General features: G+C 42.2%; 60 protein-coding genes and 1 tRNA gene (2 of these 61 only partly in view). 19 read left to right on the top strand and 42 right to left on the bottom strand.

From position 1 onward, the window contains the following. The 12 genes from ACEQZT_RS08885 to ACEQZT_RS08830 form a co-directional block, all read right to left on the bottom strand. A protein-coding gene (locus tag ACEQZT_RS08885) for an NADP-dependent malic enzyme (protein WP_370089079.1) crosses the window boundary here: on the bottom strand, positions 1–1511 show its 5' portion. 772 nt of this gene lie to the left of the window's left edge; the window shows 1511 of its 2283 coding nt (coding positions 1–1511); the start codon lies at positions 1509–1511; its stop codon lies off the left edge, out of view. Positions 1512–1598: 87 nt separating this feature from the next. Beyond that, a complete protein-coding gene (locus ACEQZT_RS08880; protein ID WP_370089078.1) occupies positions 1599–2684 on the bottom strand; it encodes a DUF4837 family protein in 1086 nt (361 codons plus the stop codon). Positions 2685–2773: 89 nt separating this feature from the next. After that, positions 2774–4129 (bottom strand): LysM peptidoglycan-binding domain-containing protein, encoded by a 1356-nt coding sequence (locus tag ACEQZT_RS08875; protein WP_370089077.1) that lies wholly within the window; start codon positions 4127–4129, stop codon positions 2774–2776. 3 nt (positions 4130–4132) lie between these two features. Continuing rightward, positions 4133–5566, bottom strand: coding sequence for an Asp-tRNA(Asn)/Glu-tRNA(Gln) amidotransferase subunit GatA (gene gatA / locus ACEQZT_RS08870; protein ID WP_370089076.1), 1434 nt, complete (start codon positions 5564–5566; stop codon positions 4133–4135). A gap of 2 nt (positions 5567–5568) precedes the next feature. Next, entirely contained in the window at positions 5569–5769 is a 201-nt protein-coding gene (gene tatA / locus ACEQZT_RS08865) for a twin-arginine translocase TatA/TatE family subunit (protein WP_370089075.1), read from the bottom strand. 67 nt (positions 5770–5836) lie between these two features. Beyond that, positions 5837–7033: a murein hydrolase activator EnvC gene (locus tag ACEQZT_RS08860; protein ID WP_370089074.1), complete on the bottom strand. Its 1197-nt coding sequence runs from the start codon at positions 7031–7033 to the stop codon at positions 5837–5839. Further along, complete coding sequence (locus ACEQZT_RS08855; RefSeq protein ID WP_370089073.1) at positions 7020–7760, bottom strand: DUF4292 domain-containing protein; 741 nt, start codon at positions 7758–7760, stop codon at positions 7020–7022. The genes ACEQZT_RS08860 and ACEQZT_RS08855 overlap by 14 nt, the downstream gene beginning before the upstream one ends. After that, entirely contained in the window at positions 7753–9456 is a 1704-nt protein-coding gene (locus tag ACEQZT_RS08850; RefSeq protein ID WP_370089072.1) for a tetratricopeptide repeat protein, read from the bottom strand. Before ACEQZT_RS08850 ends, ACEQZT_RS08855 begins: the two co-directional genes overlap by 8 nt. A gap of 5 nt (positions 9457–9461) precedes the next feature. Next, positions 9462–10460 (bottom strand): sugar phosphate nucleotidyltransferase, encoded by a 999-nt coding sequence (locus ACEQZT_RS08845; RefSeq protein WP_370089071.1) that lies wholly within the window; start codon positions 10458–10460, stop codon positions 9462–9464. Positions 10461–10480: 20 nt separating this feature from the next. Next, entirely contained in the window at positions 10481–11953 is a 1473-nt protein-coding gene (locus ACEQZT_RS08840; protein ID WP_370089070.1) for a polysaccharide biosynthesis C-terminal domain-containing protein, read from the bottom strand. Positions 11954–11956: 3 nt separating this feature from the next. After that, a complete protein-coding gene (locus ACEQZT_RS08835) occupies positions 11957–12745 on the bottom strand; it encodes an enoyl-CoA hydratase/isomerase family protein (protein WP_370089069.1) in 789 nt (262 codons plus the stop codon). Between the two features lie 42 nt (positions 12746–12787). After that, positions 12788–13738 carry an NAD-dependent epimerase/dehydratase family protein gene (locus ACEQZT_RS08830; RefSeq protein ID WP_370089068.1) on the bottom strand — a complete coding sequence of 317 codons (951 nt, stop codon included), beginning with the start codon at positions 13736–13738 and terminating at the stop codon, positions 12788–12790. Positions 13739–13821: 83 nt separating this feature from the next. Between ACEQZT_RS08830 and ACEQZT_RS08825 the strand changes: the two genes are divergently transcribed. After that, on the top strand, positions 13822–14076 hold the full coding sequence (locus ACEQZT_RS08825; RefSeq protein ID WP_370089067.1) for a hypothetical protein: 255 nt from the start codon (positions 13822–13824) through the stop codon (positions 14074–14076). Position 14077: 1 nt separating this feature from the next. Further along, positions 14078–15265, top strand: a complete 1188-nt coding sequence (gene kbl, locus ACEQZT_RS08820; RefSeq protein ID WP_370089066.1) for a glycine C-acetyltransferase — start codon at positions 14078–14080, stop codon at positions 15263–15265. Between the two features lie 48 nt (positions 15266–15313). Here the strand turns inward: kbl and cdaA are convergent, their stop codons facing one another. Together cdaA and folP are read right to left on the bottom strand one after the other, a co-directional pair. Next, positions 15314–16183, bottom strand: coding sequence for a diadenylate cyclase CdaA (cdaA, locus tag ACEQZT_RS08815; RefSeq protein WP_370089065.1), 870 nt, complete (start codon positions 16181–16183; stop codon positions 15314–15316). Then, positions 16180–17013: a dihydropteroate synthase gene (folP, locus tag ACEQZT_RS08810; protein WP_370089064.1), complete on the bottom strand. Its 834-nt coding sequence runs from the start codon at positions 17011–17013 to the stop codon at positions 16180–16182. Before folP ends, cdaA begins: the two co-directional genes overlap by 4 nt. Positions 17014–17110: 97 nt before the next feature. Between folP and ACEQZT_RS08805 the strand changes: the two genes are divergently transcribed. From ACEQZT_RS08805 to ACEQZT_RS08795, 3 genes are read left to right on the top strand one after another with little or no spacing between them, the layout of a single operon-like run. After that, entirely contained in the window at positions 17111–17659 is a 549-nt protein-coding gene (locus ACEQZT_RS08805; protein WP_370089063.1) for a DUF1599 domain-containing protein, read from the top strand. Then, the gene (locus tag ACEQZT_RS08800) at positions 17656–18750 is read left to right on the top strand and encodes a BT_3928 family protein (RefSeq protein ID WP_370089062.1); all 1095 of its coding nucleotides are present in this window, start codon (positions 17656–17658) and stop codon (positions 18748–18750) included. Before ACEQZT_RS08805 ends, ACEQZT_RS08800 begins: the two co-directional genes overlap by 4 nt. Then, complete coding sequence (locus ACEQZT_RS08795; RefSeq protein WP_370089061.1) at positions 18747–19214, top strand: shikimate kinase; 468 nt, start codon at positions 18747–18749, stop codon at positions 19212–19214. The genes ACEQZT_RS08800 and ACEQZT_RS08795 overlap by 4 nt, the downstream gene beginning before the upstream one ends. On the opposite strand, the gene ACEQZT_RS08790 is transcribed toward ACEQZT_RS08795, so the two are convergent. Next, positions 19215–20756: an OmpP1/FadL family transporter gene (locus ACEQZT_RS08790; RefSeq protein WP_370089060.1), complete on the bottom strand. Its 1542-nt coding sequence runs from the start codon at positions 20754–20756 to the stop codon at positions 19215–19217. A 17-nt stretch (positions 20757–20773) separates the two neighbouring features. Then, complete coding sequence (locus ACEQZT_RS08785) at positions 20774–21961, bottom strand: hypothetical protein (protein ID WP_370089059.1); 1188 nt, start codon at positions 21959–21961, stop codon at positions 20774–20776. 127 nt (positions 21962–22088) lie between these two features. Here ACEQZT_RS08785 and proS point away from each other — a divergent pair, with 127 nt between their 5' ends. The 3 genes from proS to floA are packed head-to-tail and all read left to right on the top strand — an operon-like array spanning position 22089 to position 25087. Further along, entirely contained in the window at positions 22089–23558 is a 1470-nt protein-coding gene (proS, locus tag ACEQZT_RS08780) for a proline--tRNA ligase (RefSeq protein ID WP_370089058.1), read from the top strand. Positions 23559–23583: 25 nt separating this feature from the next. Continuing rightward, positions 23584–24054 (top strand): NfeD family protein, encoded by a 471-nt coding sequence (locus tag ACEQZT_RS08775; RefSeq protein ID WP_370089057.1) that lies wholly within the window; start codon positions 23584–23586, stop codon positions 24052–24054. Positions 24055–24058: 4 nt separating this feature from the next. Next, on the top strand, positions 24059–25087 hold the full coding sequence (gene floA / locus ACEQZT_RS08770) for a flotillin-like protein FloA (RefSeq protein WP_370089056.1): 1029 nt from the start codon (positions 24059–24061) through the stop codon (positions 25085–25087). A gap of 46 nt (positions 25088–25133) precedes the next feature. Here the strand turns inward: floA and ACEQZT_RS08765 are convergent, their stop codons facing one another. The 10 genes from ACEQZT_RS08765 to ACEQZT_RS08720 all read right to left on the bottom strand — a co-directional run bounded on the left by ACEQZT_RS08765 (position 25134) and on the right by ACEQZT_RS08720 (position 34847). Then, positions 25134–25691: a YfiT family bacillithiol transferase gene (locus ACEQZT_RS08765; protein ID WP_370089055.1), complete on the bottom strand. Its 558-nt coding sequence runs from the start codon at positions 25689–25691 to the stop codon at positions 25134–25136. Between the two features lie 7 nt (positions 25692–25698). Continuing rightward, positions 25699–26208 (bottom strand): DUF2480 family protein, encoded by a 510-nt coding sequence (locus tag ACEQZT_RS08760; RefSeq protein WP_370089054.1) that lies wholly within the window; start codon positions 26206–26208, stop codon positions 25699–25701. A 3-nt stretch (positions 26209–26211) separates the two neighbouring features. After that, entirely contained in the window at positions 26212–26892 is a 681-nt protein-coding gene (tsaB, locus tag ACEQZT_RS08755; protein ID WP_370089053.1) for a tRNA (adenosine(37)-N6)-threonylcarbamoyltransferase complex dimerization subunit type 1 TsaB, read from the bottom strand. Then, positions 26893–28551 carry a S41 family peptidase gene (locus ACEQZT_RS08750; RefSeq protein WP_370089052.1) on the bottom strand — a complete coding sequence of 553 codons (1659 nt, stop codon included), beginning with the start codon at positions 28549–28551 and terminating at the stop codon, positions 26893–26895. Next, entirely contained in the window at positions 28544–28930 is a 387-nt protein-coding gene (gene rnpA, locus ACEQZT_RS08745) for a ribonuclease P protein component (protein ID WP_370089051.1), read from the bottom strand. The genes ACEQZT_RS08750 and rnpA overlap by 8 nt, the downstream gene beginning before the upstream one ends. A 10-nt stretch (positions 28931–28940) precedes the next feature. Further along, on the bottom strand, positions 28941–29096 hold the full coding sequence (gene rpmH, locus ACEQZT_RS08740; RefSeq protein ID WP_089356556.1) for a 50S ribosomal protein L34: 156 nt from the start codon (positions 29094–29096) through the stop codon (positions 28941–28943). An 82-nt stretch (positions 29097–29178) separates the two neighbouring features. Continuing rightward, complete coding sequence (locus tag ACEQZT_RS08735; RefSeq protein ID WP_370089050.1) at positions 29179–31257, bottom strand: insulinase family protein; 2079 nt, start codon at positions 31255–31257, stop codon at positions 29179–29181. A 20-nt stretch (positions 31258–31277) separates the two neighbouring features. Then, the gene (locus ACEQZT_RS08730; RefSeq protein ID WP_370089049.1) at positions 31278–32624 is read right to left on the bottom strand and encodes a M16 family metallopeptidase; all 1347 of its coding nucleotides are present in this window, start codon (positions 32622–32624) and stop codon (positions 31278–31280) included. 49 nt (positions 32625–32673) lie between these two features. Further along, positions 32674–33672 (bottom strand): adenosine kinase, encoded by a 999-nt coding sequence (locus ACEQZT_RS08725; RefSeq protein WP_370089048.1) that lies wholly within the window; start codon positions 33670–33672, stop codon positions 32674–32676. A gap of 98 nt (positions 33673–33770) precedes the next feature. Further along, complete coding sequence (locus tag ACEQZT_RS08720; RefSeq protein WP_370089047.1) at positions 33771–34847, bottom strand: metallophosphoesterase; 1077 nt, start codon at positions 34845–34847, stop codon at positions 33771–33773. Positions 34848–35027: 180 nt separating this feature from the next. Here ACEQZT_RS08720 and ACEQZT_RS08715 point away from each other — a divergent pair, with 180 nt between their 5' ends. Beyond that, positions 35028–35381, top strand: coding sequence for a hypothetical protein (locus ACEQZT_RS08715; RefSeq protein WP_370089046.1), 354 nt, complete (start codon positions 35028–35030; stop codon positions 35379–35381). Positions 35382–35436: 55 nt separating this feature from the next. Here the strand turns inward: ACEQZT_RS08715 and ACEQZT_RS08710 are convergent, their stop codons facing one another. The 4 genes from ACEQZT_RS08710 to murF form a co-directional block, all read right to left on the bottom strand. After that, complete coding sequence (locus ACEQZT_RS08710; protein WP_370089045.1) at positions 35437–36132, bottom strand: hypothetical protein; 696 nt, start codon at positions 36130–36132, stop codon at positions 35437–35439. A gap of 228 nt (positions 36133–36360) precedes the next feature. Next, positions 36361–36435, bottom strand: a tRNA-Val gene (locus ACEQZT_RS08705). Positions 36436–36500: 65 nt separating this feature from the next. Then, on the bottom strand, positions 36501–37160 hold the full coding sequence (locus tag ACEQZT_RS08700) for a DUF2461 domain-containing protein (RefSeq protein WP_370089044.1): 660 nt from the start codon (positions 37158–37160) through the stop codon (positions 36501–36503). 2 nt (positions 37161–37162) lie between these two features. Further along, positions 37163–38422: a UDP-N-acetylmuramoyl-tripeptide--D-alanyl-D-alanine ligase gene (gene murF / locus ACEQZT_RS08695; RefSeq protein WP_370089043.1), complete on the bottom strand. Its 1260-nt coding sequence runs from the start codon at positions 38420–38422 to the stop codon at positions 37163–37165. A 52-nt stretch (positions 38423–38474) separates the two neighbouring features. Here murF and ACEQZT_RS08690 point away from each other — a divergent pair, with 52 nt between their 5' ends. Then, positions 38475–38660, top strand: coding sequence for a hypothetical protein (locus ACEQZT_RS08690; protein ID WP_370089042.1), 186 nt, complete (start codon positions 38475–38477; stop codon positions 38658–38660). Here ACEQZT_RS08690 and ACEQZT_RS08685 read toward each other — a convergent pair. The 3 genes from ACEQZT_RS08685 to ACEQZT_RS08675 all read right to left on the bottom strand — a co-directional run bounded on the left by ACEQZT_RS08685 (position 38657) and on the right by ACEQZT_RS08675 (position 42758). Continuing rightward, on the bottom strand, positions 38657–41782 hold the full coding sequence (locus tag ACEQZT_RS08685) for an endonuclease (protein ID WP_370089041.1): 3126 nt from the start codon (positions 41780–41782) through the stop codon (positions 38657–38659). The genes ACEQZT_RS08690 and ACEQZT_RS08685 overlap by 4 nt on opposite strands. 86 nt (positions 41783–41868) lie before the next feature. Next, on the bottom strand, positions 41869–42477 hold the full coding sequence (gene recR / locus ACEQZT_RS08680; RefSeq protein ID WP_370089040.1) for a recombination mediator RecR: 609 nt from the start codon (positions 42475–42477) through the stop codon (positions 41869–41871). Then, the gene (locus ACEQZT_RS08675; protein ID WP_370089039.1) at positions 42477–42758 is read right to left on the bottom strand and encodes an ATP-dependent Clp protease adaptor ClpS; all 282 of its coding nucleotides are present in this window, start codon (positions 42756–42758) and stop codon (positions 42477–42479) included. Before ACEQZT_RS08675 ends, recR begins: the two co-directional genes overlap by 1 nt. A gap of 85 nt (positions 42759–42843) precedes the next feature. On the opposite strand from ACEQZT_RS08675, the gene ACEQZT_RS08670 reads away from it, so the two are divergent. Continuing rightward, positions 42844–44280 (top strand): sodium:solute symporter, encoded by a 1437-nt coding sequence (locus ACEQZT_RS08670; protein ID WP_370089038.1) that lies wholly within the window; start codon positions 42844–42846, stop codon positions 44278–44280. A gap of 6 nt (positions 44281–44286) precedes the next feature. After that, entirely contained in the window at positions 44287–44667 is a 381-nt protein-coding gene (locus ACEQZT_RS08665; protein ID WP_370089037.1) for a group III truncated hemoglobin, read from the top strand. Here ACEQZT_RS08665 and ACEQZT_RS08660 read toward each other — a convergent pair. Next, positions 44664–45005, bottom strand: coding sequence for an MGMT family protein (locus tag ACEQZT_RS08660; protein ID WP_370089036.1), 342 nt, complete (start codon positions 45003–45005; stop codon positions 44664–44666). The genes ACEQZT_RS08665 and ACEQZT_RS08660 overlap by 4 nt on opposite strands. After that, positions 45005–45421, bottom strand: coding sequence for a hypothetical protein (locus tag ACEQZT_RS08655; RefSeq protein ID WP_370089035.1), 417 nt, complete (start codon positions 45419–45421; stop codon positions 45005–45007). Before ACEQZT_RS08655 ends, ACEQZT_RS08660 begins: the two co-directional genes overlap by 1 nt. 103 nt (positions 45422–45524) lie before the next feature. Here ACEQZT_RS08655 and ACEQZT_RS08650 point away from each other — a divergent pair, with 103 nt between their 5' ends. The 5 genes from ACEQZT_RS08650 to ACEQZT_RS08630 all read left to right on the top strand — a co-directional run bounded on the left by ACEQZT_RS08650 (position 45525) and on the right by ACEQZT_RS08630 (position 50223). Further along, positions 45525–46238, top strand: a complete 714-nt coding sequence (locus ACEQZT_RS08650) for an ABC transporter ATP-binding protein (protein ID WP_370089034.1) — start codon at positions 45525–45527, stop codon at positions 46236–46238. Beyond that, positions 46235–46795, top strand: coding sequence for a cob(I)yrinic acid a,c-diamide adenosyltransferase (locus tag ACEQZT_RS08645; RefSeq protein ID WP_370089033.1), 561 nt, complete (start codon positions 46235–46237; stop codon positions 46793–46795). Before ACEQZT_RS08650 ends, ACEQZT_RS08645 begins: the two co-directional genes overlap by 4 nt. A gap of 32 nt (positions 46796–46827) precedes the next feature. After that, a complete protein-coding gene (locus ACEQZT_RS08640) occupies positions 46828–47895 on the top strand; it encodes a branched-chain amino acid aminotransferase (protein WP_370089032.1) in 1068 nt (355 codons plus the stop codon). A 78-nt stretch (positions 47896–47973) separates the two neighbouring features. Then, a protein-coding gene (gene prfB / locus ACEQZT_RS08635; protein ID WP_370089031.1) for a peptide chain release factor 2 occupies positions 47974–49057 on the top strand; the annotation gives its coding sequence in 2 pieces (ribosomal slippage) (positions 47974–48033 and positions 48035–49057; 1083 coding nt in all). Positions 49058–49080: 23 nt separating this feature from the next. Continuing rightward, entirely contained in the window at positions 49081–50223 is a 1143-nt protein-coding gene (locus tag ACEQZT_RS08630; protein WP_370089030.1) for an MFS transporter, read from the top strand. 23 nt (positions 50224–50246) lie between these two features. Here ACEQZT_RS08630 and ACEQZT_RS08625 read toward each other — a convergent pair whose 3' ends face one another. Next, on the bottom strand, positions 50247–50873 hold the full coding sequence (locus ACEQZT_RS08625; RefSeq protein ID WP_370089029.1) for a hypothetical protein: 627 nt from the start codon (positions 50871–50873) through the stop codon (positions 50247–50249). Positions 50874–50969: 96 nt separating this feature from the next. On the opposite strand from ACEQZT_RS08625, the gene ACEQZT_RS08620 reads away from it, so the two are divergent. Continuing rightward, positions 50970–51623: a lysoplasmalogenase gene (locus ACEQZT_RS08620; RefSeq protein WP_370089028.1), complete on the top strand. Its 654-nt coding sequence runs from the start codon at positions 50970–50972 to the stop codon at positions 51621–51623. A gap of 91 nt (positions 51624–51714) precedes the next feature. On the opposite strand, the gene ACEQZT_RS08615 is transcribed toward ACEQZT_RS08620, so the two are convergent. The 5 genes from ACEQZT_RS08615 to ACEQZT_RS08595 all read right to left on the bottom strand — a co-directional run bounded on the left by ACEQZT_RS08615 (position 51715) and on the right by ACEQZT_RS08595 (position 56004). Next, a complete protein-coding gene (locus ACEQZT_RS08615; RefSeq protein ID WP_370089027.1) occupies positions 51715–52605 on the bottom strand; it encodes a hypothetical protein in 891 nt (296 codons plus the stop codon). A gap of 50 nt (positions 52606–52655) precedes the next feature. Next, positions 52656–53771 (bottom strand): molecular chaperone DnaJ, encoded by a 1116-nt coding sequence (gene dnaJ, locus ACEQZT_RS08610; protein ID WP_370089026.1) that lies wholly within the window; start codon positions 53769–53771, stop codon positions 52656–52658. A gap of 1 nt (position 53772) precedes the next feature. Continuing rightward, the gene (locus ACEQZT_RS08605) at positions 53773–54360 is read right to left on the bottom strand and encodes a nucleotide exchange factor GrpE (RefSeq protein WP_370089025.1); all 588 of its coding nucleotides are present in this window, start codon (positions 54358–54360) and stop codon (positions 53773–53775) included. Positions 54361–54435: 75 nt separating this feature from the next. After that, positions 54436–55419, bottom strand: a complete 984-nt coding sequence (obgE, locus tag ACEQZT_RS08600; protein WP_370089024.1) for a GTPase ObgE — start codon at positions 55417–55419, stop codon at positions 54436–54438. Between the two features lie 6 nt (positions 55420–55425). Beyond that, positions 55426–56004 (bottom strand): adenylate kinase, encoded by a 579-nt coding sequence (locus ACEQZT_RS08595; protein WP_370089023.1) that lies wholly within the window; start codon positions 56002–56004, stop codon positions 55426–55428. Between the two features lie 92 nt (positions 56005–56096). Between ACEQZT_RS08595 and ACEQZT_RS08590 the strand changes: the two genes are divergently transcribed. Next, on the top strand, positions 56097–56546 hold the full coding sequence (locus ACEQZT_RS08590; protein ID WP_370089022.1) for a hypothetical protein: 450 nt from the start codon (positions 56097–56099) through the stop codon (positions 56544–56546). On the opposite strand, the gene sdaAA is transcribed toward ACEQZT_RS08590, so the two are convergent. Then, a protein-coding gene (sdaAA, locus tag ACEQZT_RS08585; RefSeq protein WP_370089021.1) for an L-serine ammonia-lyase, iron-sulfur-dependent, subunit alpha crosses the window boundary here: on the bottom strand, positions 56547–56569 show its end. Its footprint extends 886 nt past the window's final position; the window shows 23 of its 909 coding nt (coding positions 887–909); its start codon lies beyond the right edge, outside the window — the gene reads right to left on this strand; its stop codon occupies positions 56547–56549.

The following is a 56569-nucleotide window of genomic DNA, read 5'->3' as shown; positions in this document are numbered from 1 at the left end:
TCCATATGCTCATATGGATCGATAATATCGCAATCTTTGATGGCATCAAGTTCATGCTCTTCAATGAGTGCTTTAATGATATTTTGTTTCCCCATAAGTATTGGCGTCCCAATACCTGAATCAAGGGTCATCTGAGCTGCTTTCAAAATATTCACATGATCTGCCTCAGCAAAAACTACCTTTTTCGGATTCTGGCGAGCACGGTAGACAAACCGTGAAATAAGTCTTTGATCCAGTCCAACACGCTCTAACAACTCGTCTTCATATTTCTTCCAATCCGTAATCTGAATTCTTGCTACTCCTGAATCCATGGCTGCCTTTGCAACAGCTGGAGAAATAGTAGTTATGAGACGAGGATCCATGGGCTTGGGTATCAGGTACTCACTGCCAAATTTGATGCTTGATTTTCCGTATGCTTTGAGCACGATATCAGGAACCTGTTCCTTCGCCAGCTCAGCGATAGCTTTTACGGCAGCTAGTTTCATTTCTTCATTGATGGCGGTTGATCTTACGTCTAATGCTCCTCGGAAAATGTAAGGGAATCCAAGAACATTATTCACCTGGTTGGGGTGGTCAGAACGTCCGGTCGCCATCAACACATCCTTGCGTGTTTTCATAGCCAGGTCGTATGCAATCTCAGGATCTGGATTCGCCAATGCGAAAACAATTGGATTGTCAGCCATGGACTTCAGCATAGCAGGCGTAACAACATCCGCAATGGAAAGTCCAAGGAACATGTCTGCACCCTTAAGAGCTTCCTCCAGTGTTTCAATTTTCTTTTTTGTGACGTATTGGGATTTGATCTCATCCAGACCCTTGCGGCTTTCATTCAGAATCCCTTTGCTATCGGCCATCAGGATGTTTTCTTTTTTCGCCCCAAGCGCTACATATAGATTAGTGCATGCAATAGCTGCTGCCCCCGCACCGCTCACAACTATTTTGAGATCCTCAATTTTTTTATCAACCACCTCGAGTGCATTCAAAAGAGCTGCACTGGAAATAATGGCCGTACCATGCTGATCATCATGCATGATAGGGATATTCATTTGCTCCCTTAATGTCTGCTCTATTTTGAAGCTTTCCGGAGCTTTGATGTCTTCCAGGTTGATCCCCCCGAAAGTAGGCTCCATGGATTTTACAATTTCAATGAATTTATCAGGATCCTCCTCGTTGATTTCAATATCAAATACATCAATACCAGCAAACTTTTTGAAGAGTACACCTTTTCCCTCCATGACCGGCTTAGAAGCTTCCGGCCCGATGTTTCCCAAACCGAGCACAGCGGTTCCATTGGATATTACCCCCACCAAATTGCCTTTGGCGGTGTATTTATATACGTCCTCCGGGTTTTCTGCTATTGCCTTACATGGCTCAGCCACACCCGGGCTATAGGCTAATGCTAAATCGTGTTGTGAACTTACCGGTTTAGTTGAGTTAACCTCAATCTTACCAGCTGGTTTATTTGAATGATAATCTAATGCCTCCTTCGGCCTAATCTTCGTCGTACTCATCCTTCGTTGGTTAATGTTGGGTCGGACATAATAATCCGACCTTCAAAGGTCACCAACTAAAAAGGAATAAGCAATTATTAGAACAGATTAAGAAGCTTCTTTTGGTGCAGAAATTTCGCTCTTCGTCTTAAATGTGGAAAGAATTGCTTCTATTTCCCTAACCAGATTTTTCTTACGTGTACCTGGAGAATCCACATACCCCTCCACATAAAACACAAGCCCTGCGGCTTCATCCACAATAGTGTAGCTTACAAAAGGCCCCCCTCTGGAATTGTCACTGATCTTCCAAAGACCTCTGGCCTCCACCGCAAAGTTGCCATTGAAGTTTACACGCTCGGTGAATACTGGGATTATTTCCTGACGCTTAATGTAAACATCCGGATTCTCTCCATCGTATAGGTTTTGTCTGGTGATCTTGTCGCGAAATTCCCCTATCTCATTAAATATTCCCCTATCCGTATAAGGCTCGTAATAGATAAATAAGCTCTGCTCTGTCTCTGCATCCATTTTCCTTAGCCACACAAAATTTTTCAGGTCTCTTGCCTTCTCCCACCCGTATGGGATCGTTATGGAAACATTATGATTTTCTTTAATTCGGGCGGCAAGCTGCTTCTGTGCACTATTAAAAATTTGACCTTTAATTGTCTCTCTGGCAGATGCTTCAAAAAACTCTCGGATTTGCGATCGATTGTAGTTGATTTTTTTGGCAAGTAGTTCTTCACTTGATGAAAACAAAAACATCACTGTTTGTCCTTTAGCAAAAACATCGCGCTGAGTCCGCATATAAATAGTAGTATCTCGTTTAATCTGATTCAGCGATTGATCGGTGAAAAACTGCTGCAGAACTCTACTATCTGGGGTTTTACTATCCAGTGTCATCACAAACACCATATTCTTAGCAGACTTTAGGACAGAATTGAGCCTTCTTGGATTGACTTTACTGACGTTGAAGAGGGGCTCATCCTGGGGAAGTCCCAGCATGGGAGCCATAAAGGTTTTTCGAAGTTCCTCTCCCAAACCAACTGTATCTGCCCACTGAGTTGAGTCAACCACTAAAATGATTTCATCAGCCTCTCCCCTTGCTTTGGGCAGCATGTCTTTTCTATTAGCTTCTCGCGCAGATTCAGTACATCCAAAGGCTACTGCTATAAAAAGAACTAAGTATCTATACATGGTAATCTCCTGTTTCGTTTCGCGCTTATTTTAAGCAAAAACTATTCCGTGAGCACCAAACTTAGGGCATTGTTTTAAAAGTTGGGCAATTAGTTTGGAATCACCAGCGATTGTCCCGGCTTAATAGTATTGGTCGTTAGTCGATTGACCTCTTTAAGCTTTTCAATACTGGTGTTGTTGTTTCTACTAATGCTCCACAAAGAGTCCCCTGATTTCACCGTATAAACCGAGCCGCCAGCTAAGGGAGCTGAGGGTTGTGAAGGCGGTGGAGTAGTTGCTAATGCTGTATACAAGCTTTTGCTGCTGCTATTGTAAGTAGGTAGCACCCAAATACTCAATCGTTGACCTACACGTATCAGGTTTCCTCTAATTCCATTCCATGACCTGATATCTGATACTCTCACTCCATATTGTTGAGCGATGGTTCCCAGCACATCCCCACTTCGAACACGATAATAGAGCCTTTCTCTACCATACGTGCTTCCGGGAGTGTTTCTGGCCAGATAGTCCAGGTGTTCCTTACCTACTTTAGAAGCGGTATCGTAGAGTGTAATCCGATTAGCAACAATATCTTCCTTCCAGTCGGTAGGTATTTTTAGTGCAAAGTTTTTGGTGCCCTCCGGCAGAGCTCCACGCTTTATCTGCGGATTCCACATGAGTACATCATCTACACACATCCCAATTTGATTACAGAATGTCTCTAAATGGAAATATTGAGATATGAGAATGGTATCAAGCTCAGGGTGAAAGTACTCAGGCTCTTCACTGAATCCATGCTCTTCCAGATGATTAAACAGATAAGTAATCGCAACAAATTGAGGCACATAAGAACGTGTCTCTCGAGGCAGGTACCTGTATATTTCCCAAAAATCTCGCTTATACCCGCTCCTTCTAATTGCTTTTCTGACATTTCCCGGACCACAATTGTAAGCTGCCAGCGCCAACTCCCAACTATTAAATGAGTTATACAAATCCCTCAAATGCCTGGCCGCAGCGTCGGTGGCTTCCACTGGGTCCATTCTGTCATCCACATACCAATCGCTGGTCAGCCCATACATTTTGCCTGTAGAAGATATGAATTGCCACAATCCAACGGCATTAGCTCTTGAGATAGCATTTGGCCTCAAGCCTGACTCAACGATGGCCAGATATTTAAGCTCATCGGGCATGTTGTATCGTGCCAGTGTTTCAGAGAAAAGTGGAAAATACAATTCTTTTTTTCGAATGATGTCTCGCGTGTATTCACGATCCTTGATGGCGAAGTAATCGATGAAGGCCATCACCCGCTCATTGAAAACCAGAGGAACCTCATTTTCAATGCAGCTCATCCGGTCTGCTATCTCGTCATATGTGTTGTCAGGGATCACCTCGGTGAGTTGAAACTCCTGACCTTTCCCCACTAATGAAATGAATATAATCCCAAGAAGGAACCATTTTCGTGTCATATCCTATCTATTTTGATCTTTGAAAGTAATGATTTGATTTGATATTTCAAGCAATTCTGACTCATTAAAGCTTTTTGACATCAATTGAACGCCGATTGGCAGTCTCTGGTTGTCAAAGCCAACAGGCACAGAAATAGCCGGTATTCCCACCACATTAGCCTGAACGGTGTAAAGATCCTCTAAGTACATCTGCATCGGATTTTCGTTCATTTCCCCGATCTTAAACGCTGTTGTTGGAGTTGTTGGAGAAATGATGAAGTCATATTTATCCAAAATGGCATTTGTTTCATCCCTGATTAACCTTCTTACTTTTTGAGCCTTGGAATAGTATGCATCGTAATAGCTGGCGCTCAATACAAACGTACCTGTCATGATCCTTCGCTTCACTTCTGTACCAAAACCCTCTGACCGGGTCATTTTATACATCTCCTCCAGGTTTTCGCTTTTTGCTCGCTTCCCAAAACGCACTCCGTCATATCTAGACAAATTAGAGCTTGCTTCCGCTGCGGTCAATACATAATAGGTTGGCAAAATGTATTCGAGCAAGTCAAACTGAACCTCTTCGACTTCATGTCCAGCAGACTTCAATTGATCAATAACTTCTAAAGTACATTCCTTAATCTGACTATCCAAGCCATCATGATCGATGGTTTCTTTGAAGTAAGCAATCTTGTATTTTCCACCTGCATTTCTTTTAGAAAAATCAGGGACTGGCTGACTTGAAACTGTGCTATCAAATTCATCTTCCCCAGCCATTACTTCCAGCACCAATGCTGCATCTTCAACACTCTTCGAAATGATTCCAACAGTATCAAATGAACTAGCATAGGCCGCTAGTCCATATCTCGAAATGCGTGAATATGTGGGCTTTAAACCAATCAATCCGCAAAAAGCAGCAGGCTGTCTGACAGACCCGCCTGTATCTGATCCGATAGATACCTGGCACATATCCGCACCTACAGCAACGGCTGAACCACCTGAAGAGCCACCGGGAACTCTGGATTCATCGATGGGATTTCGGCTCACCCCGAATGCGGAATTCTCATTGGAGGAACCCATTGCGAACTCATCGCAATTCTGATGGCCGATGATGATCGCATCCTCATCTATAAGTTTTTGAATGGCAGTAGCGGTGTATTGAGAGCTGAATCCCTCTAGAATATTGCTGGCGCATTGCAGTCGATGATTTTCATAAGCAAAGACATCCTTTATGCCAATGATCATTCCTGCCAGCTTGCCCGCTTTGCCGGAGGCAATTTTTTGATCCACAGCTTTGGCTTGCTTCAAAGCAGAATCACTGTAAATAGAAAGGAAGGCATTAAGCCTTCCATTTTTCTCATTAATGTTTTGTAAATAGTGCTCGGTAAGTTGAAAAACAGTGAGTTTACCCGCACCTATCTCTGATCGAATTTCAGAGAGCGATCGAAAATCCTTCAAGGTTATGCCTTTTTATCTTCGCTTGCTCCTTCGTTGATTTCGTTTTTAATCTCTTTGGTAGCATCTTTAAATTCTCTGATGCCTTTTCCCATACCACGTGCTATTTCAGGGATTTTCTTCGCTCCGAAGAAAATAATGATAAATAGAGCGATGATTAAAAACTCTGTCCATCCTAGGCCACCTATAAATAATAATACGTTCATTCTAGTCTTCTTTAAGAGTACAAAGATAAGTATTTAGAAATGGAGCTATCAGGGATATTCCAACAATTTATTTTAACGCCAACCAGTTTTCCGGGTTGAGTTTTGTAGTTCCTTTATAAACCTGAAATTCAAGCTCTGATATTCCATCCCGATCGGTATAAACTTCGCCAATAATGTCATTAGATCTTACTTTTTGACCTTTTTTTACATTAATGGTCTTTAATCTGGCGTATACTGTCAGGTAGTCACCATGCCTGATCACTACAATGTTGTTTTTTCCCTGAATGGTTCCTATCAGTGTAACTTCTCCATCAAAAACAGCCTTAACCGGAGAATCTTTCTCTGTTTGGATACCCACACCATCGTTAATGATCGTAATTCTTTTCAAAACCGGGTGAGGCTGTTTCCCAAACTTTGAAGAAATAAAACCTGATCCCACAGGCCATGTCAGGTTATTTTTTCTGGATTCAAACAACCTGGTAAGCTCTGCTGCGCTAGCCGCCTCTGCAGTAGAAGCGGTTGATGATTTTTTTGCCTCATCTTCAATAATCTTAGCAATAAGCGTATTGAGTCTGGCATTTGCTGCTTTTCTGTCCTCTACCTCTTTTCTAAGCTGTCTTTCTTTTTTTGTGAGCTGCGCTACAAGCTCCGATTGCTTCCGTTTCGAATTTGCTAGTTTTCTACTCTCCCTTACCTGTTGATTCAACAATCGCTGCTGCTCGGCTCGCTTTGCTTCTACTTTGCTTCGCTGATCATTTAATTCTTTCGTTACCACCTCTATTTGCTCCGCTTGCAATCGACGAGCATCTGCGTACTGCTCCAAATATTTTAGTCGCTGCAGCAATTGATTGAAATCACTGGCGGAAAATAGAAACATGAGGCGGCTATTGCCTCTGTTCGCTTTATAGGATGAATAAATCTGAGCCGCATATTCCTCCTTCAGATGTTTGAGGTCGTTTTGCAGTGATGACACCACAATTTTTAGATCCGTGATCTCATTGTCGAGAATTCTAATCTCCGATCCTATGGAAAGAATCAATGATTCACGTGCATTGATTTGCTGATTTAGTGCTTGTAGCTGACCAAGTGTGGCTTTTTTCTCATCCGCGGTTTCGTTCAGGATACGCTCAGCCTCTGCAATTTTTCGAAGATTTTCCTTCTTTTCCTGCTCCAATTGGCTCTTGGACTTTTGAGCCTGTGATTCGGTGCTCAGAAAAGCAATGCAAAAGATAAAAAGGAATGAGGCAATGCTATTTCTTTTCATACTTGCTCGGAACGGAGTATGGGAAGCTGATCGGCCCATCTTCAATGACCATTTTATTGTATGAAATACTGATCTCTGTATTCGGTTTAGTTTCAGCCTCATAGTCTATAACTGCCAAAATTTCATTTGGAAATATTTGACTATCCACTAAGATAAAATCGCTGTAATTTACTGAAATCGTGTTTCTTGAGCCCTCATCGAACACCTGAACTTTTTCGAGCTTCATACTCTGAGCTCCAATGTAGTTGTGAAACAGATAGACTCCTTTTGATGCCGTATAGGTGAAATAGTTGTCCTTTTTCTCTACACGCTGACGATTGTATGGCTCAACCAAATTCCCCAAAATCACCGATTGTATCATTTGAAAATTGAAATCAAAGTCATATTCCTTCGACAGCTCCTCAAATGTATACTCGTAATATTGCTTCTTTAATTTATCGAGGATCCGAACATTCTCAGTATCGATAAGAACCCGGGCTCCCTCAAATCCAAATCCTGAGATGGAAATCCAGATGATGCTATCTTTTTTTATGCGGAAATTGGCGGTAGCGGACACATTTTTATCCTCATGATCAAACCGGAATTTGGCTTTGGCTGACATGTATTCAAATTCCGGGTCTACTACTTCAAGCTTATCCCTCTTTTTCCCAAAAATGGCTCCCGCTTGCCTGTTGCATGAAGACAGGCCAATCATCCCAACAAGACACACTACTACCAGCTTATTCATAAAGCTTTCTATCTGCAATTTTCTTTTCTATTAATTCTGAAGCACTTCCCAGATCCCGCGCTCTTTCCCACTGCCTGATAGCCTCCTCTACTTCTCCCAGTTGGTAAAGCACATCACCGTAGTGTTCAATGACTGTGCCATCTTCATCCAGGGAAACCGCCTTTTCAAGGAATTTCCTGGATTCTTTGAATTTCCCGTTTGTATATAGCACCCAACCATGGGTATCGAGATAAGTAGGATTATTTGGGTGCTGCTCAATCAACTTAGATGACATTTCAAGTGCTTTGTCTAAATCCTTGTTAGCAAGAGACAAAAAGTAACTGTAGTTATTCAGCACATGGTCATTGTTTGGGCTGTTTTCCAATGCCTTTTCGTAAGCTTTGAATGACTTATCCTGTTCTTTCAGCCCATTGTAAGCATCACCCAACTGACCATAGAAAACAGTAAGCAGATTAGGATCTACGGTATATTTTCTGCCCTGCTCCAGCATTCTCACAGATTTCTTGTAATCATTTTTAATCAAGTGTCCGGTACCGGCGAAGTAGTATAATAATGCCTGATTTGGAAAATATTCCAACGCTCGTTCGGCGTGCACTACCACGCTATCATACTGGTTCAAGTCTGCCTCAACATTGAGGATATTTTGCCATACGGAGTAATTCGAAGGACTTAGAGTTACAGCTTTCAGATAATATTTTACCGCACTTTCACTATCGCCATTCTGATACAGCATGTCACCAACAAAAGCTTGCGCTTTGAATTCATCCGGATATTGATCTGCAAGTTGAACTGCAATCTTTGTGAGTTTCCTTCTGTCTTCTGCTTTGGGAGACATAATCATATAGTTGGAGACAATCTGAAATTTTGCATCAAAATCAATTGAATTGGTTTCAAATGCCTCACTCATCAAATTCAGCGATCTTTCCCGATCACCCCGCATCCAGGCGAGTTCGCTTTTCATCAAGGTAATTCTGGAAGAAGTAGACTCGGTAGCCTCATAATCTACGATTGCTGCTTCAGCCTCCTCTAATTTCTTATTTTGGATTAAAAAATTGATCAATTCCACCTTGTACGATGACTCGTGTGGGTATGCATCGATCAACTTTTCGTACTCTTCTACCACCTGATCCAGCTTACCCTCCTTCATGTAGATCCGCTGCTTTTCTCTGGTTATCTCCTCCTTTACCCCCAGCTGGGCTTCAATTTGATCAAACACCCGAAACATCTCGTCACGTCTGCCTGTAAGCTGATACAGCTCTGCCAGTTCATAAAGTGCGTTTTCCTCCGAAGGAAATAGCTCCAGCAATTTTTCATAGGTCTTTGCCGCGTCTATATAAAAACCGACAGACTGGTATATTCTGGCCAGTCCAAGCCGGTAGTATTTGTTTTGGGGATCGAGCTCAATCGCTTCCATTGCATATGGGATGGCTTTTTGACCCTCATCGCTCTTAGCCAATACTTCAGCTATCTTAAAATGAGTAGCGGCACTCTCCGAATTCATTTCCAACGCCACATGAAAATTCTCAAGCGCTTTGGCATAATTCTCAAGAATCAGCTGCTTCTCAGCCTCTACCAAAACCCCTTCAAGTTTCAGGGAATCTTCCTGAGTTTGTGGAACCACAATATCCTTCTTTTTCCTTTGAGAAAAGGAAAGAAAGACAGTTAAGAAGATGGCTGAAAAAAGAAGTATTCGCATCGGTTTTACCATTCACTGTAATCACCCAAACTCACAGATTTTGGGTTGCCTTCCAAATTAACGAAGTTTCCAATCATCGAGTTGGTTAATTCAACGCCAGTTAGCGTTGTGTTATTTTGAATCAGAGACTCTGAAATTTTGGAGTCGCTAACCTTACAATTCTTGCCTATAGAAACGTTTGGGCCTATAATAGAGTTCGAAAGCTCACTTCCCGCCCCAATAAATACCGGCTCTTTGATCTCGCAGTTTTCAAGTTTTGCCTCACTTGAAATCAGATTTTGACCTTTCAGAAAGCCTAAATATCTTGAGTTGGACTCCACGGTAATTGCTTTGTTACCGCAATCCAGCCACTCATTCACAGTGCCAACGGTAAAATTGGTTCCTTTAGCTTTCATGTTTTCAAGTGCCATGGTTAGCTGAAATTCACCTCCGGCTCTAATATTATTTTCTATCAGATGGTTGATCTCATCTCTCAGATCTTCTCCTTTTTTGAAGTAATAGATACCGATGATCGCCTGATCAGAAACAAATGTCGATGGCTTCTCTATGAAGTCAGTAATGATTCCGTCTTCATTGGTTTTCACCACCCCAAATGCACTCGGGTCATCTACCCTTTTCGTCCATATGATTCCATCGTCATCCGGATTCAATTTGAAATCCGCTCTAAAAAGTGTATCCGAAAACGCAACTGTTACTTTTCCCTCAAGAATTTCATTGGCACAAGCGATCGCATGAGCTGTGCCCTCCGCTGTTTCCTGAACAAAGAAATGAGCCTCCGCACCTACTTCTTTGGCGATTTCTCTAAGCTGATCTTTTACCTCATCCTCAAAATCACCAATAACAAACCCTATTTTTTTTATTGTCTCGGGGGCTACTTCAGCAATATCTTCAACCAGCCGCTGCACAATCGGCTTTCCGGCAATCGGAATCAAAGGTTTCGGTGTTGTCAATGTATGTGGCCTCAGTCGCTTTCCTTTTCCGGCCATCGGAATGATTAAGTTCATAAAATCAAATTGATTTTTAGCTATTTAGCTCTGAATCGAGACAAAGATTTTCTTTCAAAAATGATCGACAAAGTTAGAAAGATTAAGGTGATCAGAACGGCAATAAATGGTGATTGTTCGAATTGCTCATTCAAAATAATCCCCCCAGCAGCCAGTCCAACATAAGCAATTACCTTCCAGACCTGATAGGGTACTGGGTAGTGTCGCATTCCCCACACATATGAAATAGCCACCATTAATAAGTACGAAGCAAAGGTAGCAATTGCACTACCCATATATCCCATCACAGGAATCAACATCCAGTTTAGCACAAATGTCGTAAAGGCACCTATCAGACTTATGTAAGCACCATAAAGGGTGTTATCAGTAAGCTTGTACCACAGCGATAGATTGTAAAACACACCTAAAAAAAGTCCTCCTCCCAGCAGCCAGGGTACAGCATCAAGTGCCATCAGGTAACTTTCCTGACGGAGAAAAATGGGAGCATAATATGGCATAAAAATACAAAGCACAAGCCAGCTAAAAGAGGTGAACAAAACAAACATGGTCATAACCTGGCTGAACACTTGTGGTGAGTTTTTCTCCTTTGCCTGAGCAAAAAAGAACGGTTCAAAGGCATAGCGAAAAGCCTGGACTGCCAATGTCATAAAAACCGAAAGTTTGTAGCATGCTCCAAAAATTCCTAAAACCTCCAGATTGGTATACCCGTCATAAAATCCCTCCGGCAATCGATACTTTAGAATAGCTCTACTTAGCATTTCATTTGTAACTCCTGCAAACCCGATAATCAATACCGGCCAGGCATATTTCATCATACGCTTCCATTCAGCGGCATTGAATGTGAGCTTGACTTTCAGCCAATCCTTAAAGAAAAAGAGTAAGTACAGTCCATTGGCTATTAGATTGGAAAGGAAAACATACCCCACGCCCAAATCAGGATTATAAATGTGTCGAATGAAACTCTGAGGATAATCTCGCAAAATCAACGGACAGAGAATGATAAAAAAGATGTTGAGAAAAATATTAACCCCAATATTCGAAAGCTTGAAGACTGCAAAATGATATGCCTTCCCAACCTGTCTTAATCTTGCGAAAGGAATGGCTACAATTGCATCGATCGCAAGAATAGCCGCCAGCCATTGAATGAAGTTTTGCTTGTCTGGATAATCCAGAGCTACCGCAATATGACCGGATAATATCCACGTGATTCCTGAAAAAAGTATGGAAGTAACAAGAATGCTCGTGAAAGCCAGATTGAAGTAATTAGCTCCATTCTCCTGCGATGAGAATCGAAAATAGGCCGTTTCCAGCCCATAGATGTAAAGTATGTTCAAGAATGCAACATAAGCGTACAACTCCGTGACTATACCATACTCCAATGGTGCAAAGACCGACGTATAGAGTGGCACCAGCAAATAATTCAGCATCCGTCCGAGTACACTACTCAGGCCATAGACTGCCGTCTGACTTGCAAGCTTTCTAAGAATTGACAAGGATTATTCGCCTTTAAAATTGGCTTTTCGCTTCTCCAGAAATGCAGCTACACCTTCTTTAAAGTCCTCAGTGCCGAAGCATCCGGCAAAAGCATTGGCCTCCGTTTGGTATCCGTTTGCCCCATCTTCAAAATGAGCATTTACTGAATCAATCACCAAGCCAATTGCTACAGGTGCTTTAGATGCTATTTTCTGAAGCAGTTCGGTTGCTTTCGCTAAAGCTGAAGCTTTATCTGCCTCTACATAATTAGCAAGGCCAAGCTGCTCTGCTCTCTCAGCAGAAATCATATCTGCGCTCATCAGAAATTCAAACGCACGACCTTTCCCAATTAGTTGGGTCAATCGCTGTGTCCCACCATATCCTGGGATTAAGCCCAGGTTTACTTCCGGTTGACCAAACTTGGCCGTACTCACAGCAATTCGCATGTGTGCTGACATGGCCAATTCACAACCTCCACCTAGCGCAAAGCCATTAACGACAGCAATTACTGGCGTATGACAATTTTCAATCGACTGGAAAATCTCCTGACCCTCCTCAGCAAACTTGCGCGCATGCATCTCACTCAGACCGGTAAACTCAGTAATGTCAGCTCCAGCTACAAACGCTTTTTCGCCCGCCCCGGTAAGGACCACTCCTCGTATATCTTTTGGATTGTCCTGAACATACTGAAACGCCTCCTTTAGCTCAAGCATTGTAGCACGGTTGAGGGCATTCATTTTGCTTTCTCTGTTGATGGTGATGGTTAAAATCCCATCAGCTAAATCAAGCGCTAGATTTTCGTATGACTCCATGGTTGATTGGTTTTTCAGACGGAAAGAAAAGGGAAAATTGCCTTAATCAAAAACAATCGTCTTCTTCAAATTTGTAATCATGGTCTCCGTGAGCTCCTTTAGACCAAATTCATGTTGCCACCCCCAATTGTTTCTCGCAGCACTATCATCAATGCTTCCCGGCCAGCTATCGGCTATTTTTTGGCGAAAATCCGGGTTATAAGTCACTTTGAAATCAGGATAGTGTTTTTGAATTTCAGCAGTGATCTCTTTGGGTGTAAAACTCATGGCTGCCAGATTGTAAGAGCTTCTCACTTTCACATTTTTCGCATCGGTCTCCATCAAATCAATGGTCGCCTTCACCGCGTCATCCATGTACATCATTGGCAGCATGGTGTTTTCAGAAAGGAAGCATTCATATGACTCACCAGCGATTGCCTTGTGATAAATATCCACAGCATAATCGGTGGTTCCACCTCCAGGTAAAGCTTTATACCCAATCAAACCCGGATACCGAAGACTCCTCACATCCACTCCATATTTTTCAAAATAATACTCACACCAGCGTTCACCGGCTAGTTTAGAAATACCATAAACTGTATTCGGGCTCATCACGGTATTCTGAGGAGTATTTTCCTTTGGAGTATCAGGACCAAACACCGCAATGGAACTCGGCCAATAAATTTTATTCAACTTTTCCTTTCCTGCCTCCAACACAGTAAGCAAGCTCTCCATGTTTAACTGCCACGCAAAATGTGGATTCTGCTCTCCTTTTGCAGACAGAACCGCAGCAAGATGGTAAACCTGATTGATACCATGCTTTTCAAGGATAATCTGGAAAGACTCCTTATTCATGATATTCAGCTTTTCATAAGGCCCATTTGCCAGCAGGTCGATGGGTTCATCTCGAAGGTCGGACGCTATCACATTGTCCGTTCCCTTTAGTTCTCTAAGCTTTAATGTAAGTTCTGTGCCTAGTTGTCCGCACGCTCCAATAATCAGGATTTTATCCATCAGGTTAAATGTTGTTTTTTCTTTTTTCGGGATTGCAAATTTACACCTCATAAGAAAACTGGCTTCCATTAAATTTGCCCTCGATGGAGTTTGAAGAATATCTGAAAGGAAAGAAAATAGATTCTGAAAAATACAAAGCGGCTGAACCCAAACAGTACGCTGATTTCAAAGGTTTATTCGATCAGATGCATCCGGAGAGCTTCACTCAACAAAAACTTTTTTTGATTAATCAAATTCGCAGAGCTTACAAGTTTGAAGAGATAGAAGAAATAAAAAAACCTACTCCCAAGCCTGCCATGCGACCGAAAATAAAACCCCTAAAACCAAAGACAAGCTGATATGTACACATCACTTAAGGCGAAACTTGAAAAAGAAATTGCAGAAATCCACGAGGCGGGATTGTATAAGAAGGAACGTGTAATTGCGTCTCCACAGGAAGCAGACATCACTCTCAATGATGGCTCTGAGGTAATCAACTTTTGTGCGAATAACTACCTGGGGCTGTCCTCTCATCCGAAAGTAGTCGAGGCTGCAAAAAAGACCATCGATACACATGGCTATGGCATGTCCTCGGTTCGATTCATTTGTGGAACGCAGGATATTCATAAGGAATTGGAGCGAAAGATCTCAGAGTTTCTGGGTACTGAAGACACCATTTTGTACGCTGCAGCTTTTGATGCGAATGGTGGAGTATTCGAGCCGCTTTTTGGACCGGAGGATGCGATTATTTCAGATTCATTGAATCACGCATCGATCATTGATGGAGTTCGTCTTTGCAAAGCTCAGCGCTATCGCTACAAAAACAATGATATGGCAGACTTGGAGGAGCAATTAAAAGCTGCGAAAGATGCCAAATGCAAGATTATCGTTACCGATGGGGTTTTCTCTATGGATGGCACCATCGCCCAGCTGGACAAGATATGTGATCTCGCAGACAAGTATGATGCGGTAGTGATGACGGATGAGTGTCATTCTACCGGCTTCATTGGAAAAACCGGACGTGGGGTTCACGAATACCGAAACTGCATGGATCGAGTAGACATCATCACAGGGACGCTAGGAAAAGCGATGGGTGGTGCATCCGGGGGATTCACCTCGGGTAAAAAAGAAATCATCGATATGCTTCGTCAGCGATCAAGACCATACTTGTTCTCCAACACTGTGGCTCCATCCATCGTGGGTGCTTCTATTGCAGTAATAGACATGCTAAGTGAAACTACAGAGCTTAGAGACAAGCTGGAAAGCAACACTAAGTATTTCAGAACGAAGATGACTGAAGTGGGCTTTGATATTAAACCGGGTGAGCACCCTATTGTGCCGATCATGCTTTATGATGCTAAGCTTTCTCAGCAAATGGCTGCCAAACTTTTAGAAAAAGGCATTTATGTCATTGGATTCTATTTTCCAGTAGTGCCAAAAGGTGAGGCAAGAATCAGAGTCCAAATCTCAGCTGTCCATGATCGAGCGCATCTGGATAAAGCTATTCAGGCATTTACTGAGGTTGGTAAGGAATTGGGAGTTATCTAATTAGAAGAAAATCGAAGCATTGAATCCTCACCCGACGGTGGGGATTTTTTATGCCACCTCTTCCTTCACTTCCACCGCAACGCCTTTTTCTTCCTTCTTCTCTTTTTCTTTCTTCAGCTCCTTGGGTTCGTTCAGGTATTTGTTGATCTGACGCCTAAGCTCCTGTGTGGAAATATTATGCATGGTCTCTCCATTCTGCATGGCAGAAATCTGTCCGGTCTCTTCAGAAACTACGATAATGAAGGTCTCTGTATTTTCAGACATCCCCAGACCAGCTCTGTGACGCAATCCATATTGAGCCGGCACATCACGCTCAGTGACCGGGAGTATACACCTGGCCGCCACGATTCGATCTTTATGAACTATCACTGCTCCATCGTGAAGGGGGCTGTATTTATTGAAAATCGCTAGTAATAATCTTTTAGAAAGAAGTGAGTCCATCGCATCCCCCGACTCGGCATAAAACTTCAATGGAGAATCCTCAGAAAGGACAATTAAAGCCCCAGTATTTGAACCCGCCAGCGATTTTACGGCCTCCACAATTGGTGTGATGTTGGCTCGTCTGTTTTTTCCATTCTGTGTCCAGAACCTCAGGTTCTTCATCAGGTTACGATCCTCGAAAATATTGGTACGACCTACCAGAAGTAGAAATTTTCGAATTTCCTGCTGGAAGAGAATAATCACTGCCAAAACTCCCACGCCCATAAACTGCCCCAAAATGGTACTTAGCAGTTCCATCTGAAGAGCGCTTACTACAAGATAAATCAGGTAGATTGAAAGGAAGCCAACAAAGACCTTGATAGCCACACTACCTTTCATCAACTTGTAAACCTGCGCCAATAGGAAAGTGACCAGAAGTATGTCTAGCACATCCTTCCAGCTGATATCTAAAAATCCTATTTGAAACGCTAAAATCAATTCAGTTGATTTACAAGTTTTACAGTTTCTACAGCCTCCTTTACATCATGTACACGCAGAATGGCCGCACCCTTAAACAAAGCTACGGTATTTAATACCGAAGTGCCATTCAAAGCTTCCTCAGCGGTCAAATTAAGTGTTCGGTAGATCATGGACTTGCGCGAAACCCCCACAAGGACAGGCCGATCAAGGTAGTGAAAATGATCCAGCTTTTTGAGCAGATCAAAACTTTGTTCGGCGGTTTTTGCAAATCCAAACCCCGGGTCTATTATGACATCCTTAATCCCCAACTGGTTGCAATCGTTCAGCGTTGATGAAAAGTATTTCATCACCTCCACAAGCAGGTCGTCATAATTAGTCAACCCGTTCATTGTCTGCGGAGTTCCACGCATATGCATGGCGATAAACGGAACACACATTTCCGCTACTGCAGATAACATGCCAGCATCCAAATGGCCGGCAGAAATATCGTTAACAATAGACGCCCCAGCATCCACGGCTGCCTTAGCAACCTCTGATCTAAATGTGTCAATGGAAATGATAGCCTCAGGAAATCGCTTCATTATTCCACTTATTGGCTTAATAACACGATCAAGCTCTTCATCAATCGAAACATCCTTAGCTCCAGGTCTGGACGAATATCCTCCAATATCCAGAAATGTCGCTCCCTCTTCCAGCATCTTTTCAGCTGATTTCAACACATCATCCACCGCTACCTTTCTACTACCTGAGAAAAAAGAATCAGGAGTCACATTGATGATCCCCATCACTTTTGGTGATGAAAGGTCTATGATTTCTCCCTGAGAATTGATCGTATGTTTGTGGCTCAATGGATTAGTTTTGTGATTTCAAGTCTACGGCCGACAGTCGATAGTCGACGGTCGCTACAAATCTAATCTGTGGACTAAGTACTGACGACTGTTGACTATGAAAATTGAAACTGAGCAGCAATACAAAGAGATCATTTCCGAGTGCAAAGAGATTTTTGCTAAAAAAACCAAAGATTACGGCACGGCATGGAGAATCTTACGACTTCCATCCATCACGGATCAGATTTTCATCAAGGCTCAGCGCATTCGTTCCATCCAGGAAAAAGGTGAGAACAAAGTAGGGGAAGATATCAGCAATGAATTCATCGGGATCATCAATTATTGCATCATTGCCATTATTCAAATGAAACTAAATGGGACGGAAGAGATGGAAATTCCGTTTGCTCAGTTGGAACCACAATATGATCAAGTGGCTGAGGACACCATGAACCTATTGTCTGCCAAAAACCACGATTATGGAGAAGCTTGGAGAGATATGCGGGTGAGTTCCATGACAGATATTATTCTCATGAAACTGATGCGGGTGAAACAAATTGAAGATAATGCCGGTAAAACACTGATTTCAGAGGGCATTGACGCTAACTATCAGGACATGATCAACTACTCCGTTTTTTGTTTGATAAAATTGAAAGAAGGAAAATCATGAAAATCATCAAAGAATTTGCACGCTATGCCGTAGGTGCACTTTTTATTTTTTCCGGGATCATCAAGGTAAATGATCCGGTAGGTACAGCGATCAAACTTGAAGAGTACTTTCAGGTATTCTCTGCTGACATTGCACCGTTTTTTGAATGGTTTGTGCCTGCTGCACTATTCCTGGCTGTGGTCCTAAGTGTGCTTGAGGTTGTGCTAGGTGTAGCATTGATCATTGGATACCGCATGAAGCTAACTTCCTGGGTGCTCTTAGCTATGATTATCTTCTTTACCTTCCTCACCTTCTATTCAGCATACTTCAACAAAGTGACTGACTGTGGATGCTTTGGAGATGCAATCAAACTAACTCCATGGGAGTCGTTTTATAAGGACATTATTCTCCTTGTTTTAATCGGTGTTATTTTCTGGAAAAGAGATAGCTATCAGCCGTTACTCAGCATGAAGATGAGTGAGATAAAGGTAGTTGGGACTACTTTTTTCATGACGGTAATTGCTATTTATGCGATTGAGCATTTGCCCTTTATTGATTTCAGAGCATACAAAGTTGGGAATCATTTGCCCTCCCTGATGAAAAACTCTGAACCGCTGAAGTACATGTATATCATGGAAAAGGATGGGGAAACTTTTGAGTTTGAAACCTACCCTTCCGATGGTGGATATGAATATGTGGAAGCAAGGCTGATGAACCCCGATGCTGCAGCGAAGATTACTGATCTGAATGTGTGGCAGGAAGAAAGTGACTACACTGATCAACTCTTGACGGGTACTAAACTTGTCATCATCATTCATCAGGTAGAGAAAACTTCACTCGAAGAAATGGATAGACTGAGAAACCTTACATTCGAAAATCCAAGTTTTGATACATGGATTTTGACTTCTTCAGGTTACGAAAAATTTGAAGCATTTCGTCATGCCAATCAACTGGCCGCTCCATACTTTTTTGCTGATGCAACCGTACTAAAAACGATGGTTCGATCAAATCCGGGAGTTCTTTTACTAAAAGATGGAACGGTATTGGCCAAGTGGCATTATAACGATACGCCGCTGGCTGACGATGTGGTGGAAATTTTAAATCGTCAGTGAGTCAAAAGATATTTTTGATCGGGCTGCCTGGCTCTGGCAAGACCACCATGGGGCTTGATTTGGCTGTCGATTTGGGTCTGCAGTTTGTAGATCTCGATCAGGATATTGAAAAGGCTGAAAAGTGCTCAATCAAAGAGATTTTTGAAGGAAAAGGAGAAGCCCATTTTCGTCAGCTGGAAAAGCTCCATTTAGAAAAAATCATGGCTGAACTTGATTCTTTTGTGATGGCTACTGGCGGTGGCACTCCCTGCTTTTTCAACAACCTGGAACTGATGAAGAAAGCTGGAACAGTAATCTACATTAACACTCCAATTGGAAAAATCGAGGAGCGATTGAAAAATGATTCCAGCCGACCTTTGATGAAATCAAACACGTTGGAGCAACTACTAAAACAAAGAAAAGAATGGTACGATCAGGCTGACCATACCATTCAGGCATACAAAGAAATTCTTGAGATTTTTTGATTAAAAATTCAACCCAAACGTCACAGAAACTGTGGTGTTTCTAATGTCTGAAGTAGCGATTGGCTGATCGGATGCAATGTAGTAAGGGACAGCCTGCTTCTTATACCTACTTGAAACCACTGCAAAATCCAGGTAGTAATCTACTGTGCGGTACCCAAAACCAAACGTCACATTGGTTCTGTCTTGCAAATTCGAATCTTTGATCGGGTCAGGGAAAAATGCATATCCGGCTCTAAGTCTGAAACTATCGAAACGATACTCCCCGCCAACCCGAACATTCATAACTGATTCATAAATATCCTCAATCACATCATTGTCCTCCGAGGTAGAAAAGTCATCTGAATTCAAGTTGGCTCTTCCATAGTCAACAAACTCTAAATCCCCAGTCAGGAAGCCATTATTTCCAATAAATGCCGCAGCTCCCAAACCAATCCTGGATGGCGTTCTCAACCTGTACGTATTTGCAAAAAGATCACTTTGGTATGGATTAATGGTGCCCAAATCATAGGTCACAGGTTCTCCGTCAACCGTCTCGGTATAGGTAGTTCCGGCATCCCAGTCAGCTGCTAAATCCAGAAAGCTCTCCTCATCCAAAGACATGAACGTTGGTGATGTATAGCTGGCCCCAACAGTCAAAAACTCTACCGGACGGAAAATGGCTCCAAAGTTAAAATTCACTCCAGCGCCTCTTACGGATACCTCATCATCAATTCGGATAGCATTTAGCGAATCAAGATCAGATCCTCCATTCAGAAAATCGTATTCTTCAAAAGTTCGCTCCTGCTTATAATTCAAGAATTGCACACCCATACCTCCACCAAAATAGAATCGATCATCATAATTCCCACCCCAGGCAATGTTCATCTGGTAATGCGAGCCTCGCTGCTTGATAGTCTCTCTTTGAATAGGGTAGCCACCCACATTTGGGGTATAGTAATATCCTTCTGCGTCTTCGTTTTGATTGATTAGAAACTGATCAAAAGCAGCATACTCAAGTTCAGTTAGCTCATCTAAAGAGTATGAGCCGCTATTTGCTCCGGCCAATATATTGTCAATGATGGAGTTGTATCCATTCTCACCTTCATAGGTCCGATTCATGTGAAATGAGTTGCTCCTATTCAATGAAATCGCCAGCGACCCTCCCTTAAACTTATCATCGGTGAAGCGTCCTTTTCCAAAGTTGATCACCGTGCCTATGTTGGCAAAATTGAAATTGTTCTTGAAGGTCTCTTCAGATCCCTGACTTTCAAGCCCTCCGTTTCTCTGTATTCCATACTCTGTATCTGCATTGATAAAATCTAGGGATGGGGTGAAAACGAAGACACTCTTATTGAAAAATCCCAAACCTGCGGGATTTGATACCGCAGAGCTAATATCACCCCCAAGTGCTATTTGCGCCCCACCTATCGCCTGCATTCTTGCTGTACTTCCAAGACTATAGTTCGATTGACTAAACCGATATGCATCTTCAAAATACTGAGCATTGGATACAACTGAATAACCAAAAAAGGAAAGTAAGAATATGGTTAGCGTATTTTTCATTGATGGATGACTTTAGTTTAGTTGCCGCCTCTTCTGCCTGAGCTTGATCTACCTGACGAAGACCTAGAGCCTGAAGATCTGCTGGAAGACGAGCTTCTACTTACCGATCCCGAACTTCGAGAAGATCTGGAAGGTGACGATGATCGCACCGAAGAACTTCTACCACTGCTTGATGCAGGTGGAGAATAACTTCTAGCAGGAGTGCTAGACCTATTGTAATTCGAATTGGTTCTACCTGAGTTATTTATGATAACCGGAGACGAATTAGTATTCGAATTGATCGATCGGGAATTTACCGAGCTGGATCCTCGTGTGGTTCCAGAGCTATATCTACTGCTTCTTGACCTGTTTAAGTATTCCGCTTGCTGTCGGCTGTAGCTAACTCTATCCCCCTGACTCGATTCTGCGATTCTGCCGGAAGACGATCTGTTTCCTCGTGCCGCAACAGAACCTCTTGATGGTCTTTGCCCCCTCACTACATCTCTACCTCTGTATCTATTTCCATCCACAACATAAATTGGTCTTCCATATCCATAGCCGGGAGGACACCAGAAATTATTTCTCCAGCCCCAGGAGTTCCAGCCCCAGCCTACATTCCAGCCCCAGGCAGGTCCCCAGGAATTCCAGCCCCACCATGGATCCCAGAAAGGATCATACCATGGGTTGCCCCAGGCGTTTCCATAGGAAATAGACCAGAAGTTTCCACCCCAATTGTTCCAACCAAATCCAAAGTTCCATCCTGGACGGTTCCATCGATTCCAGGTGTTCCAATTGTCGTTATAATAATTATTTACAATGATTGGCTGATTATTTGGGTTGTCATAAAATGTTACAGCAGGATCACTGAAGTTAGGGTTTTGGTTCGTATTGTCCAGATACGTGTTTTGATCATTTTCTGAAATATAATCATCTTGTGTTTTTTCCGGCGCATAGTAATCCAGTGACTCCTGACTTACACCTGAGGTCGGATTATTTTCCTGAAATTGTTTACCCAAAAAGCTGGTTGCTTCTACCTCCTCAGGCTGATATTCGGGAAGCTCATCATTGTATTGAGTCCCATAAGCAGGATCGGTCATCTCTACTTTTTTCTTTTGTTTCTTTCTATCCTTTTTAGTGAAGTATAAATCATCATACTCCTGACCGAAAGCTCCGATCACAGATAGTGATAAAATGAAAACCAGCGAATTTTTAAGATAATGTCTCATGACGATCCTCCTTTTTTTAATTTAACGATTCTCCAACCTCCTCTGTTCAGTACCTCCGCTATATTTGCGATCCCTAGAGAATCTAAGGCAATAAAAGCAAACTCCATACCAAAAGAAATAATAGTACATGGCTAAAGCAATTCCATCTCGTTCGGAAGATTATTCACTATGGTACAATGAACTGGTAAAAAAAGCCGGTTTAGCAGAAAATTCTCCTGTCAGAGGGTGTATGGTGATCAAACCGTACGGTTTTGCTATTTGGGAAAAAATGCAACAGACCCTTGATAAAATGTTTAAGGATACTGGTCATGAGAATGCTTACTTTCCACTATTAATACCTAAATCATTTTTGAGCAAGGAAGCGGATCACGTAGAAGGTTTTGCCAAGGAATGCGCAGTAGTGACACACTATCGCTTAAAAAATGATGAAAATGGAAAAGGAGTTGTCGTTGATCCTGAGGCAAAACTTGAAGAAGAGCTAATTATCCGTCCTACTTCTGAAACGGTAATTTGGGACGCATACAAAAACTGGATTCAATCATACCGCGACCTCCCGCTTTTGATAAATCAGTGGGCCAATGTGATGCGCTGGGAAATGCGCACCAGATTATTTCTCAGAACCGCTGAGTTTCTTTGGCAAGAAGGCCACACCGCTCACGCTACAAAGCAGGAGGCCGTGGAAGAAACAAATCAAATGCTGAATGTATATGCCACGTTCGCTGAAGAATTTATGGCTATGCCAGTAATCAAAGGTGTGAAGACTGAAAGCGAGCGATTTGCGGGAGCTGTTGATACTTACTGTATTGAAGCAATGATGCAGGATGGAAAAGCATTGCAGGCAGGCACCTCGCACTTCTTAGGTCAGAATTTCGCAAAAGCATTTGACGTAAAGTTTGCAACGAAAGAAGGTAAAGAGGAATTGGTTTGGGGAACGTCATGGGGTGTAAGTACCCGTTTGATGGGCGCATTGATCATGGCTCACTCGGATGATGATGGTTTGGTGCTGCCTCCAAAATTGGCCCCAATTCAGGTGGTGATTGTGCCTATCTACTTCAATGATGATCAACTCAAACAGATTGAAGAGGTGGTTGCTCCTATTTTAGTTCAGTTAAAAGAAATGGGTGTTTCAGTAAAGTTTGATACCAGAGACACCCACAAGCCAGGATGGAAATTCGCAGAATATGAATTGAAAGGAGTGCCTGTGAGATTGGCCATCGGGCCGAAAGATTTGGAAAAAGGCACTGTTGAAATCGCTCGGAGAGATACGAAAGAGAAGTCTTTCCATTCATTAGATAATGCTGTGGATCATGTGATGCATCTTCTGGGTGATATACAGACTAACATTTATAATAAGGCCAAAAACTTCAGGGAAGAAAACTCCCGAACTGCTGACACATATGATGAATTCAAGGAGCTGGTAGAGCAAGGGTTTGTGTACGCTCACTGGGATGGAACTGCAGAAACAGAAGACAAAATCAAAGAAGAAACTAAGGCAACTATTCGGTGCATTCCTTTGGATCAGCAAAAGGAAGAAGGAAAATGTATCTTTACCGGAAAGCCATCAAAAGGTCGTGTGCTTTTTGCCAAGGCTTACTAACATTCAACTTTGACAGCTATCGCCTATGATGGAATGGATTACCATAATTTCACTTATTCTTCTAGGGATATTCTTAGTAATCTCTGAGATACTATTTATCCCGGGAATATTCATCGCAGGAACAATCGGTGTACTCTGCTCTATTTATGGTGTGTATTTAAGCTATGATTACTTTGGTAGCACCACCGGTACGATCGTTTTAGTTTCTACAATTGGGCTAAATGTACTTTCGTTCTTCCTGGCATTTCGAGGCAAAACATGGGAGCAGTTTTCCTTGAAGCAGACGCATCATTCCAGGGTGAATGAAGATTTTAAGGTAGACCTGAAAATCGGTGATAAAGGCAAAACAATCTCAACTCTAAAACCTGTTGGAAAGGCCATTTTCAACGATAATGTTTTAGAAGTGAGATCAAAAGGAAATTATATCGATGAAAATGTCGAAATTGAAATCGAAAGAATAGATTCAACCAAAATTTTTGTAAAAACAGTTAACTAAGAATATGGGATTTGGAGTATTTACAGTTGTATTAGTCGTACTTGGAGTAATAGCCTTATTTATATTGCTCTACTACATTCCGGTAGGACTATGGATTACCGCTCAGGTAACAAACGTACGCGTTGGTCTTTTCGAACTCTTCTTCATGAGAATAAGAAAAGTGCCACCATCAATCATTGTCAACTCATTAATTACAGCCACAAAAGCCGGGCTTAAGATCACCGAAGTAGAAGGAGATGCCAAGAGAGATCTAAGAACTCAAGATTTGGAGACACACTACCTGGCAGGTGGTAATGTCCCGCAGGTGATCAAGGCGTTGATCTCAGCTGAGAAGGCAAATATTAACCTTACCTTCAAGCAGGCAACAGCGATCGACCTAGCGGGACGAGATGTATTTGAAGCGGTTCAGATTTCGGTAAATCCAAAAGTGATCAACACCCCGTCAGTCGCAGCAGTTGCTGCCGATGGTATTCAGTTGGTGGCTAAAGCACGAGTAACCATCCGTGCAAACATCCAGCAACTTGTTGGAGGAGCTGGTGAAGAAACCATCCTTGCCAGAGTAGGTGAAGGTATTGTGACCTCTGTGGGTTCTGCTGCTTCGCACAAGGAAGTACTTGAAAACCCAGATAAGATTTCTAAACTGGTACTCCAGAGAGGTTTGGATGCTGGTACTGCGTTCGAGATTCTCTCCATTGATATTGCAGATGTGGATGTAGGAGCCAACATTGGTGCGAAGCTTCAAACCGATCAGGCATCTGCAGATTTGAAAGTAGCGGAAGCAAAAGCTGAAGAAAGAAGAGCGATGGCTGTAGCTGAGGAGCAGGAAATGCTAGCTAAGGCTCAGGAAGCAAGAGCGAAAGTAATCCTTGCTGAGGCTGAGGTGCCTAAAGCAATTGCAGAAGCATTTAGAAGTGGGAACCTTGGAATCATGGACTATTACAAGTTCCAAAATATTGAAGCAGACACTGACATGAGAAGCTCCATTGCTGGATCTGGCAGCAAAAAAGGCGGATCAGGTAAGAAGAAAGATTAAACCTTAACTAACCTAAAAAGAGAGCCCCGAGAGATCGGGGCTTTTTTTATTGATTCACTTTTTCAGGAGTAAACTCTCCTTCTTTTTCAATGGCTTGTTTGATGTGAGCCAAATGATGGCGACAATGCCAATCATACAATCCCAACATCCATTCCAGTGTCAGCTGACGATCGTACTCGGGATGAATAAAAGTTCGTTTTTTATGTTCTGGCTTCAGCGATTTTAGAAGCATGACCCATCGATTATGCAGCCCTTCCAGAATATTGATTGACTCCATGATCTCTTCATTGTCAGCATCAGCAGTTCGTGCCCAAGCCGCTTCATCATAAGGCTTGATGGTAGGATTTTCCTCTGTCATCACAAGCTTGAACCGAACGAAGCTGTTCATATGGCTATCAGCCAGATGATGAACTACCTGCTTGATATTCCAGCTACCCGGACGATACTGAAGTTCCAGCTCATCGTAGGATAGGTTTCCTACGAGCTTTTTGAGTTTCTCCGGAAGAGTTTCAATTGTGAGGATCCACTCGTTAAATATATCTTCGGTGATCTCTGCCGGTGATTCGTATTTCCCAACAGGGTATTTTAAAATTTCTATGTCCACAGGTTGGTTATTTTTTGCGCTTAAAGATAGGAACTGTACTGCAAGGTTCGCCATACATCAAGCTACTAACCCTTGAGAGTAGTTTTTCAGTGACGGATGTGTAGGCGTATTCGATGTTTTTGACATTACCACAACCCTTAATTACTACTTTTTTGTCCGTAAAGTCATTGTCAGAGAGACACTTGTCAATTGCCTGATCTATTAACGCTTTTTCGATTTCATTTGAATCTCCAAAAGTGACAATGTTTGCGTGCTCTTTAATTTTTGTCACTAAAAGCATGTAAGCCCAGGTAGGTACAATCGCATCTGCCGTGCAAATCAATCCAACATTTTTGTTTGTATAAACGGACCAATCATTTTCCTTCAAGAAATCTCTGAAATCCTTTTCACGAAGAATTACACCCTCAAACAGCACATCTTTCAGATCAAAGATGGCATACTCACCTTTGTCCAGATATTCCTCCAAATCGAGGGAAATCAAGGGGCTTTTTGCAACTCTATTTACAATTTCTTCCATTAGTTAGAGCAACTGTTTTTTTGGTGTGGTAGTTCGCCACTCTTTCAAATAGTTTGGCTCAAAATAAGCTACATCTTCAAATTCTTCTTTCTGAAACTTTTCGAAAGCTAACCGTCCCATGTTGACAGCATCAGGAAAAATATCATCTATAAAGATCAGATTTTCCTGATTGGATATTTCTCTAAATTTTGGCATCCCATCCCCAAATAGGTAAAGGGGTTGCTTGAATTCTTTGAATGACTCATCGTCTAAGATCTTAGGCTGAAGATCCCAAATCACCTGACCATCCTGATCTTCTATCTGGGTATAAACTTCCATCCTTCTGGCGTCCATCATCGGGCATAGAAGATGTTCGCCTAGAAATTTTCCTCTGACAGCCTCTGCCATCACGTCCAAAGATGGTATGGCAATCAGTTTCTTTTTCAGTGTGTAGCAAATTCCCTTTGCAGTGGAAACACCAATTCGGAGGCCAGTGTATGATCCTGGTCCGGCGGAAACAGCAACAGCATCTAAATCATTAAACTTAACATTTGCTTCCTTGCAAATATCCAGCCCAATACCCGGAAGCAATGACGAATGTGATTTTTCAACCTGATGTGTCTGGTTAGACAGTAGCTCACCATCCCGATGAAGGGCAACCGAGCACACCATGGTGGATGTCTCTATGCACAGAATTAAGGCCACCTAGTTTGGTTTTAAAATGGACTGATATTTTGCTGGATCGTTTAGCACGGCTATGGCAGCCTGAATGTCTGGATCCTTACCAAAGGTTGACTCAATGATTCCCTTTTCAAAGAAATACCTGCCAGCAATCTCCTGCTCCAGAAGCATTATAATTTCCTCCTTGAACGTAATCAGGTCTTCGTTTTTATTATGTCTCGTAGCTTTCTCCAGCTCATCAAAATAGCTCTTAAGCTTCGTGTACTTTTTCTCTTCCTTTGCGATTTTGATCAAGTCCTTGGTTTCCTGCTCCACTCTGGTCACATAATCAAAGTCTCTTCCCGAAAGCCATTTTACAAATTCATTGTATTCAGCGTCTGTTAACCTTAAATCATTAGGAGACGATGGATTCAGGTCTTCATTCTTATAATAATACTCTGTGGCGTAATAGAAAATATGATCATTTTTTAGCAAACTTTTGGTGATGGGCGCAAACTCAAGTTTGTCAACCTCAACATCTGGATCTATACCCCCTCCATCAAAAACCTGGCGGCCATTTAGCGTATAAAACTCATTTTTCAATGAATCGGGAATCTTACCCACACTTCCATCTTCATTTCTATTGCTATAGTCGATAGCCTGAATACACCGTCCAGTAGGTGTATAGTATTTGGCTGTTGTGATCTTAACTACTGCGTCATACGAAAGTGGGCGCTCGATTTGAACCAGCCCTTTACCAAAGGTTTTGCGACCAATGAGCACACCTCTATCATAATCCTGCATCACTCCTGATACAATCTCAGAAGCTGAGGCGCTTCCATTGTCTGTAAGTACTACTACCGGGATATTTGGGTCCACGGGATCATTCAATGTATTGTACGTCCAGTCATTGGCACGCACCTTACCTTTTTGGGTAACGATCTTTCTACCTTTTTCAACGAAAACATTAGAAACATTCACCGCCTCGTGGAGAAGCCCCCCTGGATTTCCCCTAAGGTCAAGGATGATGCTTTTAGCTCCCTGCTCCATCAAATCCAATGTCTTTATCCCGATTGATCTTCCCACATTTTGAGTAAAGCTCGTCAGGCGAACATAACCTATATCATCTGTCACCATTCCAGCATAAGGAACACTGTCTACGGCAATTTTCTCACGCTTCACTTTTACTTCAAACATCTCATCTTGTCCAAATCGCTTAACTGTCAACGAGATTTCTGAATTTGATTGGCCTTTCATAAGGAACCTTACTTCTTCTTGGGTTTTGCCTTCCAGCGATATCCCATTGATCGCATGGATTTCATCACCAGCTCTTAGGCCGGCCTCATGTGCTGCGAATCCTTCATACGGCATCACCACAGTACTCACCCCATTCCTTCGCTCCACCACTGCACCGATCCCGGAATACTCACCGGTTGTCATAATCCGGTACGATTCAATATCGTCTGCAGCTATATAATTGGTGTAGGGGTCAAGCGTCTCAAGCATTTCATCAATCCCAGCTTTCATAAGCGTGGTTGGGTTGATTTCATCTACATAGTGTGTATTGACTTCCTTAAATAGCGTTGCGAAAATATCCAGATTTTTAAGGATTTCGAAGTATCGATCCGTTGGAGGCTTGATAGCCGCAACCGTGACGATTAAAACCAAAATGAAGGGGAGAATGACTCTTACTTTTCTACTCATGTCTATCTGCATTGATAGTACCCAAACGTTCCAGACACTTAATTAGTTGAGCCTGGATGTTATCAAAGGTTAAAATTTCTTTTGAAAGATAAATGAATGCAATGAAAAGGGAATTCTCTCCCTCTATTTGAATCAATTGCTTATTGAGGCGATACGCTTCTCGAATTCGTCTTTTTAGCAAGTTGCGATCAACTGCTCGTTTGAAAGTACGCTTGGGAACAGAAATTAAGATTTGGTGAGGTCCAGCATCGCCGGACGGAAGGTGGCGAACTTGAAAATCACCCAAATAAAAAGAGGAACCTTTTTTAAATAGTCCCTCAATTTTTTTCTTACCTGTTAGTTTTTCCTTTTTAGAAAAACTGTATTTGGATAGGCCCATAGGCCGTTATTTACTTCTTGTGGATATCGTCAGATACAGTAAGTCTTTTACGACCCTTTGCTCTTCTTCTTGCAATCACAGATTGACCGTTTACACTCTCCATTCTTTTTCTGAATCCGTGCTTGTTTTTCTTCTTTCTTACTGAAGGTTGAAATGTCCTTTTCATCGTATTAATATTTCGTCCTTAAAAACGGAGGGCAAAGATAGATAAATCCTTGCCCTCTGTGCAAATTTTGTGTAATTAAATATTAATCTCCACTGACATTGAAGATGCTTTCGTCAATATCCTCATTTACAAGCACTTCAGTCACCTTAATATCCATTTTCATTTGAGCGTTCATTGGCTGCTTAATTCCCATTGGGAACTTCACTCCATTGTACTCCGCATAGTTTCCAAAATCTGTTGATAACGTCATTGCTCCCTGAGGTCCTTGCATTGTGTTTGAAACTCTTACCAGCAGACCTGATTCAGCATCATAGTATCGAGTGGATTTTTTACCTGAGGGCATTGTCACTTCTACACCATAAGCATCCTTTCCATCTATCTGCTCCACGGATACTAACTTAACTCCAACATCTTGTTTGAGGTACTCGACTTCCTCAACAATCGCGGCGCTAATGGCCATGTCTTTAGCTTCATCTCCTTCTATCTTGGTATTTCCTTGCATACCAGAACCAGCGCCCTTCTCACCATCAAAAACTTGCTTCTGAGCTACATTTCCTCCCATTTTCACCACCATCATATACTTATTTGGAGCCATACGAGCAGTTTCCATGTTTAACACCTGTCCCATAATTGAAGCTTCCATCTTCATGTTCAAAGTTTGAATAGCTTCAATATTGTCTTTTCCACCGATCGCATCAATGTACTTGTTTAGCACTTTTTCAACGGTCAATCCTTCTGGTAATTTTGAAAGCGAAGGATCCACTTCATTACCATAGGTGTCATAGTAAGTCAGTTCACCAAATTGCTTTAACTGATCGGAAATCTCACTTGCCTTGCCCACTACATTGATGTAAGCATTCTCTGTTTTAAGATATTTCTGAGCCATAGCTTGAATATCTTCTTTGGTTACTGCCTGTACCTTTTGAAGATACGTAGCATAGTAATCTTCCGGAAGGTTATATCTAGCTGTGTTTAGAGCGAAGCTTGCCACTGTTTGAGGCTGCTCCAGAGATCTGGAAAAGCTTCCGGAAATGGAATTCTTTGCGAGATTCATCTCTTCATCTGTAATATTTCCATTTTTTACTTGCTCCATTTCGTAAAAAATCTGAACGATTGAGCTATCAGTTACTTCATTTCTTACTTCTGCGTTGGCGTTAAACCTCCCAACCAACTCGTCTGAAGACAAGGATGAATAGCTACCATAGGTGTAGCCTTTATCTTCGCGCAAGTTCATGAAAAGCTTTGCAGACCCTGACCCCCCTAAGATTTGATTCATCACCCGAGCCTTGATCTGGTCATCAGATCCTGTCTTTAAATCCACAGGATAAGTAATGTTGATATTGGATTGTACTGCATTTGAGCGATTTACAATACCAACCATATTCTTCTCAGGTGCTTTTGGCATATCATACGTTGGCTTTTCTACTTCGCCTCGTTCCCAGCTACCAAAGTATGTTTTCACCAACTTTTTGATCTCTTTCGGATTTACATCGCCAACCACTGCCAGGTAAGCAATATTTGGCCTGAAGTAAGTCTGGTGATAATTCTTGAGATCATCAACAGTTATGTTGTTTGTCGTTTCCTTTGTCTGAATCTCACCATATGGATGATCCTTTCCGTAAACCAAAACCTGATTAAGGTTTGACGCAATTGCTCCAGGATTCTCTTCATTGGATGCCAAGTTAGAGAGTGTTTGAGTTCTTATTTTCTCAAGTTCCTCTTCCGGGAAAGTTGGATTAAAAGTGATGTCAGTCATCAACTCGAGGATTTTCTCATTGTATTTTGATAATCCTGATGCAAATACACTTGTAGATCCTGCTCCCAGAGACGCACCTATGAAGTCAATCTCTTCATCGATTTGCTCTTTAGTTCGGGTATCTGTGCCTCTTCTCATCATCTGACCTACCATAGACAGGTAGCCAACTTTATCTCCTTCTAAAATAGGCTCCCGATCAATAATCAGGTTATAGCTTACTCTTGGAAGTTTGTGATTTTCGATGATGAAAACTTTTAGGCCGTTCTTAAGCTCAAAAGATTCATAATCCCCAATATTGATTGGTCTTGGTGTAGAAGGCTCTGGCAATTTGCTTCGATCTACCTGGGCGAATGCTCCAACTATGCCTACTGTCAGAACCAGTGAAAATATATGTTTGATATTCATGATTTCTTTAGGTTATTAGATTATTGATCTTCCAATTTTTCGCCTTCAGGCTGCTGTTTTGCTGACATGGGCAAGTAAACCAATTGCACCCTGTTATTCGGGTCCAGGTATTTTTTTGCTACTCGCTGCAGGTCCTCCTTCGTCACAGCCATGTACCGATCAATTTCATTATTTATCAGGTTTGCATCACCAAAGTAGACGTGATAGTCCGCCAGGCTTTCAGCAATTCCTCGCACCGTACTATTGGACGATACAAATGAGTTTTCAATTTGATTTCTCAGTTTCTGAAACTCTTTATCGCCAATTGGCTCATTTTTCACTCGCTCTATTTCAGCGTCCATTGCAGCTTGCAAATCCTCAGGAGTTTTGCCCATATTCATGATCCCGAATGAGATGAAAACTCCTGCATCCTCCATAGCAAATGGGAATGAACCAGCCGCAACAGCAAGCTGCTGATTGTCTACGATTTCTTTCTGGAATCTGGAACTCTGACCACCAGACAATAGGGTCGTCAACATTTGCATAGCATAATAGTCTTCTGATCCTTGCTCGGCCATCTGATAAGCCTGAATAACTGCAGGAAGTTGGATGTTGTCAAAAACTTCAGCCTTTACATCCCCAAGCTTTTTCATTTCCACTTTAGGACGAGGGATTTCTTTTGTACCTCTTGGAATCTCTCCGAAATATTTTTGAACCAACTTCTTGGTCTCCTCTATGTCAATGTCTCCAGCGATTGACAAAGTGGCATTGTTAGGCACATAAAATGTCTCAAAGAAATCTTTGAAATCTTCATCAGTAGCCGCATCGATATCTTCAAAAGATCCGATTGGCGTCCACTCATAGGCCGTTCCTTCGAACACTCTCGAAAACGTCTCATGAAGAATAGAACCGTAAGGTTGATTATCTACTCTCAGCCTCTTTTCCTCTTTCACCACCTCTTTTTGAGTGGCAATACCTGTTGAATCTATTTTGGCATGTAGCATTCGCTCAGACTCCATGTATAAGCCCAGCTCCAACTGATGTGAAGGTAATGTCTCGAAGTAGAACGTTCGGTCATTGGATGTGTTTGCATTCAGCTGACCTCCAGCACTCTCGATGATTTTGAAAAACTCACCTCGAGGAATGTTGGGAGATCCTTCGAACATCAAGTGCTCAAAAAAGTGAGCAAATCCTGTTCTTCCTTTGGGCTCATTTTTAGAACCTACATGATAAAGTACAGATGTGTTTACAATTGGAGTAGAATTGTCCTGATGCAGGATTACATGTAATCCATTTTCCAGATCATACTCCACAAACTCGATACGCTTATCCTGGGCAAATGCACCAAGCACTGCGAACAAGCAGATTAAGATTAGGGTGTTTCGCATATTTAATTAGGGTTTAACAATTAGGTTTAAAAGGCAATACTATAAAAAGTTATTTGCCAATTTTTGACAAAACTTCCTTTATGTGATCCTGACTCAATCGCGGACCAAACTTGCTCACTACCGCTGAACTAGCAGCACTCGCGAGCCTCCCAGCCTGCGCATGAGATTGTCCATGATTGATGCCATATAAAAAAGCACCCGCAAACATGTCTCCCGCGCCTGTGGCATCCACAGCTTTTGTAGGGAACGGCTCAATTTCATGGTAAGCTGTTCCGTCAAATACCAATGCTCCCTCTTTCCCTTTGGTGATAACAAACTCTTTGGCAACCTTACTGATCGCTTCCTTAGCAGCTTCAATGCCACTAACCCCCGAAAATAGCTCAGCCTCCTCAATGTTGCAGAAAAGAAGATCTACTCCATCGCCTACCACTTCTTTCATTTGATCTCCAAAATATTTGACCATCGACGGATCTGAAAACGTCAAGCTTACTTTCACTCCGTTTTCTCTCGCAATTCTCTTTGATTCTTTCATTGCTTCAAGTCCTGTGGGAGAAGAAACCAGAAAGCCCTCCATGAACAGATAATTTGAGTTTTTTATCGCTTCCTCACTTAGCTCCTTTGTTGAAAAATCTGTCGTAATGCCTAAGTAGGTATTCATGGTTCGTTCAGCATCCGGAGTAATCATCACCAGACACTTACCCGTCGTTCCCTTAAAAAGGTTATCCGGATCAAGGTTGGTATCAATACCAGCTTTAATTAAATCATTGACATAGAGCATTCCATCAGAATCATCGGCAACTTTACACGTGTAGAATCCCTTGCCACCTAGTTCAGCTAAGCCAAAAATGGTATTTGCGGCGGATCCACCTCCTTGCTTTTTCTTGATTTTTCCTTCTACGCTTTGCAATAAAACTCCCTGACGATCTTCATCTACCAACGTCATCAGGCCCTTCTCTACCTGGTGCTCAGTAAAAAACTGATCCTCAACTTCTATTTCATAATCTACCAGGGCATTGCCTATTGCGCATACGTCGTACTTTTTGCTCATTGTTTCGGTTTATCCTATTCAGTTTCAACTCAATTTAATTTGCGAAAATAACTATAATAAGCAGAGTCCATTTCCAACCACTCCATCCTGCTTAGTAATCAACTTAGAAACTTTATTCGCGCAAAAATGTAGTGTAGAGACTCTTCGTTGATCACCAGACGATAAAAATCAGTATCACCTAATTGCTTTGGTTTATAGCCGCTTTGCTTCAGGTACTTCTTGCTGATCTTCTTGTCAAACCAATGTACAAGCCTGATTTTATCTCCCTCTATTTCAAGACATGTCATACCCCTCTTGCCTACCACACATCCCGAATTGAAAACACATGGAATGTGAAATAGGGTATTGTATACATAGTTTTGATAGCTGTGGTCTTTGTTTTCCTTATGATATTTCTTCAGATCTTTTTTGTATGACTTTATTTCTTCCTTGATTTTTTCCTTATCCGAATTAGCTTCCACATAATCCCTGCAAAGCTGCTCTATCTTATACTTTAGTCTATCAACCTTATGGAGAGATTCAAAAAGCGGACGATGGGTGTGACCAATGATCGAAACCACCTTTTGGAATGCGGAAAAACCATAGACACGCTTCTCAATTTTATACTGTTTCCTGCTGCTGTGAGATACAGAGTAGCTCTTAATCCCCAGTGGATTGGCAAAATACTTCAGGGTAAACCCAATAAGCTCATTATGCTCCTGGTACTTTTTACTTGCCTGATGTCCATGAAAAATGAAGAGGCTGTCATCTCCAAATTTTAATCGAAGGGAATCATAGTGCTTGTAATCAAATGGAAGATCTTTCATAAGTAGAAGCTCCAGATCATGATTACCTATGGTTTTATAGAATGCTCCCTTTTTCTGAAATGAATTAAACAAGTCATAAACTTCTCGCCATTGATTTACGATCTTCTTTACCTGAAATCGCTGCAACTCTTCCACATCACCATTCAGGATAAGGGCATGATTTTTCTTTAGATAATAATTTTTAAGCGTAGTGGTGAAAAGTTTGGAATTTCTCTTAAAATCGTCTGTTGCTCCTCCATCACCCATATGAAGGTCAGAAAAAATCACCCACTTTTTTTGAGAATCAAGATCCAGCGCTGGACTTTCCTCCAGCAACTTATTTAGCTTTCTGTATAAGGCCTTGGTATTTATTTGACTCTTTTTAGCCATGCATTTTTCTCAAAAAAACAAGTTGGCAAGTTAGGAATTATACTTCCAATAAACTGGACAACTGATAGGATAGGACAAAAGTTAATATTTAGGTAAAGATTCAAATTGTGTTTTACTTCCAATCGATTAGAAGTTTTTATCAAACTGATTATTTTAGTGATTCACACATACCTAACTACCATGCCAGGAATACAAAAAATTACTCACAAAGGAAAGGAGATTGTATACATCGACTACCGAGGACAATCTGAGGATGAAATGTTACAAACCGCTTCCTCTCTCAGGGATTTTCTTCTTACAAATCCCGGTGAGCATTTGAGACTCGTGAATATTACGGACACTCCGGCTACCAGAAAATTTACTGCTTACATCCGTGAGCTTGGAAAAGAAACCAAACATATCCCCGTAAAGGGGGCTGTTGTCGGGATTACGGGAGCTAAAAAAGTGCTTTTGTCAGGCTACAATAGGTTGCTGGGTGGTGCCATGCGACCTTTTGATGATGAAAATACGGCCAAAGATTATCTAGTAAACTAAAAAAGCAGCTTAAAGGGAGCTGCTTTTAAAATCGTAACGATGGGAAAATAGAATCCTATTTAGAAATCCTGAACTCTATCACCTCTTTTGTAAGGTTATAGAAATAATCATAGGCAATCACTTCTATTTTAACCTCTTCGCTGGTGACCTTAGATAGCTGCTCAGTTAGGTCAATATGGTACAAATCTTCGCTATTTACTCGCTCCTGACCATTGATGCTATATGTGACCTTTTGAACATCCACATGAGCATCATTTATCTCTAGCATCAGGTGTACCCCCTCAGCAAAAACAGGTAACCCATTGTCGAAATTAGCTGGAGCCTTATTGAAGGCAGGCGTCACCTGAGGCCCACGTCTATCAACATAAATAAGAGCGCTTTTTACCTCCTCCTGATTTCCATTCTGATCTACACTGTAGAACAATAGTTCGTGCTCCCCATCCTCAAGATCATGAGGAAGCATCTGCCTTCCATCAGATTTCATGTAGGGGAAGTCTGCCACTTTAAAGTACGTGGTTTCCAATCCTGACCCTTCCTCTACTATTTCAAATTTCACGCGAGAGGCTGGTCCAAACGTGAAATTTCCAACTTCCGTTGATAATAAGTTGGTCTGAGGTGCGGTAATATCTGTAATTGTTTCAGTCGTGTCGTTGGGGTTAGTGACTACCCTTTCAAAAGAAAGTTGACCTACAACCTGAAGGCTAATGATGGTGAAGAGAAATACAAATAGTGATTTGCTGATTGCTTTCATGTACACGGTTTGATTGAATTAGAACGCAAAGTTGATGCAACAATTCATTGAGACATATGAGTGGAAGGAAGGTTTTTGAATTAAGTTATTTACCTAGTAGGTGGCGTAAGGTCACCATCATCATAAGGCACAAAAAAACTTTAATCGAAAAGGTTGGGGTCTCTCATTGAGCTATATTCCTTCAAAAGCAAAAAACCCTAACTCATTTCTGAATTAGGGTTTGAGAAGTGGGCGCTGAGGGATTCGAACCCCCGACCCTCTGGGTGTAAACCAGATGCTCTGAACCAACTGAGCTAAGCGCCCTTCCTTAAAAGGATTGCAAATTTAGTACGGTTTATTTTCCGTGCAAGAACTAAGTGAAAATAATTTTAATCCATCGCTCTGGATAGAAATGTATTGAATGGCTGGAGTGTTCTGTAAGTCTCCACCACCTGATCAGCAAAGTCTTTCGAGGTGACTTCCTTATCGGAAGTTTTCCTCATGAAAACATAGTGCTTTAGCTGAAGCAGCTCCAGATTTTCATGATCTTTCGGGTAGCCCTTTGGGGCCGTCTTCAGTCTGTCTTCACCAAAAGGCTCTCCAAATGTCTTCTTGAATTTGGGCTCTTCAATAATGGACCTAATCTCCTTTCCATTGTAATCGATCTCTTGCCTTACCTTTTGCAGCATTTCAGAGCCAGGCTGATAGATGCCTCCTCCAACAAAATTATTCCCTGGCATGATGTGCAGGTAAAATCCCGGGTTCCCGGACTTTCGCCCTCCTTGCACGATTGACGCACCAAAGTTCGTCTTGTAGGGATCTTTGTTTTTGCTAAACCTTATGTCCCGATTAATTCTAAAAAGTGTCTTTTTTGGATCAATCCCTGCGAGTCCTTGTGAAAAGACAGCCGCTTTTGGGATGATTTCACTTAATAGATGAATGACTTGCTCCTTTGCCTCCAGGTAGCGCTTTTTATTGTCATCCATCCATTCCTTCTTATTGTTCTTTGCCAAGTCTGAAAGGAAATCGAGGGTGTATTGTAAGTCCATTATTAGAAACTGTTTAGTATGCTCTCTAATTTGATCGATCGGGATGCCTTCAAAAGGACAGTCGAACCTTTTATATCTATACTTTTTAAGTATTGCACCAAATCCTCTTTGGTCTTAAAGTGATACTCCGGATCGGCCACCCACCCAAACTTTTGACCCACTGTTAACACCTTCTTTATTCCCACCTTTTTCGCATGTGAAAGTATCTCCATATGATGGGAATTTGAGTTTTCCAACTCATTCATATCTCCCAGAATCGCCAGAGTGTTACCCTTCTGCTCCGCCAAATTATCTAAGGCCACCTTCATTGAATCCGGGTTGGCATTATACGCATCCAATATGATGGTGGTATTCCCTTTTTTAATGATCTGAGAGCGAGAATTGTCCGGCTCGTAAGAAGCTAAAGCATCCAGAATTTTTTTCTCATCAACTTCAAAAAATCTCCCAACTTCAACAGCAGCCGCCATATTGATAAAATTGTACCTACCAATCACCTGAGTTTCTCTTTCATCTCCATTAAGTGAAATATGAAGAAAAGGGGAAGATTCTTTTAGCTTAAAATCTTTTTGCGGATAGGTCACTGCAGCATCAAATCGCTTGGTCATATTCGACAAAACAGAATCTGTTGTGTTTATAAACGGCTTGCCATTACTTTTCCTCAGATAATCAAACAGCTCACTCTTTCCACGAATCACCCCTTCAATTCCTCCAAAAGTTTCTGTGTGTGCTCGTCCGATATTTGTGATTAACCCGTGAGTAGGCTGGGCAAACTGGCACAGCTGTGCAATCTCCCCTACGTGATTGGCTCCCATCTCAATGATAGCAATCTCCACCTGCGGGTGAATGTGTAGTAAAGTGAGAGGCACTCCTATATGATTATTATAATTACCCCTTGTGGCATGAACCACATACTTCTCTGAAAGTACACGGGTGATCAGCTCTTTAGTAGTAGTCTTGCCATTGGATCCGGTAATCCCAATGACTGGTCTTTTAAATCTACTTCTGTGAAACATGGCGAGATTTTGAAGAGCCTCAAGACAATCATCCGCCAGGATGATACGATCACCCTTGACAAACTTTTTATCATCGACAACTGCATAGCTCGCCCCTTTTTCAAGTGCCTCCTTCGCAAACTGATTGGCATTAAAATTTGGCCCGCTAATGGCAAAAAATAGATTCCCTTTTTGAATAGTTCTGGTATCGATAGAAACACCATCACTCAGCAAAAATCTGGAGTATAGAAATTCAATAAAATCACCCATTAGGACAAAAATATCTTTTACTATCCAATTATGTGATTCCTATATTTACCGCATGGATCCCAGACTCATCAGACCCCTCGCTTTTGCCGGTGTTGTTTTAGCTATGCTGCTTAGTATTTGGTACCTGCTAAAAACTTATGAAGAGGGGAATCCACGCTGGATATTTTTGATCATGGCTCTGGGAATAGCCGTGCTCCTATCGCAGAATTTAAGAACAGGCGGGAGGCGAAAAGACTAGTGATTCACCTTTATGCGTACTGTTTTTGATGAAGCAGAGCCATCTATCTTAAGCACATAAATCCCTGATTGAAGACCTGGGATTTTCAAATTCAATCGAGACTCTACCTCTTCAGGGGTTCCCTCAAGGGTTAACAACTCCTTACCGGATTGATCAATAAATTGAACCTGGATTGTTTTTTCATTGATTTCAATATTCAGCGTGCTATGAACGGGATTGGGATAAATTCTAAATCCGTTTTGATCCACACTCAAAGTAATATTTACATTGGGCTCACCTGGTGAAGCAAAAACCCCACTTAGCCAAGTCATCTCCTCAGGCGAATTTCCATCGCAGCAAAGCTGAATTGAAGTTTGAGCGCTGGTTTGATCGCTTTCCTCCACACCTACTGATGACGCCCCTGAAATTTCTCCCTCATAAGAAATAAAATCTATAACCTCCGCTCCATATAGGAGCTTTATGCCATTGGGTCCATCTTTTATTCCTCCAAAGTTTCTGAAGAAATAATCCGTGAAATTGGTATTCATGGATGAAGCTAAAAAAGACGAATACACACTTCCGTCAGCCTCTACCAGCTCTACTGTAAATTGTGAAAGATCGAGCTCACTTGCGTCCTTCACATAGATCTCCACAAACTCATTTTGATCCTGACCTTCATTGTCATAGTGAAACTCATTGATCCATGCTGTGGGAGGAACTTCTTCTTCCAGCTCACTACCATAGACCGTAACATTGTCACTCACGCCTGCTGACACATGAGTTATGGCTCCTGATAAAATCGCGCCATCATCTGCATCGGGCGTATATCGAGCATAAATATTTGTCGTGCTTATCTGCCCATCTGTTGGCGAAAGGGTTAGAGGAGAGCTATCCGAATATATTGTGCCATCAAAGCCAGCTCCAAGTGACAATAGAACCTGATCAGGCGGGGTAATCACCAGATTGCTTGTAAGATTGGAACCGGAAATTGTATAGTTACCGTCACCTGAGCTTCCGAATGCCACCTCCCCGAAATCAATCGATGAGACAGAAAGTGTTAGCTCAGAGTCAGGAACTACTTCTGATGAAGCGGTACCCGTCAAATCCACAATCTCCTCTTCTCCTGAAGATGTGAACGTAACGGTACCAGCTTTTTCACCAGTTGATGTTGGGACGAATCGAACGAAAATATCCTGATTTATACTACCATCTATAATTGTCAAATCCAGCGACGACCCGTAAGAGCCTGACTCAGCTGTCGCTATTTCAAACTCACCAGATAGTAGAACAGATACATTTTCAGTTAAATCTGCACCTGAAATATTAAAACTGATGGGCGATGAGATTGTGTTTTCAGTGGTATTTGGAAAATCTATTACCGCAGCGTTTGCCACTAAAGCAGGAGGGTTTGCTTCCGATTCAATGACATCTCCCTCAAAAAATGGCATGATTTGAACCGCACCGGAAAATTGTGTGAGCACACCAGCAACAATGAGTGTCCCCGAAGGCGTGGCAGTGCCATCATAAAATGATGCATCGTCAATTCTAATAAGAAAATTGGTAGTCCCGACTGTGGCATTCACACTTGTGCCCGACGAACTGGGAGTTGTAGGCCACTCAGAGGGAGTATCCAATGTAACTCCACCAATTTTTACAAGTTGACCCAAATAGGAGCTTGAAGTTGAAATATCTGATTCACCTATCACAACATGATCGGGGATAATATTCTCACTTGAAAGAACTGATACAGATGATGGCTCCAGCTGGATTAAGTCACTAAAGGTCTCCTTTGTACCAGTTATCTGAACCTCATCACCATATGAAACTAGGCCTTGATTTCCAGCATGATAAATATTGATTCCTCCTGTGGCATCCTGAACAAAATACTGCCCATTGGTAGATCCATAATCAAGGGTAGTGACAATTCCCACGATGGTGAATTCCTGACCATTTGATCCGGCTCGTGCCGTACTAATGTCATCGATAGTTAGGGTAGATTCCGTACCTGTAACAGACACATTAACTGTCGTCGCATTGGTGGACGTATGGCTTATCGACTGATTATAAGTTTGGCTATTTTGAGCCGTGGGAGAAAATCGCACATATACCGTCTGGCCACCTGATTGGGCATTTGTTTGCGAAACAGTAACTGAGGTTGACCAAGTGCTATTGTTAAGAGAAACTTCGAAGGGAGAAGAAACGGACATCAAAATGTCAGCCTCTAAATTGCTCCCCGAGACTGTATAAAACTGAGAGGTGCTGCTTTCACCAGCTGCTACCGAACCAAAATCCAGCGTCCCAACGGCTGTCACATCTATATCCGGCGAAGTGCCTGATCCGTCACCCCATATTTCATCCACCCATTCCGGGTGATCTACAAAGGGATTTCTATTCCCCTGAAAAGTGTAAGCGTTATTATTTCGATCAAGCTCTTTTTGACTCACTGGATCATTGGTATGCCAATCCATGAGCATGTCTAATGCCCAGGTTTCGTAAACCTGATCCGTGCTTCCATCTAGCATGTCACTACTCCATATACTTAGCACATCCTCATATCTGGTAGCCATATAGAAATACGCTCTAGCCAGATCCCCTTTAAATTCATCAATAGGTTCGAAGACTGTACCAGTATAGCCAAGTCCACTTCTTGCTGAACCTTTCTTACTGCCATTTTGAGAGGTAAACGAAGCACTTCCTACTTCTCCGAAGGGAAAACTACCTCTTTGTCCATTTACATATCCATCAGTAGGAAAGAGGTGGTGGATATCAGAATACATTGGATAGCCATCACTAAACCAACTTTTAGGAAATGAGTGCTCACGATTGTAGCAGGAACTCTCACCCGAGTAATTCCCGCACTGATCTGTCACTTTAGTGAAATTGTATGGATCGACTCCAGAAGGGTTTTCAGAATAGATATCTAATACAGTACCATCATTTTCGTAGTAAGTATCTAGTTCATAACTGGATATAAAGTCCCAAACATCACCATAAGTTTGCTGGCTATGACCATCAATAATATCATGAAGTTGGGTCTTTAGCGTATAACCAGTTCCCGTGGCACCATCATAGTATCCTGCCGGAATCTGTGAAAATGAGAAATGACAAAGCAGGACGAAAAATGCAAAGAAAGATCTCTTCATCTATTGTGTTGATGGTTTGGGAAGTCTACAAATCTCTGCAATCCAGCAGGTTAGATCAAATTACAAATATTACTAAATAGTAAACTCTAATCCTGACTAAATAAAGTGCGTGTGGTGATGCTTCTGCCGAGGGTCACTTCATCTGCAAACTCTAGCTCACTTCCAACTGGAATCCCTCGGGCAATGGTGGTAACTTTGATTCCAAACTCTTTTAGAAGTTTAGTGATGTAGAATGAAGTGGTATCCCCTTCCATAGTGGCGCTCAATGCCAGAATCACTTCTTTGACCTGATCATTTCCCCTAATCCGGTTAATGAGCGAATCAATCTTTACGTTCTCTGGCCCAATCCCATCCATGGGTGAAATTCTTCCACCAAGCACATGAAAAAGCCCATTGTACTGTCCTGTATTTCGTATGGCCAGCACATCGGGGGTGTCTTCTACCACACAAATGACAGAGGTGTCTCTGTAGGCATTTTGGCAGGTGCACTCTTCGGTATCCGCAATGATGTGACAGGTATTGCAGTATTTGATATTCTCCCGGAGTTCCTTGAGTGCTGATGATAGCTCCAGTGTGGAGTTTTCTGGTTGCTTTAAAAGATGAAGCGCCAGTCTTAGAGCGGTTTTCTTCCCAATTCCAGGCAGTCTGGAAATTTCTTCCACTGCGCGCTCTACTAACTGCGAAGGATATTCCATTAGACGATGGTGGCCTTTATTCCTGCTGAAGTGATCCCTTCTCGCATGGGTTTGAGCTCTTCATATATGCCTTTCTTCACTGAGCATTTTCCTTTGTAGTGGATCAAAAAAGTACACTGCTCAGCTTGATGAATATCGTGCTTACACACTTTTATAAGCGTGTTGATCACATGATCAAATGTGTTGAAGTCATCATTGTAAACCATGAGATCACGGACACTCTCACTACCGATATCTTCACCGGTCTCTATTTCTTCCTCTATATCAAAATCAGTACTCATACCTCTTGATTTGAACGCAAAATTAATAATTGCTCCACAACCAACATGATTTGTAATTTGCGGATGTATTTAATTACCTAACACTATGAATCCACTTTTCGTTGGTGCAATCGTCCTTGGATACTTCATTCTATTGATTGGAATATCCTGGCTTACCTCCAGAAATGCCAAGTCAACCGATTTTTATACAGCCAGCAGAGAGTCAAAATGGTACCTGGTGGCGTTTGGGATGATTGGTGCTTCGCTATCCGGAGTTACATTCATCTCTGTGCCAGGCGAAGTGGCAAATTCTAATTTCTACTATTTCCAGGTGGTGCTAGGGTATTTAGTTGGGTATTTCGTCATCGCCAAAGTATTACTTCCGCTGTACTATCGCCTCAACCTTGTGTCCATCTATACCTATTTGGAACAGCGATTTGGGTTTTGGTCGTATAAATCAGGAGCCTTCTTTTTTCTAATTAGCCGAATAATAGGTGCGAGTTTTCGACTGTTTCTTGTTGCTGGGGTTTTGCAGATTGCATTTTTTGATGCGTATGATCTCCCTTTTTGGATATCGGTACTCACCACGATTGTTTTGATTTGGCTCTATACTTTTAGAGGTGGCATAAAAACCATCGTGTGGACAGATACGCTACAAACAGCCTTTATGCTGGTGGCGGTAGGTGTAAGCATTCTGTTTATAAAAAATGAGCTTTCATGGACCTGGACAGAGCTAACATCGAGCATTTTTCAGGATGAGCGATCCACCATTTTTAATTGGGATTGGCAAAGTGGTAGAAATTTCTTCAAACAATTTTTCAGTGGTGCTTTCATCGCCATTGTAATGACAGGGCTGGATCAGGATATGATGCAGAAAAACCTAACCTGCAAGAACATCGGCGAGGCTCAGAAAAATGTATTCTGGTTTTGTGTTATTCTGGTGATTGTCAATTTCATGTTCTTAAGTCTTGGCGTTTTGCTTTATCAATATGCAGAGATCGGGGGCATTACTATGCCAGATCGCTCGGACAATCTCTTCCCCATGCTGGCAGTTAATAATTTTTCAACAATCGGTACTGTTACGTTTTTGCTAGGGATCACAGCAGCGGCATATTCCAGCGCTGACTCTGCTTTAACCGCCCTTACCACCTCATTCTGTGTGGATTTTTTAGGATTCAAGAAGGAAAATTATGACGAAAAGAAAAAAATCAGAATCGGAGTTCACTTCGGCTTTTCCATCATTCTTTTCATTGTGATTTTGATCTTTCAGGCCATCAATGATCAAAGTGTCATTAATTCCATTTTCATAGCTGCCGGATACACGTATGGTCCGCTTCTTGGGCTCTTCACTTTCGGAATTTTCACTAAATGGGAGGTGAAAGATAACCTTGTACCCCTTGTTTGCATCGCTTCACCACTATTGAGCTACGTCATCAACCTCAACTCGGAGGCTCTTTTGGGAGGCTATAAATTCGGATTTGAAATTTTAATTCTTAATGGAGTGATCATGTTCCTCGGTCTGTTATTGATAAGAAGAAAATAGCAAGGTATGAGAGATATTGAGACAGCAGAAGATTTGAACCAATTAGTTGACGCTTTTTATGATCAGGCTAAAAAAGATAAAATGCTGGGACCAATATTTCACCAGTTCGTGGATGACTGGGAGCCACACATAAAGAGGGTGGCAAGCTTTTGGGAAGCTACTTTACTTTCATCAGGCACCTACAAAGGCAATCCGATGACTCTTCATCAGGTGGTAGACAAAACTTTGGGACATTCACTTGAACAGACTCATTTTAAGCGATGGGTGGAAATATGGCAACAAACTACTGACTCAATGTTTTCAGGCAACAAAGCGGAGATGGCCAAGCAGCGTGCCAGTAACATCGCCAATATTATGTTCATCAAAATTTACCAGGCTCGCAGTTAACTTTTTTCCAAACCCAATTCTGTCATCGGGTCCCAAAAGTGCTTTTCGAAATTGACGATCTGATCTTTAACCACCTTCACACCTTCTGCTTCTAAAAGCTCCTTCATCCGGGTAGGTGTTTGGAAATGATGCTTCCCGGAAAGTACGCCTATTCGATTGACCACCCGATGTGCCGGGACTTCATCCATCGTTGAGGCACCATTCATGGCCCATCCCACAACTCTGGCTGATCTTGCCACTCCGAGGTATTTCGCGATTGCCCCATAACTTGTCACCCGACCTTTCGGAATCAATTTGGCTACTTCATAGACGTCAAGAAAAAAACTCTCCTTATCCATCAGTCTAATTTAACCACCTCACATTTTTCAAGAATGTAGAACAAATGAAGCGGGTTGTCATCGTTGAGTCGCAGGACTCCTGTCACTCTTACTCGTTCATCTGTGAATCGGAATTCTCTATCGGAATAAACCTCCACCACAGTCTCAGGACCCGCTGCTCCACAGAAAAAACAAGAAGCATAGGGGAACCTGGAAAGCACAAAATAGTCCTGATCGCTCTCCTGCTGAAGTGGTATTATAAACCCCTCAAGGGTCAACTCTTTCCCTTCCCGTAATTTTAGTTGCTCAGAAAATTTAGGTTGCTCAACTTCGGCCCCCATAAAGTCATCATAGCCCATCACAATTTCCACCGAGGATAGTAATTCCCACCCGGAAAGCTGTGGAGCAAACAGTAGACTTAGAAAAATTGTCAACATAGTGTGTAACATTATTAGAACCAAAGCTATCTAAAAAACGTGTTAGTGTCTTGCCAGGACACAGGCATAAATTTTTTACCTTAGCCGAATATAAAAACAGCAAATGAGCAGTATCATAAGCACCACTGAAGTATCGAAAAAGTATGTGATGGGTAGTGAAATCATCATGGCACTTAAGTCGATTTCGATCAACATAAACAAAGGAGAATATGTGTCATTTATGGGGCCTTCTGGTTCAGGGAAGTCCACGCTAATGAACATCATCGGGTGCCTCGATACGCCTAGCTCCGGATCGTATGTCTTAAACAACAATGACGTAAGTGACCTAACAGAAAACGAGCTCGCTGAAATCAGAAATAAAGAAATTGGATTTGTATTCCAGACGTTCAACCTCCTACCTCGAGCATCTGCACTTGAAAACGTTGCATTGCCATTGGTGTATGCTGGATACAATTCTGTCGATAGAGAAGAGAAAGCTTTGGCGGCTTTGGCTGGTGTAGGCTTGGAATCACGGGCTTACCACAAACCAAATGAACTTTCTGGAGGACAAAGACAAAGAGTAGCTATCGCACGAGCGTTGGTAAATGACCCATCTATCATCTTAGCAGATGAACCTACAGGAAACCTGGATTCAAAGACATCTTACGACATCATGGATCTGTTCCAGGAACTGCACGACAAGGGTAACACAATCATCATGGTAACGCACGAGGAAGATATTGCAGAATACTCGCATCGTATCGTGAGGTTAAGAGACGGACTGATTGAGACTGACGAGGTAAACAAAAACGTAAGAACTTCAAGAGTGCCTGCATGAGTGCTAAACTCTACACCAAAACAGGAGACAAAGGAAAAACTTCACTTTTAGGTGGGAAAAAAGTTTCGAAGGCAGATTTGCGCATTGAAGCCTATGGAAATGTGGATGAGCTTAATTCATTCATCGGTCACTTGAAAGATCATGAAGGAGTAGAAAATCGCCTGAAGCAACAGCTCTACTGGATTCAGGAGCACCTCTTTTCTATTGGCAGCATTCTGGCCACAGAGGCAGATTTCAAAGGATTTGAATTACCAACTGTAACACAGACTGAAGTACAACAACTGGAAGTTTGGATTGATAAATTTGATGGTGAGGTGCCACCCCTTAAGAACTTTATTTTGCCTGGTGGGCACCCCGCTGTTTCACTCGCTCACATCTGTCGCACGGTGTGTCGCAGAACCGAAAGAAGCATCATTTCGTTAAGTACACACGAGCCAGTTGATGAGTCAATATTACAGTTCATGAATAGATTGTCTGATTATTTGTTCATCTTTGCGCGCGCAATCGGGCACATTTTAGGTGTACAGGAAGTGCCTTGGTCACCTAAGTCTGATTGAAATAACCCCATTTCAACCCAAAGACTGAGAAAATGACTGAGACGTTGGACATTCAAGTTACCAAAACATCCAATTCAAAACTGCCCGGAATCGATTTCGATAATCTTGCTTTTGGCAGAACTTTTTCCGATCACATGTTTATCGCCGACTATAAAAATGGCGAGTGGACTGACCTGAGAATAACTCCATATCAAAATCTTTCTATTAGTCCTGCCAACGCTACACTTCATTATGCTCAAAGTATTTTCGAAGGTTTGAAAGCTCATAAAAATGAGCATGGAGAAATCATGATATTTCGTCCGGAAGCGAACGCTCAGCGGCTAAGAAAAAGTGCAGAAAGAATGTGCATGCCTCCTGTACCGGAGGAGCTTTTTATGGAAGCAATCGAATCTTTGGTTTTATTGGACAAAGACTGGATTCCAAATAAGCCGGGAACGTCCCTATATATCCGCCCATTCCAGTTTGCGGACGACCCATTCATCGGTGTAAGACCTTCCGAAACTTACAAGTTCATGGTTCTGACAGGACCTGTTAGCGGATACTATTCTGAACCTGTTAAGGTGAAGATTGAAAAACATTTTACGCGTGCATCCAAAGGAGGGGTAGGTTCTGCAAAAACAGCCGGAAACTACGCAGCATCATTGTATCCCGCACGTCAAGCTCAAGCTCAAGGTTATCACCAGCTGGTTTGGACCGATGGAAAAAATCACGAATTCATCGAAGAGTCAGGCACGATGAACATCATGTTCGTGATCAATGACACACTCATCACTCCTCCAACAAGCGACTCTATCCTTCCGGGAATTACACGTGAAAGTGCACTGATTTTGGCCAGAGATTGGGGACTTAATGTGGAAGAGCGACCTGTACGAGTGGACGAAGTGATCGAGGCAATCGAAAACGGATCATTAACTGAAGCTTTCGGTATTGGAACGGCTGCCACGGTTTCTCATATCGCAGTGATTGGTTATGAAGGCACAGATTACAAGCTTCCGGCAGTTGAAAACCGAACCATCTCCAATCGTATTCTTGACTCCTTGACAAGGATCAAGCTTGGGCAGGAAGAAGATCGATTTGGATGGATCAGAAAGATCGGATAATCCAGACATCAATTCATTTTACAACATTGAAAGAAGGGCAAAGATGACTTATCTTCGCCCTTCAATTTTTAGTATCCAATGACAACCGAAGAACTGAAAGATTTAAAGGCTCGTGTTAATGCCTTGAGGGGGTACCTTTGACTATGATGGTCGTAAGAAAAACCTGGAAGAATTAGAACTTGTCACCGCCCAACCAGACTTCTGGAACAATCCGGATGAGGCGGAAAATACCATGAAAAAAATCCGTGGGCTTAAAGGCTGGACGGAAAGTTTTGAAGAAGTAGAAACTGCCCTTGGTGACGTAGAAACTCTTTTTGAGTTCAATCAGGAGGGGGAAGCTACCGATGAAGAGCTGGATGAAGCTCATGATTCCGCATTAAAACTCCTTGAAGAGTTAGAGTTGAAGAAGATGCTAGGTGAGGAAGAGGATCAACTTTCTGCCATGCTGCAGATCACACCAGGAGCAGGTGGAACTGAAAGTAACGACTGGGCCGGAATCCTCATGCGGATGTACATCATGTGGGGAGAGGCCAATGGATATAAAGTTCGCGAAGTGGATTATCAGGCTGGTGATGTGGCAGGAGTAAAATCTGTAACACTGGAATTTGACGGACCTTTGGCATATGGCTACCTAAAGTCTGAAAATGGTGTGCATCGGCTGGTTCGAATCTCTCCATTCGACAGTGGCGGGAGAAGACACACTTCATTTGCCTCCGTTTACGTTTATCCAGTGGCAGATGACTCCATCGAAATAGATATCAATCCTGCTGATGTAGAACTTCATACTTCAAGATCCGGAGGAGCTGGAGGACAGAATGTAAACAAGGTTGAGACCAAAGTGCAGCTTACCCACAAGCCGACGGGTATTGTGGTGGTATGTCAGGTAGAGCGATCGCAGCTAGCAAACAGAGAGCGAGCCATGCAGATGCTGAAGTCCCAACTCTACCAAATGGAGATTGAAAAACGCAACAAGCAGCGTGATAAGATAGAGGCTGGAAAAAAAGCAATTGATTTTGGATCGCAAATCCGAAATTATGTGTTACACCCCTACAAACTCATCAAAGACGCCAGGACAGGCTATGAGCGGACGGATGTGCAAAATGTACTTGATGGGGATTTGAATGATTATATCAAAGCTTACCTTCTCCACCAGGAAGAGTAAGTGTAACACCACACCTACCTTACATGAAAAAATACTCTTTGAACTTTTGGTTACTTTCCACAAGTTCATTTCTCTTCTTTGGTTCGTTCAACATGGTACTGCCAGAGTTGCCGGACTTTATGCGAACTATGGGTGGCGAAGACTACATTGGCTTGCATATCACCTTTTTCACGCTTACAGCGCTTATTTCACGGCCTTTCAGTGGCAAACTGACCGACACCTGGGGGCGAATCCCCGTAATGGTGTTTGGCTGTCTAGTAACAGCTGTAGTATCGCTGTTTTATCCGTTTTTCCTAAATATCTATGCCTTCCTCTTCATTCGCTTCCTTCATGGTTTTTCCACAGGATTTAAACCAACAGGGACGGCTGCCTATGTTGCAGATATTGTTCCGGTCGATCGACGAGGTGAAGGGATGGGTATATTGAGCTTCTTTGGAATGACGGGCATGGGAATTGGCAACTATGTAGGAGGTGTGATCGCCATCCATTATCATATCAATGTACTTTTTTACTGTAGTGCAGGAGTAGCCATCCTCTCAGTACTCACCATCCTTGGCATGAAAGAGACGCTTGACAACAAACAGCGATTTTCAGGAAGTCTGCTCAAAATCAAAGCAGAGGATATCTACGAGCCTACGGTGATAGTACCAACCATTGTGATGATGCTGGTAACATTTTCTTTCGGAGCAGCACTCACATTGGCTCCTGATCTTAGTGTCTCTCTGGGTATTGCCAATAAAGGACTTTTCTTCTCGTATTTCACTGTCACCTCGCTTATTTCCAGAGTTGTTGGTGGAAGGTTGTCTGATGAGTTTGGAAGGAGAAAAGTGTTGATTGCGGCTATGCTGATCGTATCAGGTGGCTCGACCTATATTGGTTTCTCCACATCAGCATTTCAGCTTTTTACTGGAGCCTTGATTTTCGGCGCAGGTTATGGTCTTTCATCACCAGCTTTGTTTGCATGGGCAGCAGATTTAGCCCCTGATAAATTCAGAGGACGAGGATTCTCTACTCTATTCATGGCACTGGAAATAGGGATAGGAATGGGTGCCCTACTTGCCGGACAGATCTATAATGGCAATCCGGAAAACTTCCCAATCGTATTTGCAGGATGTGGAAGTTTGGCGTTTGTGGCGTTTGTGTATTTGCTTTTTAAGGGGAAGTGAATCGTCTAAGCTTCTACTAAAATTCATCTTAGACCGACATCTTGCCCTCGATAAAACTTGTAATTAAACATTTGCTGCTCAGCAGTTCCCATTTCACTTTCAAAAGTGAGTCGTGTGGCTACCTTTATGCCATCCACTCGTTGGTAATCAAATAAAAGAGAGGTCATTTCTTTCGAATTAGATATGATGGTTTTTCTTATTAAATCATAGCTTTCACGATTTATTTCATAGTGTACCTTTTTATCCGGTGAAAGTTTTTCAATAACATAGGTAGTGTCTGTTGACTCAACAAGTTCCAAAGATTCGTCATTATCACATATAAGAAAATTAATGTGAATTTTAAGAACATTCTTCCTTTCCCACTCTGAAATATCAACCATTTGAGTCACATCTACTTTTATACCATCGCTCCAGTTCTTGTAAGAGTTTTCTCCAAAAATAGAGTAGTATTGAGAGACTGTATCTGAACGGGAAAAAGCTTGCATTGAGTTAAAAATACTTAGATAAATATCCACTTGTAAATGCGTAAAGGAGTCAAGTTTCCCGTATGGGTCTATTGACTGATTGTAATTTTCAACTATCTCATCAACTTTTTGTCCAAAGGCACAATTTGTCAGTAAAAATGAAACTATAAGGAAGAGTTCTTTCATATCAAGACAATCAATTGAACCTTGAATTTTATGTCAATGATAATACATAAGTCAATACATCAATTGTTATCTCTTATCATTGCATAAAAACTAAGAATGCCTAACCTCATTTTCTGGATTTACCTTGCCGTTTCTACGGCTAATGTTATTGGAAAATTTATTCCATCTGAAGAGCTTGATCAGTTTACCAAGCCATTGCTAATGCCGCTTCTGATGTTGTATGTCTACAAATCAAGCATCGGTAAGGTGACCAAGCGGGTATTGCTTTTAAGTGTTGCTTTGCTTTTTTCATGGCTGGGAGATGTAGTCTTGATGTATCAGGCTGACGAGCTCTATTTTATGGCTGGGATAGGGCTTTTTCTCATTGCTCAGGTGACCTATGTGGTGGTATTGAGAAAGTCCATGTATCAGAAACCGAATACAAATCCCTTGAAAATTCTTCCATTTGTACTCTATGCCGGTATGCTTATGTTTAACCTCCTACCGGCAGGTGATTTCACCATTCCTATCATTATTTACGGTTCTGTGATTATTACTATGACTATCATGGCACGCTTGAGAGAAGGAAACACATCACAAGAAAGTTTTCAGTTGGCACTTTGGGGCAGCATTCTTTTTGTTCTATCGGATTCGATATTAGCATTTAATGCTTTCCATACAGCCATCCCATATGCAGGAGTGTTTATTATGTCAACCTATTGTGCAGCACAGTTGTTGCTTGTGAAGGGATTGTTGAAACATGTGGAGTGATTAACCAAAAGTCATTCAACCCAATCAACTATTCAGTCTGTCCAATGGACTCCTTCGGAGTGACTACCACATCAAAAAAATAGGGGAAAAATTAATCGGTGTATCGGAAGCGCACCATCCCAAGTGCTACATCTACATCGAATGAGAGTAAGTTCGCTGCGTTTGCATCATAACTCATATTCACAAACACATTTTTCTCTACCTCTTCAAAACCCTTGGCGATCTTCACCGCGCATAATGGAGAGTCCTTCAAATGAATGATCACAGGTGTACCATCCTTCGGAAGTAAAATCTCGAGGTTGCCGGCTCCTACAGATGCATCCACACTGCACTTTTCATTCATCTGCTTATCAAAGTCCAGAAGCACATTTCCAAATCCGATTTTAGTAATGACTTTCTTAGCTCGGGAAAGCTCCATTCTTCTTGCTACGATTGATCCGAAATCAGCCTTCACATAGAAGGTATCCATCTGGATAGGGTTCATGTTGCCATCATCATAGCCCACCACAATGTCCGCACTCCCGGATTTGATTTTAAGCCGCTGCACTGAAGTACCGGTAAGGTTTACATCAGCATTACCAAACCCGTAAATAAGATTGAGGCGATAAACCTCAGATTTGTTGAGGTTCACTTTCCAAAAGTCATTGTCTTTATCGCTTCTGGAAACCGCCATCGAAAAGCTATCTCCAAACCCGGACGAATTGTACTCATCCAAGGCTAGTTTCGCATAACAGGTATTGTTCTTTATCTTACTGGCAAAGGTAGGGTTGATCTTCTCCAGATTGGGGTTACCATAAATTGTAAGCGGATTATTGTCTTTTTCTGCTTGCTTTAGGAGGCAGTTGGTGGCCGTAGCTTTAAGATAAAAGTCAACGGTATCGAATTCCGGAGATTCCTTTATCGTGTAAAATTTTGTAAGCTGTGCGAGCGCACTCAAACTCATAAGCAGGGATGTGCCTGCTATCAATACCAACCGCAACATGGATTGTTATTACGCAAAGACTATAGTGAGGTTACGTTTCTTCGAGCGATTTAAAAGAATTCTTTCATCCGCTCAAAGAAACTCTTATCTGATTTACCCGGATCGGGCTGGAAATTCGGAGATTCTCTCAAAGCCTCAAGCGCTTCCTTTTCCTCTGCACTAAGCTTTTTAGGTGTCCACACATTTACATGGACCAACTGATCACCTTGACCATACCCTTCCACTGATTTGATTCCTTTTCCACGCAATCTTAAAATTTTTCCGCTTTGAGTGCCCGGATCAATTTTGATTTTCACCTTGCCATCAATCGTTGGCACCTCGATGGATGTACCAAGTGCAGCATCAATAAAATTGACATACAGATCGTAAATCACATTGTTTCCATCTCTTTTCAGGATGTCGTGCTCTACCTCTTCAACCAGTATCAATAGGTCACCGGGGATACCTCCTGCAACCTCATTTCCTTTCCCAGACATGGACAGTTGCATACCGTCTGTAACTCCCGCAGGAATCTTGATTGGAATGACCTCCTCCTGTCGCTTCAAGCCAGAGCTATCCACTCCTGTGGCTCTGCTCTCTACTGTCTGACCGCTACCGCCACATGTGGGGCAGGTAGATGTACTCATCATTTGGCCAAGCATCGTGTTCATCACCTTACGAACCTGACCTGATCCATTACAGCTAGAGCAGGTCTGAAATTTTGTGTCAGGATCTACAACGAGCCTGTTTACTTTGATTTTCTTCTCTACACCGTGAGCTACTTCTTCAAGTGTGAGCTTAAGTTTGATTCGAAGGTTGGTTCCCTTCCTTGTTCGGCGACCTCCACGGCCTCCACCTCCAAAGAAACTTTCAAATGGACTACCACCGCCGAAGATGTCTCCAAACTGCGAGAAGATATCATCCATGTTCATACCTCCGCCACTGAAGCCTCCGCCAGCTCCACCTACTCCCTGATGACCAAAGCGATCATATCGTTGACGCTTTTCGTCATTGCTGAGTACTTCGTATGCTTCTGCTGCTTCCTTGAATTTCTCCTCAGCCTCCTTGTCATCAGGGTTTTTATCGGGGTGATATTTGATCGCTATCTTTCGATAGGCCTTCTTGAGCTCTTCTTTGCTCGCCGAACGATCTACGCCTAATATCTCGTAAAAGTCTCTTTTTGCCATATTATTGCTTAGCTCCTACTACCACTTTTGCAAATCTCACCACGGTTTCTCCGAGTGTATATCCAGGCTCAACCACGTCCACTACTTTTCCTTCAAGCTTCTTTTCAGCAGGAATTTGTGTGATTGCCTCATGTTTTTCATCGTCGAACTCATCGCCCTTCTTCACTTCCATTTTCTTTAACCCTCTATTCTCAAGCGACTTGTTGAATTTATTTTGGATCAATTGCATCCCCTCTCTCACTGCCTTAATATCCTCACTAGTTTCGGATGCCGACATTGCACGTTCAAAATCATCCAGCACAGGAATCAAGTCTGACATTAAATCCTTATTGGCAGTACTGATTAGGTCTAGTTTCTCCTTAGATGTTCTTCTTCTGAAATTTTCAAATTCAGAATATAGACGCAGGTACTTGTCTTTTGCTTCGCCAAGTTGCTCTTCAAGCGAAGGCTCTGATGATTCTTCTTCTGTTTCCTCCTGTCCATCTTTCTGGCTCACCTCTTCGTCCTTTACTTCCTGATCCTTTACCTGAGCTTCCTGCTCCTCTGCAACTTCCTGCTCTTTATTCACTTTTTCTTTTGTTTCCTTCATTCTTTCAACATGCTTAAAGATGATCTGAGTTTGACAATTTCTTTGCCAATACCCAATGGTGTGCCAATATGTCAGTTAGTTTAGTAGCTTCCAGATTTTATCCTTGAGCTCCTGTATTCCAAAGCCTGTAACGCTGGAGATGAATAGCGTCTCAATTTCGGGCAATTCTTCCCTCATTTCAGCCATTAGTTCCTCGTCTAGAAGATCTGATTTTGAGATGGCTAGTAGGCGATCTTTGTCCATCAATTCAGGGTTATGCTTTTGAAGCTCTCCCATGAGAATATTAAATTCCTTTCTGATGTCATCAGCATCTGCCGGGATCATGAATAGCAAAATTGAGTTTCGTTCAATGTGCCTTAAGAAGCGATTGCCAAGTCCCTTGCCCTCTGCTGCACCTTCTATGATTCCAGGAATATCCGCCATAACAAACGATTTATAATCCCGGTATGGCACGACACCCAAATTAGGCACAAGGGTAGTGAATGGGTAATCTGCAATTTCAGGCTTAGCCTCAGAAACTACAGATAAAAGCGTTGACTTGCCGGCGTTCGGAAATCCAACGAGTCCTACGTCAGCAAGAATTTTTAGCTCCAGAATTATCCAACTTTCAATCCCTTCTATTCCCGGCTGAGCGTATCGTGGAGTTTGATTGGTGGGAGTCTTGTAGTGGTCATTTCCACGCCCACCCATACCTCCGGCTAAGAGTACTTTTTCCTCACCATCTTCAAGGATTTCGAGGATCTTTTCGTTGGTGTCAGCATTCTTGGCAACTGTGCCAATAGGCACTTCGAGTATGATGTTTTCTCCATCCCTTCCTGACCTTCGGTTGCCTTCACCATTGCCCCCATTTTCAGCAGTTATGTGTTTCTTGTATTTCAAATGAAGCAGTGTCCAAAGCTGACTATTACCCCTTAAAATAATATTTCCACCGCGACCACCATCACCGCCATCGGGTCCACCTTTTGGCACATGCTTCTCTCTCCGAAAATGCACAGAGCCTGCCCCACCATCGCCAGAGCGACCGTAGAATTTTACGTAATCTATGAAATTGGATTCCATGGGTCTTTAGACCTCTAGCGTAGTTATTGCCTCGTCGATCTTGCCGTAGATGTCCTGAATAGAGCCCACACCATTGATTGAAGTGAATTTCCCCTGTTGGCGATAGTATTCAGCCACCGGTGAAGTCTCCTTATTATAAACCTGAATACGGTTATTTATCCGATCATCATCCTGATCATCTATTCTACCGGACGTTTTAGCACGCTCCTTAATTCTGGTCTTCAGCTCTTCCTCTGGTACGACGAGGGCAATCATTCCAGAAATTGAGAGCCCATGTTTTTCCAGCATAGTATCCAGTGCTTCTGCCTGATTTACTGTCCTTGGAAATCCATCGAAAATGAAACCCTCGGCTTTAAGGTTTTCCTGAATTTTATCTTCCACCATGCCTATCACAACTTCATCAGGAACGAGGTTTCCGGCATCCATATAGCTCTTAGCCAACTTGCCAAGCTCGGTATTCTCACCAATGTGTTTTCTGAAAAGATCACCGGTGGAAATGTGTATAAGTGAGTGAGATGCGATGATCTTCTCACTTTGCGTTCCTTTACCAGCTCCCGGAGGACCAAACAAGACAATATTTAGCATACCTTCAATTTGTAAAAAGCAACAAAGATAAGGGCTAAAAATGTATCAAGCGACCTTAATTTAAACTAGTATCAGTAAGTTAGCCAACTATTATGGCTACAGCTCTGAAATACTTCACTGTTTACTTCCTCAGCGGACTGAAATTTATTTTCGGACCCACATTTGGAGTGGCTAATGACTTACCTGTGGCGGCTGTAATTGTCCTCACCGCACTGGGCATGATGACAACCATATATCTCTTTACTTTTTTTGGAGATGAGATAAGAAGGTTTTTTTCCAGGTTCAGAAAAAACAAAAAAGTGTTTTCTAAAAAGAGCAGACGTTTTGTGAAAATATGGAGACGTTTTGGGCTGAAAGGAATGTGCCTGCTAACGCCGCTTATATTAACCCCTCCCGGTGGTGGCTTGTTGGTGAACCTTTTAGGATCAAAAAAGAGATTGATTTTGAAGTGGATGTGGATCAGTGCTTTTCTATGGAGCACCATCATCACGCTAATAGTGAAGTATGCCTTCTGGCTGATCGAAGATTTTATTCCGATTTAATTATTCGGGATCGGGCTCATCAT

Source organism: Ekhidna sp., assembly GCF_964218185.1.
Classification (GTDB): domain Bacteria; phylum Bacteroidota; class Bacteroidia; order Cytophagales; family Cyclobacteriaceae; genus Ekhidna.
Note: the sequence above shows the minus strand (reverse complement) of the source record. Positions and strands in the feature narration are given on the sequence as shown.

Bases quoted from the DNA above. Each gene is read 5' to 3' on its own strand.
- ACEQZT_RS08880 (WP_370089078.1), bottom strand. From the start codon at position 2,684: ATGTATAGATACTTAGTTCTTTTTATAGCAGTAGCCTTTGGATGTACT.
- ACEQZT_RS08875 (WP_370089077.1), bottom strand. From the start codon at position 4,129: ATGACACGAAAATGGTTCCTTCTTGGGATTATATTCATTTCATTAGTG.
- tatA (WP_370089075.1), bottom strand. From the start codon at position 5,769: ATGAACGTATTATTATTTATAGGTGGCCTAGGATGGACAGAGTTTTTA.
- ACEQZT_RS08860 (WP_370089074.1), bottom strand. From the start codon at position 7,033: ATGAAAAGAAATAGCATTGCCTCATTCCTTTTTATCTTTTGCATTGCT.
- ACEQZT_RS08855 (WP_370089073.1), bottom strand. From the start codon at position 7,760: ATGAATAAGCTGGTAGTAGTGTGTCTTGTTGGGATGATTGGCCTGTCT.
- ACEQZT_RS08850 (WP_370089072.1), bottom strand. From the start codon at position 9,456: ATGCGAATACTTCTTTTTTCAGCCATCTTCTTAACTGTCTTTCTTTCC.
- ACEQZT_RS08845 (WP_370089071.1), bottom strand. From the start codon at position 10,460: ATGAACTTAATCATTCCGATGGCCGGAAAAGGAAAGCGACTGAGGCCA.
- ACEQZT_RS08835 (WP_370089069.1), bottom strand. From the start codon at position 12,745: ATGGAGTCATACGAAAATCTAGCGCTTGATTTAGCTGATGGGATTTTA.
- ACEQZT_RS08830 (WP_370089068.1), bottom strand. From the start codon at position 13,738: ATGGATAAAATCCTGATTATTGGAGCGTGCGGACAACTAGGCACAGAA.
- ACEQZT_RS08825 (WP_370089067.1), top strand. From the start codon at position 13,822: ATGGAGTTTGAAGAATATCTGAAAGGAAAGAAAATAGATTCTGAAAAA.
- kbl (WP_370089066.1), top strand. From the start codon at position 14,078: ATGTACACATCACTTAAGGCGAAACTTGAAAAAGAAATTGCAGAAATC.
- ACEQZT_RS08805 (WP_370089063.1), top strand. From the start codon at position 17,111: ATGAAAATTGAAACTGAGCAGCAATACAAAGAGATCATTTCCGAGTGC.
- ACEQZT_RS08800 (WP_370089062.1), top strand. From the start codon at position 17,656: ATGAAAATCATCAAAGAATTTGCACGCTATGCCGTAGGTGCACTTTTT.
- ACEQZT_RS08790 (WP_370089060.1), bottom strand. From the start codon at position 20,756: ATGAAAAATACGCTAACCATATTCTTACTTTCCTTTTTTGGTTATTCA.
- ACEQZT_RS08785 (WP_370089059.1), bottom strand. From the start codon at position 21,961: ATGAGACATTATCTTAAAAATTCGCTGGTTTTCATTTTATCACTATCT.
- proS (WP_370089058.1), top strand. From the start codon at position 22,089: ATGGCTAAAGCAATTCCATCTCGTTCGGAAGATTATTCACTATGGTAC.
- ACEQZT_RS08775 (WP_370089057.1), top strand. From the start codon at position 23,584: ATGATGGAATGGATTACCATAATTTCACTTATTCTTCTAGGGATATTC.
- floA (WP_370089056.1), top strand. From the start codon at position 24,059: ATGGGATTTGGAGTATTTACAGTTGTATTAGTCGTACTTGGAGTAATA.
- ACEQZT_RS08760 (WP_370089054.1), bottom strand. From the start codon at position 26,208: ATGGAAGAAATTGTAAATAGAGTTGCAAAAAGCCCCTTGATTTCCCTC.
- ACEQZT_RS08750 (WP_370089052.1), bottom strand. From the start codon at position 28,551: ATGAGTAGAAAAGTAAGAGTCATTCTCCCCTTCATTTTGGTTTTAATC.
- rnpA (WP_370089051.1), bottom strand. From the start codon at position 28,930: ATGGGCCTATCCAAATACAGTTTTTCTAAAAAGGAAAAACTAACAGGT.
- rpmH (WP_089356556.1), bottom strand. From the start codon at position 29,096: ATGAAAAGGACATTTCAACCTTCAGTAAGAAAGAAGAAAAACAAGCAC.
- ACEQZT_RS08735 (WP_370089050.1), bottom strand. From the start codon at position 31,257: ATGAATATCAAACATATATTTTCACTGGTTCTGACAGTAGGCATAGTT.
- ACEQZT_RS08730 (WP_370089049.1), bottom strand. From the start codon at position 32,624: ATGCGAAACACCCTAATCTTAATCTGCTTGTTCGCAGTGCTTGGTGCA.
- ACEQZT_RS08725 (WP_370089048.1), bottom strand. From the start codon at position 33,672: ATGAGCAAAAAGTACGACGTATGCGCAATAGGCAATGCCCTGGTAGAT.
- ACEQZT_RS08720 (WP_370089047.1), bottom strand. From the start codon at position 34,847: ATGGCTAAAAAGAGTCAAATAAATACCAAGGCCTTATACAGAAAGCTA.
- ACEQZT_RS08715 (WP_370089046.1), top strand. From the start codon at position 35,028: ATGCCAGGAATACAAAAAATTACTCACAAAGGAAAGGAGATTGTATAC.
- ACEQZT_RS08710 (WP_370089045.1), bottom strand. From the start codon at position 36,132: ATGAAAGCAATCAGCAAATCACTATTTGTATTTCTCTTCACCATCATT.
- ACEQZT_RS08700 (WP_370089044.1), bottom strand. From the start codon at position 37,160: ATGGACTTACAATACACCCTCGATTTCCTTTCAGACTTGGCAAAGAAC.
- murF (WP_370089043.1), bottom strand. From the start codon at position 38,422: ATGGGTGATTTTATTGAATTTCTATACTCCAGATTTTTGCTGAGTGAT.
- ACEQZT_RS08690 (WP_370089042.1), top strand. From the start codon at position 38,475: ATGGATCCCAGACTCATCAGACCCCTCGCTTTTGCCGGTGTTGTTTTA.
- ACEQZT_RS08685 (WP_370089041.1), bottom strand. From the start codon at position 41,782: ATGAAGAGATCTTTCTTTGCATTTTTCGTCCTGCTTTGTCATTTCTCA.
- recR (WP_370089040.1), bottom strand. From the start codon at position 42,477: ATGGAATATCCTTCGCAGTTAGTAGAGCGCGCAGTGGAAGAAATTTCC.
- ACEQZT_RS08675 (WP_370089039.1), bottom strand. From the start codon at position 42,758: ATGAGTACTGATTTTGATATAGAGGAAGAAATAGAGACCGGTGAAGAT.
- ACEQZT_RS08670 (WP_370089038.1), top strand. From the start codon at position 42,844: ATGAATCCACTTTTCGTTGGTGCAATCGTCCTTGGATACTTCATTCTA.
- ACEQZT_RS08665 (WP_370089037.1), top strand. From the start codon at position 44,287: ATGAGAGATATTGAGACAGCAGAAGATTTGAACCAATTAGTTGACGCT.
- ACEQZT_RS08660 (WP_370089036.1), bottom strand. From the start codon at position 45,005: ATGGATAAGGAGAGTTTTTTTCTTGACGTCTATGAAGTAGCCAAATTG.
- ACEQZT_RS08655 (WP_370089035.1), bottom strand. From the start codon at position 45,421: ATGTTGACAATTTTTCTAAGTCTACTGTTTGCTCCACAGCTTTCCGGG.
- ACEQZT_RS08650 (WP_370089034.1), top strand. From the start codon at position 45,525: ATGAGCAGTATCATAAGCACCACTGAAGTATCGAAAAAGTATGTGATG.
- ACEQZT_RS08645 (WP_370089033.1), top strand. From the start codon at position 46,235: ATGAGTGCTAAACTCTACACCAAAACAGGAGACAAAGGAAAAACTTCA.
- ACEQZT_RS08640 (WP_370089032.1), top strand. From the start codon at position 46,828: ATGACTGAGACGTTGGACATTCAAGTTACCAAAACATCCAATTCAAAA.
- ACEQZT_RS08630 (WP_370089030.1), top strand. From the start codon at position 49,081: ATGAAAAAATACTCTTTGAACTTTTGGTTACTTTCCACAAGTTCATTT.
- ACEQZT_RS08625 (WP_370089029.1), bottom strand. From the start codon at position 50,873: ATGAAAGAACTCTTCCTTATAGTTTCATTTTTACTGACAAATTGTGCC.
- ACEQZT_RS08620 (WP_370089028.1), top strand. From the start codon at position 50,970: ATGCCTAACCTCATTTTCTGGATTTACCTTGCCGTTTCTACGGCTAAT.
- ACEQZT_RS08615 (WP_370089027.1), bottom strand. From the start codon at position 52,605: ATGTTGCGGTTGGTATTGATAGCAGGCACATCCCTGCTTATGAGTTTG.
- dnaJ (WP_370089026.1), bottom strand. From the start codon at position 53,771: ATGGCAAAAAGAGACTTTTACGAGATATTAGGCGTAGATCGTTCGGCG.
- ACEQZT_RS08605 (WP_370089025.1), bottom strand. From the start codon at position 54,360: ATGAAGGAAACAAAAGAAAAAGTGAATAAAGAGCAGGAAGTTGCAGAG.
- obgE (WP_370089024.1), bottom strand. From the start codon at position 55,419: ATGGAATCCAATTTCATAGATTACGTAAAATTCTACGGTCGCTCTGGC.
- ACEQZT_RS08595 (WP_370089023.1), bottom strand. From the start codon at position 56,004: ATGCTAAATATTGTCTTGTTTGGTCCTCCGGGAGCTGGTAAAGGAACG.
- ACEQZT_RS08590 (WP_370089022.1), top strand. From the start codon at position 56,097: ATGGCTACAGCTCTGAAATACTTCACTGTTTACTTCCTCAGCGGACTG.